Consider the following 56,088-nt stretch of genomic DNA (forward strand, 5'->3'; position numbering starts at 1 on the left):
ATGGAGACCGGCGACCGCGGCCTCTACCCCGACGACGTCGCCGCCCTCCTCGGCCTCTACCGCGTGCCAACCAAACGCCGCGAGGAACTCCTCGACCTCGTCCGCAATGGCGCCGAACCCAATTGGTGGCAACTCAAGCCCGCCGACCTTCCCACCGAATGGCGGGATCTCATGGCCTTGGAGGCCGACGCCACCGCCATCGTCAACTTCGAGCCGCAGTTGGTGCCCGGCCTCCTACAGACCGCCGAATATGCCACGGCAGCGATGCGCGGCATAGATCCCGCACTGCCGGAATCCGCGGTCAACGCGCTGGTGGCTGCACGCATGGCCCGGCAGGCCCTCCTGACCAGACGTGGCGCACCAAAACTGCACGCCATTCTCGACGAGATGGTGTTGCGCCGTTCCGTCGGCGAACCCGGCGTGATGCAGCGTCAGCTGCAACACCTGGTGGCCTGCTCCCAGCGGCCCAACATCACCGTCCAGGTACTCCCGTTCAGCGCAGGCGCCACTCCCGGCCTGCACGGCCCCCTCATCGTCCTGGACCTCAGCGACGGACGGAGCGTGGTTCATCTGGAATCACGGGAGGTCGCCGCTTTCCTCAGCGAGGAGCCCCATGTCCGGTCCACTAAACTTGCCGTGCGCCAACTGGTTGCCGTGGCCCTGGCACCGGACGAGTCCCGTCGGCTCATTGCCAGCGTGGAGAGCGAATCGAGGAGCACCGAATGAACACCCCACCCATCTGGCGCAAGAGCAGTCGCAGCGGCACCACGAGCAACTGCGTCGAGGTCGCTGTCACCGCCCCGACGGTGGCGGTGCGCGATTCCAAGAACGCCCCGGGCTCGACCCTTACCTTCCCGCCCACCTCCTGGACCGCATTCCTCACCGTGCTTCACTAACCCGGTGCACGAGGCCCTGCGCCGCATCGAACAACTCGGCGACAGCACTTCCCTGGACCTCAGGGACCTCTGCCTCACCGCGCTGCCGCCCGAACTCGCCGATCTGACCCACCTCACCGAACTCAACCTGGCCGGCAACTACCTTGTCGAATTACCAGATTGGCTGTGCAACCTCACCGAACTCGAGAAGCTCTCCTTGTTCAGCAACGAGCTGACCCGGTTGCCGCCACAGATGGGCGATCTGACCCAGCTGGTGAAGCTCGGTATCGATGACAACAAGCTCAGCCGGCTCCCGGACAGTCTGGCCAGGCTCACCAACCTCACCGGTCTTTGGATCGGCAACAACCGATTGACGTCGGTGCCAGACTGGGTCGGCAATCTGACCGAACTCACCAGTCTCAATCTCAATGAATGCGGAGTCACCGAACTGCCGGACTGGCTGGCGCGCCTGACCCGTCTCCGGACTCTCCGGCTCGAAACCAACCAACTCACCGAGCTGCCTGACTGGCTGCCTGACCTGGTGAACCTCGACACGCTGTGGCTCTCCGCAAACCAGTTCACGGAGGTATCCGGCGCGATCCGCCAAATGACCGGGTTGGTCGACCTGCACCTCGGCGATAACCAACTTGATGGTCTCCCCGGCTGGCTCGCCGAACTGCGTGGCCTGAGGTCGTTGGACATCAACGCCTGCCAACTTGACGCGCTGCCCGACTGGATCGGCGACCTGACCGATCTGACCAGGCTGTACGCCAGCAGTAACAATCTCACCGAACTGCCGGAATGGCTCGGCAGGCTCACCCACCTCGACATCCTATTTCTGTCCAACAACCAGCTCACCGGGTTGCCGGACTGGCTCGGCAACCTCACCAAGATCACCGCTCTCGGCCTCGTCGACTGCGGACTGGCCGAGCTTCCGGACTGGTTACGCAACCTGACCCGGCTGGCATCGCTGCGCCTGGACGACAATGCCCTGACCGAACTACCAACCTGGCTTGGCGACCTCACCGACCTCATCGTGCTTTCGTTGCACGACAATCCGCTCCGAGCCCTCGACGACCAACTCGCGAAACTCACCAGGCTCGCGTTCCTCAACCTCTCCGACTGCCAGCTTGGAAGCCTGCCGGACTGGATCGGCCAACTCACCGGCCTCCAGACACTCTTCCTGAGTGGCAACGAGCTGACCGAGCTTCCGGGCTGGATCGGCAACCTCACCAGACTCCGCTGGCTCGACCTGGGCGAGAACCGGCTGACCAGCCTTCCGAACGAGATCGGCCGGTTGACCGGTCTGAATCGACTGTTCTTGCACCACAACCAGCTGACCGAACTTCCGGCCAGCATCGGCGCACTGACCAACCTCAGGGCGTTGCATGTCTTCGGCAATCGGCTGCGGGCGCTCCCGGACGAGATCATCGGGATGACCCAACTGGCCAGCCTGCGCGCCGGCCAGAACCAGCTGACGAAATTCCCGAACGGGTTCGGCCAGCTCAGCGGCCTTGTCGAGTTGAGTCTCGACAACAACCAACTGCGCGCGCTGCCCGACAGCCTCGCCCAACTCACCAATCTCACCACGTTGCTGCTGGCCAGCAACAACCTCGTCGAACTGCCGAACTGGCTGGTCGAGATGCCCGGGCTGACCGATCTGTCCGTGGCCGGAAACCCGTTCGTCTCCCCGCCGCCGGAGATCACCGCCGCGGGAACCGAAGCCGTGCTGGCATTCCTGCGGGCCAGGAAGGCGGGCAGCATCAGGCTGTGGGTGTCGAAGCTGCTGGTCGTTGGCGAGGGCGGGGTAGGAAAGACCTCGCTGGTGAAGGCGCTGGCTCGCCGCCGGCACAATCCGCACGAGCCGTCCACGCACGGCCTGATGATCAGCGATTTGGTTCTCGATCATCCCTATGAACGCCACGTAGGGATGTCGTTGCACGCCTGGGACTTCGGCGGGCAGCAGATCTACCACGCCACCCACCAGTTCTTCCTCACCGACCGGTCGCTGTTCGTGCTGCTGTGGAACTCCCGCCTTGGCTGGGAGCAGGGCAAACTCCACTACTGGCTGGACATCATCAAGGCCCGGGCGCCCGATTCGCCGGTCGTCCTGGTGGCCACCCACATCCACGGCCGACCGGTGGATCTTCCGATCGCCGACCTGCGCCAGCAGTACCCGATGATCGTCGCCAGCGTCGAGGTGGACAGCGCGACCGGGGACGGCATTGACGGGCTGCGCACCTTGCTGACCGACCACGCGGCGCGGCTGCCGCTGATGGGCTCCGAATGGCCGCGAAGCTGGCAACGAGCCGCGATCGCGCTGCGACTTACCAAGGCAGACCACATCAGCCCGGACCGAATGTGGCAGGTCATGTCCCGGAACCGGGTGCCGGATTCCCGGCAGCAGCGCTACATCGCGAAAGCGATGCACGAGTTGGGCGACCTCCTCTACTACCCCGACGATCCCGAGTTGGATCACATCGTGGTGCTTCGGCCGGCCTGGGTGAACGACTACATCAGCAAGGTGTTGGACAGCCCCGAGGTGGCGGAGCGGCATGGGGTGCTGACCCGGGACCACCTGAACGAACTGTGGGCGGACCTCGACCACGGGGTCCGGCAGCACTTCCTCGGGATGATGGAGAAGTACGACCTGTCCTACCGGGTGGAAGGAACACGCTCGGGAGACGTCAGCCTGGTGGTCGAGCGGTTGCAGTGGAACCCGCCGAACTACCAGGCCGAATGGGAAGCGCTGCGGCGGCGGGAGGACACCCGGGAGATCAGGGTCATCTACCGGCTCAACACCATGCCGCCCGGCATCCCGACCTGGTTCATCGCCCGGTCGCACCGGTTCAGCCGCAACGTCCACTGGCGCACCGGGGCGCTGCTCGCCCATCCGGACGGCCGGCACCTGGCGCTGGTGAGCGCCGACCGGCATCGCAACGCGGTCGAGCTGACCGTCCGGGGGCCGACGCCGGCCGGGTTCTTCAGCGTTCTCGACGACGGCCTCAACGTGACCCTGCAACGGTTTCCCGGTCTGGACATCACCCGCCAGGTGCCCTGCCCGTGCGAGGACTCGTGTCCGGAGCTGTACGACTACGAGAACCTGCAGGCACGGTTGGCCCGGGCGGTGCCGCGCTACGACATCGAATGTCACCGTTCCGGGGAGTTGGTCCAGATCCCGCAGTTGCTCCTCGGGCTCGCTCCGTCCGAGCGGAGTACCCAGGCCGCGATCGACCAGCTCACCGACACCGTGAACCGGCTCGGCGAGTCGATGGGCCAGCAGAGCGACTACATACAGCGGATGTTCCTGCGGCTGCAACGGCTGGCGCAGAGCCAGGTCGAGGCGCGGTGTCCCAGCGTGTTCGCCGTGGTTCCGGCGGATCGGCGGCGGATAGCCGGGTCGGCGTACGAGATCCATCTGTACTGCGAGGAGCCGGGAGCGTGGCATCGGCTGCCCGAGCCGGCCGGGGTCTACCCGGTGACGCAGCCGGCGGAGTGGTTTCGCAAGCTCGGCCCGTACCTGCGGAACCTGATCATCGTGCTCAAGCACGCCGCGCCGTTGGCCGGGCCGGTGCTCGGGGTTGCCGTAGGCACGCTCGACCAGCAGCTCAAGGCGGACTGCGACCTGATGAAGGAACTGGCCAGCCAACTGCAGGCCGACCTGCGGTACCAACAGGAGGTGCGCGGCGGCGCCGTCCCGCTGCCGGAGGCGCACGCCGACACCGATGCCGACTTCCGGGCGCTGCGGGCGATGTTGACCAAGCTGGATCCGGAGGAGACGTGGGGCGGGCTGTCCCGGACGCTGACACCGGAGGGGTTGACGTTGTATTTGTGCCGGGACCACCTCGCGCAGTATCGACAGTCGGGGTGACTCACCTGATCAGGTGACGCGCGCTACCCTCGCCGGTGTGAGTGACCTGCCTGCTGTTCCCGAACCGCACGAGATGCGTGCCTCGAACGCGGACCGGGAGCGGATCGCGAAGATCCTGCACGACGCGATGGCCGAGGGGCGGCTGACGGTCGACGAGTTGGAGGAACGGCTCGACAAGGTCTACGCCGCCAAGACCATGGGGGATCTGGTGCCGATCACCCGGGATCTGCCGGTGCCGGCCGCCGCCACCCGAACCGGCTCGCTGCCCATGCACCGCAACCGGGTGGGCGGCCGGGGCACGTCGTCCGCCGCAGTCGCGATCATGTCGGGCTCCATTCGCGGGGGGCCCTGGACCGTGCCGCCGACGTTCACCGCGTTCGCCATGATGGGCGGCGTCCAGATCGACCTCACCGACGCCAAGTTCGAGGACGCCGAGACCACCATCCAGGCCTTCGCGATCATGGGCGGGGTCGAGATCGTCGTTCCGGAGGACATCACGGTCATCGTGACCGGCGTGGGCTTCATGGGCGGGTTCGAGGACCGCGCGCACGTGACCGGCCCGCCCGGGTGCCCGGTCGTGAAGGTCACCGGGTTCGGCTTCTGGGGCGGCGTGGACGTGCACCGGGCCAAGCCGAAGAAGGCCAAGAAGAAGCTCCACCAGCAGGACGACCGCCCCCAACTCGAGTCCTGACGCCCGACCACCACTCGGCGAGTCCCCAGCTCCGGTACCCCGAGTTGCCGACTCGGGCACACAAACCCGCAGGTCAGCGCCTTGGTCGCGATCCGGTCACGGACCGGTCGGCACGGCACACCCCCCGCGGCGGCCTAGACTCTGCGCCATGGCAGTTCCCTCCATCACCCGGTCGGACCAGGGGTTACCAGCCGCCCTGGCCGACGCCACCCGGGACGAGACCGCGCTGCGCCGGTTCCTGCACGGCCTGCCCGGGGTCGACCAGGTCGGCGCCGAGCAGCGCGCGGCCGGCCTGGCCACCCGCAGCATCAAGAAAGCCAGCAAGCTGTGGGCGATCGACACGGCGATCACCATGATCGATCTGACCACGCTGGAGGGCGCGGACACCGTCGGCAAGGTCCGCTCGCTGTGCGCCAAGGCCCGCCGCCCGGACCCGGAGCGGCCCGATGTGCCCCAGGTCGCCGCCATCTGCGTGTACCCCGACCTGGTGCCGACCGCGGTCGACGCGCTGCGGGGCACCCAGATCAACATCGCCAGCGTGGCGACCGCGTTCCCGTCCGGGCGGGCCAGCCTTGCGGTCAAGGTCGCCGACACCGAGTCGGCGGTCGAGGCCGGCGCCACCGAGATCGACATGGTGATCGACCGGGGCGCCTTCCTCTCCGGCCGGTACGGGCAGGTGTTCGACGAGATCAGGGCGATCAAGGCGGCCTGCGGCGAGACCCACCTCAAGGTGATCCTGGAGACCGGCGAACTGGTCACCTACGACAACGTGCGCCGCGCGTCCTGGCTGGCACTGCTGGCCGGCGGCGACTTCATCAAGACCTCGACCGGGAAGGTGTCCCCGGCCGCCACGCTCCCGGTCACCCATGTGATGCTGCAGGCCGTGCGCGACTGGCACACCGCCACCGGCGAGTTGCGCGGGGTCAAGCCGGCCGGCGGGATCCGCAACACCAAGGACGCCATCCGCTACCTGGTCGCCGTGCACGAGGTGGCCGGGCCGCAGTGGCTGTCCCCCAACCTGTTCCGCATCGGGGCGTCCAGCCTGCTCAACGACCTGCTGATGCAGCGGCGCACCCAACTCGAGGGCCACTACAGCGGCCCGGACTATGTGACGGTGGACTGATCATGAGCACCCCAACCTGGGAGTACGCCCCCGCTCCGGAGTCCCGGGACATCGCCAACCTCAAGCCCAACTACCGGATGTTCGTCGACGGCCAGTTCGTCGACGGCGCGGGCGAGCCGCTCAAGACCATCAACCCGGCCACCGAGGAGGTGCTCGCCGAGGTCTCCACCGCCGCACCGTCCGATGTGGACAAGGCGGTCCAGGCGGCTCGCCGGGCCTACGACCGGGTCTGGGGCAAGATGCCCGGCGCCGAGCGGGCTAAGTACATCTACCGGATCGCCCGCATGCTCCAGGAGCGGGGCCGCGAGCTGGCCGTGCTGGAAAGCCTGGACAACGGCAAGCCGATCAGGGAGTCGCGGGACGTGGACGTCCCGCTCGCCGCCGCGCACTTCTTCTACCACGCCGGCTGGGCGGACAAGCTGGAGTACGCCGGCCTTTCGACAAGCACAGACCGGACTCCGAAGCCTCTTGGCGTCGCCGGCCAGGTGATCCCGTGGAACTTCCCGCTGCTGATGGCGGCCTGGAAGATCGCCCCGGCGCTGGCCTGCGGCAACACCGTGGTGCTCAAGCCGGCCGAGACCACCCCCCTGACCGCGCTGGTGCTGGCCGAGATCATCCAGCAGGCCGAGCTGCCGCCGGGAGTGGTCAACATCCTGCCCGGGGCCGGCGACGTGGGCGCCGAGCTGGTCAACCACTCCGGCGTCAACAAGGTCGCGTTCACCGGCTCAACCGAGGTCGGCAAGCTGATCCAGCGATCCCTTGCCGGCAGCGGCAAGAAGCTCACCCTCGAGCTGGGTGGCAAGGCGGCCAACGTGGTGTTCGAGGACGCCCCGCTGGACCAGGCGGTCGAGGGCATCGTGAACGGGATCTTCTTCAACCAGGGGCACGTGTGCTGCGCCGGATCCCGGCTGCTGGTCCAGGAGTCGGTGGCCGACGAGTTGCTGGACAAGCTGCACGCCCGGGTGTCCACGCTGCGGCTCGGCGACCCGCTGGACAAGAACACCGACGTCGGCGCCATCAACTCGAAGGAGCAGCTGGCCAAGATCCGCGAGCTGGTGTCGTCCGGCGAGGAGGAGGGCGCCAGCCGGTGGACCAGCCCGTGTCCGTTGCCGGACAAGGGTTTCTTCTTCGCTCCGACGGTATTCGCCGGGGTCAGCCAGGCCATGCGGATCGCCCGGGAGGAGATCTTCGGCCCGGTCCTGTCGGTGCTCACCTTCCGCACCCCGGACGAGGCGGTGGCCAAGGCGAACAACACCCCCTACGGCCTGTCCGCCGGAATCTGGACCGACAAGGGCTCCCGGATCCTGTGGATGGCCCAGCGGCTGCGCGCCGGCGTGGTCTGGGCCAACACGTTCAACCGCTTCGACCCCACCGCCCCGTTCGGCGGCTATCAGGAATCGGGCTTCGGTCGTGAGGGCGGCCGCACCGGGCTGGAGGCATACCTCGATGTCTGATCGGTTGTCGGTCGCCAAGACCTACAAGCTCTACATCGGCGGCGCGTTCCCCCGCTCCGAGTCCGGCCGGTCCTATCCGGTGCGGGACAACAAGAACGGCTTCCTGGCCAACGCCTCGCTGGCGTCCAGAAAGGACGTTCGGGACGCGGTCGCCGCCGCCCGCAAGGCGTTCCCCGGCTGGTCCGGCGCCACCGCGTACAACCGGGGTCAGGTGCTCTACCGGGTGGCCGAGCTGCTGGAGGGCCGCCGCGAGCAGTTCATCGCCGAGGTGGCGGCCAGCGAGGGCGGCGCCAAGCGCGCTCAGTCCATTGTGGACGCGGCGGTGGACCGCTGGGTCTGGTACGCCGGCTGGGCGGACAAGGTCGCCACCGTGCTCGGCGCGGCGAACCCGGTGGCCGGACCGTACTTCTCCTTCTCCGTCCCGGAGCCCACCGGCGTGGTCGGCGTTCTCGCCCCACAGTCCTCCGCGCTACTCGGGCTGGTCAGCGTGCTGGCTCCGGTGATCGCCACCGGCAACACGGCGGTCGTGGTGACCAGCCAGGACCGCCCGCTGCCGGCGATCACCCTGTCCGAGGTGCTGGCCACCTCGGACGTACCCGGCGGGGTGGTGAACATCCTGACCGGCCGCACCGCGGAACTGGCCCCGTGGCTGGCCTCGCACGCCGACGTCAACGCGCTCGACCTGGCCGGCGCACCGGAGGCGCTGCGCACCGACCTGGAACGCGCCGCCGCCGGCACGGTCAAGCGGGTGCTGCGCGCGCCGAGCGGCGAGCCGGACTGGACCCGGCAGCCCGACGTGTCCCGGCTGCGGGCATTCCTCGAGAACAAGACCGTTTGGCATCCGATGGGCGTCTGATCGGGGGAACTTCCCCCGCGGCGCGCCCGTCATAGGGCAATCTGACACCAGCGCTGGGCACGGCATGGGGAGAGGGCGATGGCGGGCGAGGGAAATCGCGTCGAAGTCGACGAGCAGGCGCTGCTGGGTTACAGCACCGGGGCCGACCGGCTGGCGGGCGACGTGCGCTCGGTCGGCAGCACGACGCTGAACGGCGTCAACGCGTTGCCCGAGGACGTGTTCGGCAAGCTCGGTGCCGAGGTCGGCCTTTCCGGCGCGTTCCGGACCGCCGCCCAGGCCCAACTCGACGGGGTCACCGCGGTGGCCAACGGCATCGCCGCGCTCTCCCACTCGGTGAGCAAGGGGCTCACCGGGTACCAGCAGGAGGACGTCGAGGCCGCTGCCCAGATCAACCAGGCGGGCCAGTCATGAGCCGCGCCGACGCACTTTCTCCCGCGGAGGCGCCGTGAGTATCGAGACCTTCACTCGCCCGATGCGCGACCACCGGGCCAAGCTGGACGGGGACACCGGCAGCGGCAGCACCGCGGCCGACTCGTTGCGCCGGGCCAGCACCGCGCTCACCGGGTTCGACGGCGACCACGACGCCTTGGTCCGCACCGCGCTCGGCGGCTGGTACGGCCAGCAGGCCGGGCTGTTCCAGGAGCAGGTCGCCAAGGTCAAGAACGCGATGACCGCACTGGCCGGCAACAGCACCGCCGCCGGCACGGTGGCCAGCACCGCCACCGAGGCGGTCACCAGCGGGCGGACCACGATCGACAACCTGATCACCGAGTTCGTCGGCCGGGCCACCCCGGTACTCGAGGCCGCGGCGGCCGCGGCGGCCAACGGCGACAGCGGCCGGGCCATGCAGGCCTACGCCAGCGTGCGCACGATGGCCGACGAGTACAGCACCCGAACCGGCGAGGCGCTACAACGGGTCCGCGACCAGCTCACCCCGCTGGTCGGCCAACTGGCCAACCTGACCACCGTCGACGTCGGCACGCTCGGCGGGCTCGGCGGGCAACTCGGGCCGTCCGTCGACGGCATCACCACCCCTTCGTTCGCCGACCCCTCCGGCAACGGCGGGGTCGCCACCCAGCCGCCCCCGGGGGCCGCGACCGGTGGCGGCGGCTCCGGTGCCGGCGGCGGTGGCGGTTTTGCCGCCGGCGGCGGCGGTGGCGGCTTCGGCGGCGGAGGTGGCGGCGGCACCGCGGTCGGCCCGCGGCTGCCGCAGGCGATCCCGATCCAGCCCGGCACCGGCGTCGGCGTGAACCTGCCGGACGGCAGCTCCGCCGAGGCGCCCAACGAGATCGCGGCGCAGGCGGTGCGCAACGCGATGTCCGCGCTGGGCACCCCGTACGTGTGGGGCGCGTCCAATCCGCCGTCCGGCACCGACTGCAGCGGGCTGACCTCGTGGGCCTACGGCAACGCCGGGCTGGAGATCCCGCGGCACTCCTCGGCTCAGGCCGTGGGCGCCTCGGTGGACCCCGGCCAACTCGCGCCCGGCGACCTGGTGGTCTGGAACGGGCACGTGGCCATGGTGGTCGGCAACGGACAGATGATCGAGGCCGGCGATCCGGTCCAGGTCAACCCGATCCGCACCTCCAACATCGGGATGCCGTTCCTGGGCTTCTACCGGCCGACCGGCTGATTTCCGGGTAACTTCATGAATCGATGAGCGGGTATCAGGACCACCTCGACGCCGAGATCCGGCGCGCCGACCAGAAGATCAGGGAGACCGGCGCGCGGGTGACCGCGCACATCGCCCGGCGTGGCCCGGTCACCGGGCGGGCGTCCTCGCGCAGCGGCGCCGTGACGGCGACCGTGCAGCCCGGTGGGCGGCTGGTGGAGCTGGACATCCAGGGCTCGGCGTTCACCATGAAGCCGGAGGAGCTGGCCGCCGAGATCGTCGCGGTGGCCCGGCAGGCGACCCGCAACGCCAGCGGCCGGCTGCACCAGGCCCTGAGCACGGTGGTCTCCCCCGAGGTGACGGCGAGCCTGGCCGCGCTGGGCCTGACCCCGGGCACCGCCGCCGACGAGTACGTCGACTGGGCGGACGTGATCCGGAGAACCCGGTGAGCACACCCGAGCCACCGGTCGACGAGCTGCTCGCGCAGGCCGAGCAGCGCCGGGCGGCGGCCGCCCGGCTGCCCCGGATCATCGCCGGCACCACCGGGATCGGCATGGACCAGCGCCGGCTGGTGCAGGCCACCACCAACGCCAGCGGCGAGCTGTACGGGCTGGTGCTGCACCCGGCCGCGATGTCGATGGGCGGGCAGGAACTGGGCCGGATGGTGATCGAGGCGGTGTACCAGGCGACCGAGTTCGCCCGGCAGCGCTGCTTCAACGAGGTGGCCCTGGTGTTGGGCGACAACGCCACGGCCGAGTTGGAGGAGCTGATCGGGTGGTCACCGGCCCGCGCGGCCGGCTGGGACAGCGCGCCGCGAGCGGCAACTCCGGCAACGGATCCGGCGCCGCCGGACCCGTTGCCCGAGGATGACGACCCCGATGACCCGCTGTCATTCGACCCGTCGACCCTTCGCTCCGACCGGTGATCCCATTGCTCATCAGCACCCCGTAGGCTTCCGACGTTTGGTGCGCTCACCAGGAGGACCTCCAATGGCTCAGGACATAGTTCCGATCGAGCTCGGGCTGCCCCAGGGCGATCTCGTCACACTGTGGGCCCCGCGCTGGCGAGAGGACGGCGAGGAGTGGGAGGCGTTCCTCGGTCACGAGGACGATCTCTACGCCTTCCCGGATGCGGCCCACCTGGCCGCCTTCGTGCGCACGGTCGAGGAGCACGACCTGGTCGATCACCCGGCCTGGTCGGTGGTGCCCGGTCTGTCCGTCGCCGAGCTGCTGCCGGACGAGGCGCACCAGTACGACCTGGTCGGCGTGCCCGAGCTGGTCGCCGAGGAGCCGGACACGTGGACCGTCGGCGAACTGGCCGACATCGTGGCCATCGTGCGGTCCCTGGCCGAGGTCTGCGAGCTGGAGGTCGTGCACGAGATCCTGGACTCCTCGGACGGTTTCCAGATGCTCGCCCAGGGCACGTATCCGTTCACCGGCCGGGAGGGCGAGCGGCTCTGGACCGATCTCGCCGAGAAGATCTCCGAGCGCTGGGACGAGGTTCTCGACGCCCTCGACGTGGTCGTCGCCGTCCCCGAGGTGGACGCCGCCACCCTCGACCAGACCACCGATGAGCTGGCCGCGTTCAAGGCCGAGTCCGAGGAGTCGGAAATCGTCCTCGGCGCCGAGGACATCGACGAGTCCGAAGAGGACGCCACCGAGTCCGAAGAGGACGAGGAGGAGGACGAGGACGCCGACGAGGAAGAAGAGGAGGACGAGGAGGAAGACGAAGAGGAGGAGGCGCCGCTCAGCTTCTGGGCCGAGGTCGGCATCGACCCGATCCGCATCGTCACCGAAAGCTCGGACTACTACACCCTTCGGTGCTACCTCGACGACGAGCCGATCTTCCTCGGCTCCGAGGGCCAGATCGACGTGTTCCCATCACCGCGCGCCCTGGCCAAGTACCTGGCCACCCCCACGGAGGACAACGACCTCGCCGAGGTGTCCACATGGGACGAGGTGTCCACCCGCGCAACCGACGGCAGCCTCGACGTCACCGTCGAGCAGGACAACACCTACGTTCTGCAGGGCCTGGCCGACGACCTGGCCGGCGGCCCGGACACGGTCGATCCGGTGCAGCTGGACCTGGCCATCGAACTGCTCACCGACGCCGCCGAGTGGGCCGAGGACGAGTCCGTCGCCGCCGCCCTGTCCCAGTCGGAAACCCTGGGCTGGCTGGTGTCCTTCATCCTCCGCCCCGACCCCACTCGCCTGGCCCCCAGCCCGCCCTTCGATGCCGAGATCAAGGCCTGGCAGTCCCTCCTCCGCGCCTTCGAAGACCGCCTCCGCTCCCACTAGCCACCCGACCTCACGCTGGAAACGGCAACTCGGACACTCACGTGTCTGGAAACGACAACTCGCCGCACCGCAACCGGGAACTCGCCAGACCGGAGCCGGGGACTCACCGCACCGCAGACTCGCCGGGCTGGGGTCGGGGACTCGCGCGTGTTGGGGAGCCGGAGCGGGTGGGTGGGGGTGGGCGGGATCAGGGAATGGGTTCGTTCATCAGGGTTGCGTAGCCGGGCTTGATCACGGTGTTGATGATGTTCAGGCGTTCGTCGAAGCCGATGAAGGCGGACTTCATCGCGTTGATGGTGAACCAGCGGAGGTCGGCCCAGGTGTAGCCGAACGCGTCGACCAGACGGGACATTTCGCTGGACACCGTGCAGCCGCTCATCAGGCGGTTGTCCGTGTTCACGGTGACCCGGAAGCGGAGCTTGGTGAGCAGGCCGATCGGGTGGTTCTCGATCGAGGTCGCGGCGCCGGTCTGCAGGTTGGACGTGGGGCACATCTCCAGCGGAATGCGGCGGTCGCGGACGTAGCTGGCCAGGCGGCCCAACTGGATGCCGCCGTCCTCGTCGGCCTTGATGTCGTCGACGATGCGGACGCCGTGGCCGAGGCGTTCGGCGCCGCAGTGCTGCAGGGCCTCCCAGATGGAGGGAAGACCGAAGGCCTCGCCGGCGTGGATGGTGAAGTGGGCGTTCTGCTGCCGGAGGTACTCGAACGCGTCGAGGTTGCGGGTGGGCGGGAAGCCCGCCTCCGGCCCGGCGATGTCGAAGCCGACGACGCCGGAGTCGCGGTAGCGCACCGCCAGCTCGGCGATCTCCAGCGAGCGGGCGTTCTGCCGCATCGCGCACAGCAGCGTGCCGATCCGGATGATCCGCCCGGTCTCGGCCGCGCGGGCCATGCCGAGCCGGAAGCCCTCCTGCACGGCCTCGACGATCCCGTCCAGCCGCAGGCCCTGCTCGCTGCACAGCTCCGGGGCGTAGCGCACCTCGGCGTAGACCACACCGTCGGCGGCCAGGTCCTCCGCGCACTCGGCCGCGACCCGGACCAGCGCGTCGGTGGTCTGCATGACGCCGACGGTGTGCGCGAACGTCTCGAGGTAGCGGACCAGGGAACCGGAGTCGGCGGACTCGCGGAACCACGCGCCGAGCGCGGAGACGTCGGTGGTGGGAAGGTCGCGATAGCCGCTCGCCTCAGCCAATTCGATCACTGTCTGTGGGCGCAGACCCCCGTCCAAGTGATCGTGCAGTAACACCTTAGGCGCAGATCGGACGGCTTCCGGGGTCACCGGGGCGGGCTTCGTCGGCAGCATGGGCCAACGGTACTCGGCAGCCGGTATGGCCTGATCGGGTAATCAACCGGTCACGTATGGTGGCGCGCGGCCCAGCGGCGAACTAACGGGTGGCGTATGGATGCGTTCTGGCAGTGGCTAGGCTCCCCTGCGTCGATTCTCCTCCTCCCCAGGACGAAGGCCAGCTCCGTGAACGAGAACAACAACAACACGGTGTCGTTCGACCGGATGCGCAACATGCTCGTGCGCGCGGCCGAGATCCGTGAGAGTGAACAACAGCAGATCTTCGACGCCCTCGACGAGATCCACGCCCGGCTCTCGCCGCTCGAGTCCATCGGCTCGGTCCGCAAGCGGCTCTCCGAGATGCCCGATCGCGCCGAGTCCAACGCACTCGGCGAGCGGCTGGACGCCGCGCTCGCCAAGCTCGACGCCCAGGACGGCGCGATCGCCGCGCTCAGCCGCGCGGTCGAGGCCATCGTGGACAAGCTCGCCTCGCCGTTCGCCCAGCTCGACGGCCGGCTGGACGGGGTGGCCGGCCGGTTCGAGGGCGTCGCCGGCCGGATGGACGGCCTCGAGGACAAGCTGTCCAACATCCACCGGCGGCTCGACGAGCTGGACGGTCACCTGGACAAGCAGGACGGCAAGCTGGACCTGCTGCCCAGCTCGGTGCACGGCCCCGTGCGCGAGCGGATCGAGCAAGCCGAGACCGGCCTGCGCACCCGGATCGACGAGGCCGCCAAGACCGTGCAGGCGAAGGTGGACGACACCCGCACGGCGCTGGAGGGCTCGCTGGACGACACCAAGAACACCGTCGACGGGACCGAGCGGCTGGAGGCGCTGGCCAAGCGGCTCGAGCAGGTCACCGGCCGGCTGGACGAGCTGACCACCCGGCTGGACAAGGTCGAGGACGGCTTCACGGCCGCCCTCACCGAGGTGGGCGGCAACATCGACCAGGCGCTGACCAAGGTCGAGGGCACGCTGGCGAACCGCCCGGACCGCGACGCGCTGGCCTCGCTGGTGCAGAAGAGCAACGAGGACTCGGTGCGCCGGATCGGCGGACACCTGGACGAGGCGATGGCGACCTTCGCCGAGCTGATGATGGGTGGCGGCACCCCGCAACTGCGCCCGCCGACCACGCTGCCGAGGCAGAGCCGGCGCCGCAACACCAAGGCCAAGACCAACAACCGGGCGCCGGAGGACGGCGTCGAGGATGTGGACCCGGCGAACGAGGCCTGAGCGGGCAACAGCACCACGCGGGCTACGTGACCAGGCGGAAAGGCTACGTCGTCAGCTGGTGCGGCCGGATCCCGAGCCGCCGGGCGTGACCAGACCGGACTCGTAGGCGAGGACCACGAGTTGGGCCCGGTCGCGGGCGTGCAGCTTGGTCATGGCCCGGTTGATGTGGGTCTTCGCGGTCAGCGGGCTGATCACCATCCGGTCGGCGATCTGGTCGTTGGACAGGCCCTGCGCGACCAGGGCGACGGCCTCGCGCTCGCGGTTGGTCAGCTCCTCGAGACCGGTGCCGGCACCGGTCTCGAGGGGCTGGGTGACGTACCGGTCGATCAGCTTGCGGGTGATCGACGGGGCGAGCAGTGCGTCGCCGCGCGCCGCCACGCGCACGGCGTGCAGGAAGTCCTCCGGCTCGATGTCCTTGACCAGGAACCCGGCCGCCCCGGCGCGCAGCGCGTTGAACACGTACTCGTCAAGGCCGTAGTTGGTCAGGATGACCACGTGCACCCGCGCCAGCGCCGGGTCCGCGACGATCCGCCGGGTCGCCTCGATGCCGTCGACGAACGGCATCTGGATGTCGATCAGCGCGATGTCCGGCACGTACTGCCGGGCCAGCGCCAGGCCCTCGCTGCCGTTGGCGGCCTCGGCCACCACCTCGATGTCGTCCTCGTTGTCCAGCAGCGCACGAAACCCGCTGCGAATCAGCGGCTGGTCGTCGACCAGCAGGACCCGGATCATGACGGTTGGTCCACGGGCAGCTCGGCCTGGACGGAGAACCCGCCCTCGCTGCGCGGCGCCGCCCGCAGCCGACCGCCGAGCGCGGTGACCCGCTCGCGCATCCCGAGCAGCCCGACGCCGGGCACCGGGGCGGCGTCGGTCGTGGCCGTGCCGTCGTCATCGACCCGGATGACCAGGGTGTCGGGCCGGTAGTCGATCCGGACCGACGCGGTGCTGGCCGCGGCGTGCCGGGCGACGTTGGTCAGCGACTCCTGCACGATCCGATACGCGGTCCGGTCCACCTCGGCCGGCAGGTCGTCGCGGTGTCCCTCGATCGTCAGCCGGGCGTCCAGTCCGGCCGTGCGGGCCCGCTGCACCAGGTCCGGAACGTGGTCGAGCCCGTGTGGCGGGTTCCGGTCGTCGTCCCGCAGCGCCTCCAGGGTCGCGCGCAGCTCGCGGGCCGCCTCCCGGCCGGCCTCCCGGATCGCCAGCAGGGCCTCCGGCACCTCCTCGCCCCGCCTGCGGGCCAGGTGGACGGCGACCTCGGCCTGCACCTTGATCACCGAGATCTGGTGGGTGAGCGAATCGTGCAGCTCCCGCGCGATGTGCAGGCGCTCCTCGTCGGCGCGGCGCCGCGCGGTCTCCTCCCGGGTGCGCTCGGCCTCGTCCGCCCGCCGCTCGGCCTGGCGCAGTGCCTCACCGGCCGCACCGGCGGCGATCAGCCAGGCCAGCTCCAGGGCACTGCGGGCGTGCGCGAACGCCTCGCCCACCGGCAGGTCGGCCGGGGCGGCCATGATCGCCAGCGGCAGCGCGACCAGCATGATCACCGAAACCGCCACCGTGACGATGCGGTGCCCGGCCCGGACCGCGGCGTACACCGCGAACAGGTAGGCGACCGCGGGCACGTCGAAGCCGACGGCCTGGTAGCCGAGCGCGCACACCCCGGTCCCGGCCAGGACGGCGACCGGCGCCCGGCGGCGCGCGACCAGCGCCAGACCGCCGATGATCAACAGGGCGTAACCGATCGGGTCGAGACCCGTGCCGGGCGGTTGGCCGGACAGCCCGGCGACCAGCAGGGTCGCCGCCACGCCGACGGCGATCAACCAGTCGATGGCACCGATCCGGCCCCGGCTCATCCCCGCACCCTAACCGGATCCGCGCGCCGGCGACTCCTGCGGCAGGACGATCAGCCGGCTACCGCACCCGCGGTACTCCGGGCCCCGCTACGGCGGCCGCGGCAGTGCGAAGTGCCTGCGTGCGCACAACGACCGGCGGCGGGTCCACCGGACATGCTCACGGGTGTCACGTCACGGGAGACAAGGAGCACCTCATGTTCGTCCTGCACCTGCCGACCGCGGCGGCCAGCTACGCCCCGGCCGTCGCCGATTCCTACGGGTTGACCGCCGGGCGGTTCTGGTCCCTGGTGGCCGCCGTGCTCGGGCTGGCCGGCGTGGTCGCCGGCGGCCTGGCGCTGACCCGGTTCACCGGCCGGACCGGGCGAAGGGCGGCCATGGGGGCCATGGTCGCGGGCCTGGTCGGGACGGTCGTCGGCGGCCTGGTCGTGGCCGCCGCCGACGGCGGTCCGGGCACCGGTTACGGCATCGTCGGCGGCTACATCGCCGTGGTGATCGGGGTGGTCGCCGTCGGGCTCGGCGGGCTGGCCATGGCGCGCGCCCGCCGCACCGCCCGAGTCAGGTGACGGACCGCAGCACCTCGCGAACCAGCGGCACCGGGTCGGGGGCGGCGTCGGCGACGGTGACCGCCCCCGCCAGCGCGGCCAGCGCGGCCGGCACCGCGTCTGGCGTGTCGGTGTGCAGCTCGAGCAGCGGATCGCCGGCTCGCACCCGGTCGCCCGGCTTGGCGTGGCAGATGATGCCGGCGGCCGCCTGCACCGGGTCCTCCTTGCGGGCCCGGCCGGCGCCAAGACGCCAGGCCGCCACCCCGACCGCGTAGGCGTCCAGCGTGGCCAGCACGCCGTCGGCGGGTGCCGGGACCAGGTGCACGTGGGCCGGCGTCGGCAGTGCCGCCTCCGGGTCACCACCCTGCGCGCTGATCATCCGGCACCAGGTCTCGTACGCCTCTCCGGAGGCCAGCACCGGCGCCGGATCGACGGACAGCCCGGCCAGCGACAGCATCTCCCTGGCCAGCTCCAGGGTCAGCTCGACCACGTCGGCCGGGCCGCCGCCGCGCAGCACCTCGACCGATTCGGCCACCTCGACGGCGTTGCCCACCGCGCGGCCGAGCGGCACCGACATCTCGGTGATCAGCGCCGAGACCTTCAGGCCGCGCTGCTGCCCGATCTCGACCAGCGCCGCGGCCAGCGCGCGGGACGCCTCGACGGTGCGCATGAACGCGCCGGTGCCGGTCTTGACGTCCAGCACAAGGGCGTCCGCCCCCTCGGCGATCTTCTTGCTCATGATCGAGCTGGCGATCAGCGGGATCGACTCCACGGTGGCGGTCACGTCGCGCAGCGCGTACAGCTTGCGGTCGGCCGGGGCCAGGCCGTCGGTCGGCGCGCACACCACGGCGCCGACGGTGTCCAACTGCCGGACGATCTCCTCGGTGGACAGCCGGGCCCGCCAGCCCGGAATCGACTCCAGCTTGTCCAGCGTGCCGCCGGTGTGCCCGAGCCCGCGGCCGGACAGCTGCGGCACCGCCGCTCCGCACGCGGCGACCAGCGGCGCGAGCGGCAGCGTGATCTTGTCGCCGACCCCGCCGGTGGAGTGCTTGTCCACGGTCGGCCGGGACGACGTCAGCGCCAGCGTCTCGCCCGAGTCGACCATGGCCGCGGTCCACCGCGCGGTCTCCTCGGCGTCCATCCCGTTCAGGTAGATCGCCATGGCCAGCGCGGACATCTGCTCGTCGGCCACCACGCCACGGGTGTAGGCGTCGACCACCCAGTCGATCTGCTCGTCGGAGAGCCGCCCACCGTCCCGTTTGGACCGGATGACGTCGACGGCGGACATCGGCTCACGGGTCATTGCGGCAAATCCTCCGGTCCGAACGCGTGCGGCAGCACGGCGAGCATCGGCAGCGGCCCCGCCGGGGTGTCCACAAGGCACTCCGGACCGCCCAGTTCGTAGATGACCTGCCGGCAGCGGCCGCACGGCATCAGCAGCTCACCGGTGCCGCTGCGACAGGCGATGGCGACCAGCCGGCCGCCCCCGGTCAGCCGCAGCTGTCCGGCCAGGGTGCACTCCGCGCACAGGCCCAGCCCGTAGGAGGCGTTCTCCACGTTGCAGCCGACCACGATCCGGCCGTCGTCGACCAGCGCGGCGGCACCGACGCTCAGCCCGGAGTACGGGCAGTACGCCAGCCCCGCCGCCTCCTCCGCTCTCGCCCGCAGGTCCGTCCAGTCCACAGTGGACCGCGTCAACCGCCCTCACCCTTGCGGTAGACCTGCCCGTCCGCTTTGGGCATGCGCAGTCGCTGGGAGGCAAGGGCGAGCACCAAAAGGGTGACCACGTAGGGCGCGGCACCGACCAGCTCCGAGGGGAGCGCGTCGGTGGCGAAGAACCACCAGCCGAACAGCACACCCAGCACGGTAGCCACGATCGCCAGAGTCCGCTGCCCGGCCCGCAGCTGGAACACCGCGACCACCAGCAGCGCGATGCACAGCAGCAGGAGCAGCGCGTGCACCGCGTCCGCCCCGCGCAGCTGCATGGCATCGGTGTAGCCGAACAGCCCGGCGCCGGCGGCCAGGCCACCCGGCCGCCAGTTGCCGAAGATCATCGCGGCCAGACCGATGTAGCCGCGGCCGGCGGTCTGCCCGTCCCGGAACTGGCTGGAGAAGATCGCCAGGATGGCCCCGCCGAGCCCGGCGAACGCACCGGAGGCGATCACCGCGGCGTACTTGTACTTGTAGACGTTCACGCCGAGCGACTCGGCCGCGACCGGCGCCTCGCCGCAGGAGCGCAGCCGCAGCCCGAACGGCGTGCGCCACAGCACGAACACGCTGCCGAACAGCAGCAGCACGGCCAGGATCGTCAGCAGCGACACGTTGGTGACCAACCCGCCGAGCAGCCCGGCCACGTCGGAGACCAGCCACCAGTGCTTGTCCTCGATGGTGTTCAGCAGGTCGGACAGGCCGGGAATGGTCACGTGGTAGACGTCCTGCAGCCGCGGCGACTGCTTCTCGCCGCCACCGAGCGCCGGGTCCGAGAAGGCCAGCTTGTTCAGGAACAGCGCGAGGCCCGGGGCCAGCAGGTTGATCGCCACACCGGAGACGATGTGGTCCACGCCGAAGGTCACCGTGGCCACCGCGTGCAGCAGGCCGCCGAGCGCGCCGAGCACCACACCGAAGGCGATGCCGGCCCACGGACCGAGGTGGAAACCGGCGTAGCCGGCGCCCCAGGTGCCGAGCACCATCATGCCCTCGAGGCCGATGTTGACCACGCCGGCCCGTTCCGCCCACAGCCCGCCGAGGCCGGCGAGGGCGATCGGCACCGCGGCGGTGAGCGCGGCCTCCATGGTGCCGCTCGAGGTCAGGTCGGTGGCGCCGGTGAACACCCGCACCAGCGACACGATCGCGAGCGCGCCGAGCGAGGCGAGCAGGTACGCGCTCGGCCGGATCCGGCGCTGCCGGCGCTGCGGCGCCGGCTCGACTCCCACGGTCAGTCCCGTCGTCATGACCCCACCGCCTCGGGAACCTTGGTGCTGCCCAGTGCCCTGCCGACTTCACGCTGTTCGAGCCGGACCCGGTAGCGGCGCACCAGCTCGTAGGCGATCACCACGGAGAGCACGACGACGCCCTGCATGATCGCCAGGATCTCCTTGGGCACGTCGTTGCCCTCCAGCCCGTTGGCGCTCGCGTCCAGCAACCCCCACAGCAGGGCCGCGAACGCCATGCCGATCGGGTGGTTGCGGCCGAGCAGCGCGACCGCGATGCCGATGAACCCGACCCCGGCCGGGAAGTTCAGCGAGTACGAGTGCGCCCCGCCGAGCAGCTCCGGCATGCCGACCAGGCCGGCGACCGCGCCGGAGAGCAGCATCGACAGGAACACCATCCGCTTCACGTCGACGCCGCTGGCCACCGCGGCCGACTCGGAGAGCCCGGTGGCCTTGAGGTCGAAGCCGAACCGGGTGCGGGAAAGCCCGAACCAGTACAGGAACCCGACCAGGATCGCGACCACGATCAGTCCGTGCACGGTGGCCGACGGCGGGGCGTCCGGGAACGGGATGCCGGAGACCTGCCCACCCTCGGTGATCTCCGGAGTATGGATGTCGTTGCCGGTCAACACGGCCATCCGGTCCGGGTTGAGCAGGAACGCGACCAGCGCGGTGGCGATCGCGTTCAGCATGATCGTCGAGATCACCTCGCTGACCCCGCGGGTCACCTTGAGGAACCCGGCGATGCCCGCCCAGGTCGCGCCGACCACCATCGCGGTCAGGATGGTCAGCGTGACCCGCAGGAACGACGGCAGACTCTCCATGAAGGACGCGCCGGCCAGCGCGGCGGCGAGCATCGCGGCCAGCCGGTACTGCCCGTCCACGCCGATGTTGAACAGGTTCATCCGGAACCCGATCGCCACGGCGACCGCGGCCAGGTAGTAGTTCGTCGCGTTGTTAATCGCGATGACCGTGGTGCGCGGCCGCTGCGCCGCCTCCACGATCGCCTCGACCGCGCTGCCCGGTGAGGTGCCGGTGAGCGCCAGGATCAGCGAGCAGATCAGACCGGCGAACACCAGCGCGCTGACCGGTGCCGCGAGTCCAAGCAGGACGGATCGGGCCGATAACCGTCCCATCACGCCACCTCCTCGCAAGCTCGGTGGTGGCAAGGCCCGCCGCCTCGCGGGCTCGGCGGCGGTGCGGTGCTCAACGATTCGCTCGCAAGCTCGCTCATCATCACGCCACCTCCTCCGCGGCTCCGGTCATCGCCGAGCCCAACTCCTCCGGGGTGACCGACTTGGGGTCGTGCGAGGAAACCAGCCGGCCGCGCAGGATCACGGTGAGCCGGTCGGACATGCCGATCAGCTCGTCGAGGTCGGCGGAGATGAGCAGCACGGCCAGGCGCTCGGCGCGGGCCCGGCGGATGTGCTCCCAGATCGCCGCCTGCGCACCGACGTCGACGCCGCGGGTCGGGTGCGAGGCGATCAGCAGCACCGGGTTCCCGCTCATCTCCCGGCCGACGATCAGCTTCTGCTGGTTGCCGCCGGACAGCGCCGCGGCCAGCACGTCGATGCTCGGGGTGCGCACGTCGTACTCCTCGACGATGCGCCGGGTGTCCGCCTTGGCCGCGCGCCGGTCGATCAGCGGGCCGCGGACGTTGGGTTCCTGGTTCTGGTGGCCGAGGATGCGGTTCTCCCAGAGCGTCGCCTCGAGCAGCACACCCTGCCGGTGCCGGTCCTCCGGGATGTAGGCCACCCCGGCCTTGCGGCGCTGGCGGGTGGACAGGTGGTTGATGTCCTTGTCGCCGAGGCGCACGGTGCCCGCGGCCAGCGGCCGGATGCCCATCAGCGCCTCGACCAGCTCGGCCTGCCCGTTGCCCTCGACGCCGGCGATGCCGAGCACCTCGCCCGCGTGGATGGTGAACGACACGTCGTCCAGCACCGCGCGGCCGTCCTCGGAGCGCACGGTCAGCCCGGACACGTCCAGAACCACCTGGTCGGTCACGGTCGACTCGCGCAGCTCGGGCACCGGCAGCGCGTTGCCGACCATCAGCTCGGCGAGTTGGCGGGCGGTCACGTCGCCCGGTTTGACGCTGGCCACCGTGGTGCCGCGCCGGATCACCGTGATGTCGTCGGCGACCGAGAGCACCTCGTCGAGCTTGTGCGAGATGAACAGAATGGTCAGACCTTCGGCCTTGAGCTCGCGCAGGTTGCCGAACAGCTCGTCGACCTCCTGCGGCACCAGCACGGCGGTGGGCTCGTCCAGGATCAGGATGCGGGCGCCGCGGTAGAGCACCTTGAGGATCTCCACCCGCTGGCGCTCACCGACGCCGAGGTCGTCGACCAGCCGGTCCGGATCGATGTCCAGCCCGTAGCTGTCCGAGATCTCGGCGATCTTCGCCCGGGCCGCCTTGAAGTCCAGCCGCCCGCCGGCCTTCGGCTCGTTGCCGAGGACCACGTTCTCCAGCACGGTCAGGTTGTCGGCAAGCATGAAGTGCTGGTGCACCATGCCGATGCCGGCCCGGATCGCGTCCGCCGGGGAGTGGAAGGTCACCGCCGTGTCGTCGACCGTGATCGTGCCCTCGTCCGGGCGCTGCATCCCGTAGAGGATCTTCATCAGGGTGGACTTGCCAGCGCCGTTCTCTCCGACGATGGCGTGCACGGTGCCCGGTCGTACCACGATGTTCACGTCGGAGTTGGCGATCACGCCCGGGAACCGTTTGGTGATCCCGGTCAGCTCGACCGCATTCGGCATCGGCGCATCCTCGTCGAAGTCGCGGTGGTGGGGGGAACCGTAACGGGCTCGGGGCCGCTGCGCGGAAACCCCGAGCCCGTTACTGATGCGTGTCGCCTACTTCTTGTCCGGCACCTTGATCGCGCCGGAAATGATCTTGGCCTTCGCGTCGTCCAGCTGGGTCTTGATGTCGTCGATCTTCCCACCGCTGGTGGAGTAGCCGACACCGCCGGCGGCCAGGTCGTAGATCTTCTGACCGGACGCGAACTTGTTGTCCTTCACCGAGGCGATGAAGCCGAACACGGCCACGTCGACCTGCTTGAGCATGGACGTGATGATCACGTCCTTGACGTCGGCCAGGGCCGGCTGGTTGTACTGGTCGGAGTCGACACCGATGCCCAGCTTGCCGTTGGCCTTGGCGGCCTTGAACACGCCGTTGCCCGAGCCGCCCGCGGCCGCGTAGATCACGTCGGCGCCGGCGTCGAACATGCCCTTGGCCGCGGTCTCACCCTTGGCCGGGTCGTTGAAGCCGGTGAAGTCCGGCGGCTGGGTGAGGTACTTCACCTGCACGGTGGCGTCCGGCTTGGTGGCCTTGACCCCGGCGGTGAAGCCGGCCTCGAACTTCTGGATCAGCGGGACGTTGACGCCGCCGACGAAGCCGACGTTGTTCGTCTTGCTCTTCAGCGCCGCGGCGACGCCGACCAGGTACGAGCCCTCGTGCTCGGCGAAGGTCAGGTTCGCCACGTTCTCGGCGGTGCAGTCCGGCTCGAAGTCGTCGATGATCGCGAACTTGACGTCCGGGGTGTCCTTCGCGACCGCGCCGATCGCCTTGCAGTAGGCGAAGCCGACCGCGATGACCGGGTTGTAGCCGTCCTCGGCCAGCTGACGCAGGCGGTCTTCCTTCTGGGCGTCGGTCTCACCCTGGGCCGCCTCGAGCTCCTTGGCCTCGACGCCGAACTCGGACTTGGCCTTGTCCAGGCCGCGTGCGGCGGAGTCGTTGAAGGACTGGTCGCCTCGTCCGCCGATGTCGTAGGCAAGGCCGACCTTGACCGAGGCTGCCGGGGCACCACTGGTGTCGCCGGTACCGCTCGAGCCCGGGTCGTCGTTGCCGCCGCAGGCCGTCAGGGCCAGGCCGAGCGCAAGCAGCCCGGCGGCGAGATTGATTCCTCGCATTCGGCGCAAGGCGTTCTCCTTCCGCTTTCCAAGCGTCCGATATGCCGGACGCTACGTTCATTCGCGAGACCGTACCCCCCTGGTGGAGGTGCGCTACCCGGGGCTGGGAGGCGTGACCCAATTGTTGGGTGGCGCGGGCCGGGCGCGGTGATCCGACCACGGACCGTAGCCTTGCCGGGTGGCCGCGTGACCTCGGCGCCCTGCCCGAGGCGAACCCGCACCTGCACCTGACCGGGTCGATGCGGCCGGCGACCCTGGTGGAACTGGCCGACCGGTACGGCCTACCGGTGCCGTCACCGTTCGTAATGGACGGTGCGCATGACTGGCGGTTTTTCAACATTGTTATGACGCGGCGCGGGCGGGCGGCCGGTCCACGGACGACATTCACCGAATCGTGGGGGGAAGCGGTGGAGGACAACCTGGCGGACGGCCGCGGCTGGGTGGAACTGTTCGGCGCGCACCCGACCGAGCAGGACCGGCTGACCCGATCCGCACTCGGCTCTCGGACGCCGAGTTGGCCACGATCGCCCGGCACTCGGTCGTCGGGTCCTTCGCGCCGCACTCGCTGCGCGACCGCCTGCTGCGCGGCATCGCCGCCTGGCTCGGCTGAGTTGTCCCGAACCCCTCCAGTTGTCCACAGAACGCGTTCCAGTCCGCGTACGCCCGTCGCCGCCTCAGGCACGCTCGGCGCATGACAGCAACAACCCGCGAAATGAGTAGCGCTACTTCAGCGCTACTCGACTACCGTCACACCATGCCCACCATCCAGATACGGAACGTGCCCCCCGAGGCGTACGACGCCCTGCGGAGACGAGCCAAAGCGGAGGGCAAGTCCCTGCAGTCGTACATGCACGAGCAGGTGACCCGACTCGCCCAGATGATCAGCAAGAAGGAGATGCTCACCGAGTACCGGGCAAAGTTGCTGCAGAACCCCCCGCGCAACGTCACCCTCGAGTCGATCGTGGCCGACATCCATGAAGGTCGCCGTGAACGATTTGGTGACTGACGCGTCGGTGCTGGTCTGCATGCTCACCGGGACCACTCACACCGCGGCCGGCCTCACGGACCGGCTGGGCGAAAGCTGGTGCCACGCGCCGCACGTGGTGGACGCCGAGGTTGGCCATGCGCTGCGGCGCAAGGAGCGCAACGGCGAACTGGACTCGCACCGCGCCTTGACCGCTCTGCGGTGCCTCGACCGCACGATCGACGAGCGCTACCCGCACACCAGCCCCATGATCGAGATGGCCTGGCTGCAACGGGAGCGGCTGACTTTCTACGACGCCCTGTACGTGTCCCTGGCGGCCATGCTGCAGGTTCCCTTGCTGACCCTGGACGCGCGGCTGGCCCGCTGCCACGACCTGCCGTGCGAGGTGGAACTGATCATCGACAACTGACGGCATGGCCGCAAGAAGTCTGCCGGGTTCTTGCAGTCCGTTGCCGTAGTATTTCGGCCGTGGCTGGACGGCTGAGTGAGGTTGCCCGCAAGGCAGGGGTCAGTGAGGCGACGGTGAGCCGGGTGCTCAACGGCAAGGCCGGCGTGTCCGACGCGACCCGGACGGCGGTGCTGACCGCGCTGGACGTGCTCGGCTACGAGCGGCCGACCAAGCTGCGCGGCGACCGGGCCCGGCTGGTCGGGCTGGTGCTGCCGGAGCTGCAGAACCCGATCTTTCCGGCGTTCGCCGAGGTGGCGACCGGCGCGCTGGTGCAGCGCGGGTTCACCCCGGCGCTGTGCGCACGCACCATCGGCGGGGTCTCCGAGGTCGAGTTCGTCGACATGCTGCTGGAGCACCAGGTCTCCGGGGTGATCTTCGGCGGCGGCGACTACTCGATCGCCGGCGCCGGGCACGAGCACTACCTGCGGCTGCGCGATTTGAAGCTGCCGGTGGTCCTGGTCAACGCCGGGGTGGACGACCTGGGGCACCCGCGGGTGTCCGCAGACGACGCGGTCGCGGTCGAGCAGGCCCTCGGCCACCTGGTTTCGCTCGGGCACCGTCGGGTCGGCGCGTTGCTCGGCACCGAGGGCCATGTGCCGTCCCGGCGCAAACTCGCCGCGCTGGAGGCGGCGGCCCGGCGCTACGACGGGGTGGAGCACCTGGTCCAGCGGTCGAGCTTCTCGATGGAGGGGGCCAGGGCCGCGGCCACCTCGCTGGTGCAGGCCGGGGTGACCGCGATCGTGTGCGCCAGCGACGTGCTGGCCCTCGGCGCCATCCGGGCGGTGCGCCGCCTGGACCGACGGGTGCCGCAGGACGTGTCGGTGGTCGGCTTCGACGACTCCGCGTTCATGAACTGCACCGACCCGCCCCTGACCACCGTGCGCCAACCCATCGAGGCGATGGGCCAGGCCGCCGTCGATCTCCTGGTCACCCAGATGAACGGCTCCGCCGCCACCCTCCCCGACGAACTCCTCTTCGAACCCGAACTCGTCGTCCGCGGCTCCACCGCCCCCGCACCCCGCACATAGCCACCCACGCACCGCACCCCCTCGCCGCCACCCTTCTCGCCGGCACTCCGCACGTCACCCCACCCCGCGCTTCGCCGTCCGCACAGCCACACCCCGCGCACCGAATCCCGCGCGCCGCCCCCCGCCCCGCACAGTTGCCGCCCGCTCAGCCGCACCCCCGGCACGCACCCGCGCGCAACTGCCACTCGCCGGCACTCCGCACGTCGCCACCGACCTGCGCATCGCCGCGCGCCCGCGCACTCACGCTCCGCGTATCCCTGCACCCACACAGTCGCCCCGCGCGTCGCCAGCTTGCTCGCCCGCACTCCGCACGTGGCCACCGCGTGCCGACCCCTGCGCAGCCGCAGCCTGTGGTCGCGCTCGTTGGGCCCGCTCTGGGCTGGTGTAGGCGGTTTGATTCAGTTATTTCTCTGCTGAGTTGCGTTCTTGCGTAACTCTGTGCTCGTTTGTATGGTCTGGGTCACAAAGTTGTCGACGCCGCTCCAAGGAAGGTGCTGGCGAATGAAGCGATCCACGTTGGGCCGAGGCGCAGGGCTGTTGGTTGTCGCCGTCCTCGGAGTGTCGGCGGCGGCCGGGTGCTCGGAGGGGTCCGCTCCCGCGGCGGGCGGGCCCGTCACGATCACGGTCAACGGCTTGCCGCCGGCGACCGAGGCCGTCGACCGCAAGAAGTTCCTCGATGACAAGGCCGAGTTCGAGGCCGCCAACCCGGACATCAAGATCGATGCTCGGGAGGGTTACATGGACCCCAAGACGTTTGCCACCAAGTTGGCCGGCGGGCAGCTTGAGGACCTCTTCTATGTGTACTTCACCGACCCGGCCAACCTGATCGCCCGCAACCAGGTCGCCGAGATCACCCCGTACCTGGACCAGGTTCCGGCGGCCAAGCAGATCCGACCGGAGCTGATGAAGGTGTTCTCCGGCCAGGACGGCAAGGTCTACGGCCTGCCATGGCGCAACTACTCGATGGGCCTGCTCTACAGCCGCGGCCTGTTCACCAGGGCCGGGCTCGACCCGGCCAACCCGCCCAAGACCTGGGCCGAGGTGCGCACCGCCGCCCAGAAGATCGCCGCGCTCGGCGACGGCATCGCCGGCTACGGCGACTACAGCAAGAGCAACACCGGCGGCTGGCACTTCACCGCGGAGCTGTTCTCGCTCGGCGGCGAGGTGGCGGTCAAGAACGGCGACACCTGGAAGGCCGCGTTCAACAACGACAAGGGCAAGCAGGTGCTGCGCCAGCTGCACGACATGCGGTGGACCGACAACACCATGGGCGAGCGGCAGCTGCTCGAGTACGCCGACCTGATCCAGATGATGGCCTCCGGCAAGCTCGGCATGTACATCGCCACCGGCGACAACCTGAAGGCGATCGTCAACCAGTACAAGGGCGACTACAAGGACTACGGCCTCGGCCCGATGCCCGGCGGGCAGGGCACCCTGGCCGGCGGCGACGGGTTCATGTTCAACGCCAAGGCGAGCCCGGAGAAGATCCGGGCCGGCCTGCGCTGGCTGGCGTTCAAGTTCGACAACCCGGACCGGATCGCGCACGACTACGAATACGACGCGGCCAACAAGAACCCGGTCGGCCTGCCCGAGCCGAACATCTGGACCGGCGAGGCGGCCAAGACCCGCGACGAGGCCGCCACCAAGCTCGCCAACGTGCCGGTGGAGAACTACAAGCCGTTCGCCGACGGCAACACCGGGATCGCGCTGAAGCTGGAACCGCCGAGCGCGCAGCAGATCTATGCCGTGCTGGACACCGCGATGTCGAAGGTGCTGACCGACCGGGACGCGAACATCGATGAGTTGCTCGCCGCCGCGGAGACCCAGGTCAACTCCATCCTCGCCGCGGTCTGACGACGCATGACCGAGCGCCGCGGAGGACCGGGCAACTCCATCCCCGCGGCGAACCGGCGAACGCACGACCGAGAAAGGGGGCGTCCGATGGCGGTCTCCACGGCCCTGCTCCGCCACCGGCGCCCCCGACTCGGCCGGTCGGTGTCCGACAACCTGGTCGCCTACGCCTTCCTGGCCGGCGGCATCGTCTGCTTCGCACTGTTCTCCTGGTACCCGCTGGTGCGCGGCGTGTTGCTGAGCTTCCAACAGGTCAACTTCGTCACCGATCCGGTCTGGGTCGGGCTGGACAACTTCGAGACCCTGTTCGCCGACCCGCTGTTCTGGATCGCCTGGCGCAACACGCTGTTGTTCACCGGGCTGGCCCTGCTGTTCGGCTACTTCCTGCCGCTGTTGATCGCCGTGCTGCTCAACGAGTTGCGGCACTTCAAGGGCTTCTTCCGGGTGGCGGTGTACCTGCCGGTGATGCTGCCGCCGATCGTGACCGTGCTGCTCTGGCAGTACTTCTACGACCCGGGCAACGGTCTGTTCAACACCGTGCTCCGCGGCCTGCACCTGCCCGAGTCGGCCTGGACACAGGACTCGAGCACGGCGATGCTCTCGCTGGTCCTGGTGTCCACCTGGTCCAACATGGGCGCGGCCACGCTGATCTACCTCGCCGCGCTGCAGAACGTCCCCGGCGAGCTGTACGAGGCGGCCGAGTTGGAGGGCGCCACCATCTGGCAGCGGCTGCGGCACGTGACGATCCCACAGCTGCGGTTCGCGATGATCGTGTTGCTGCTGCTCCAGATCGTGGCCACCATGCAGGTGTTCATCGAGCCGTACCAGCTCACCGGCACCACCAACCCGGACACGATCACGGTGATGGTGCTGATCTACCGGTACGCGTTCACCGTCAACCACGACTTCGGCCTGGCCGCCGCCATGACCGTGCTGCTGTTCGTGGTGCTCGGTCTGTTCTCCGCCGCCTACCTGTGGCTGACCAGGGAGCGCCGATGACCGTCATCGCCGCGCCGGCCACGCTGCCGGCCACCCCGCCGCCCCCGCGAGCGCCCCGGGGCCGGCGCACCGAGATCGGCGGAGCGCGCACCCTCGTCTCCCCGGCCAGCCTGCGCTCCCGGCGCGGCCGCGCCGTCTACTTCACCGTGCTCGGCGGCACCGCCGTGGTGTTCCTGCTGGTGTTCTTCTTCCCGCTTTACTGGATGATCACCGGCGCGGTCAAGCATCCGACCGAGCTGGCCCTGCCGACCCCCACGCTGTACCCGCACAGCTTCCATCCGGAGTCCTACGCCGAGGCGTGGGACGAGCTGCGGATCGCGCACTTCTTCGCGAACACGGTCTTCTACGCCCTCGGCGGCTGGCTGTTCCAGCTCGCCTTCGACGTGGCCGCCGCCTACGCGCTGTCCAAGCTGCGCCCGATCCTGGGCTGGCTGGTGCTCGGCATGATGCTGGCCACGCTGATGCTGCCGGCGTCGGCACTGCTGGTCCCGGCCTACCTGACCGTGGCCGACGTTCCGCTGGTGCACGTGAACCTGCTGAACACGCCATGGGCGCTGTGGCTGCCCGGGGTGGCCAACGCGTTCAACATCTATCTGCTCAAACGGTTCTTCGACCAGATCCCGCAGGACCTGGTCGACGCGGCGAGCATCGACGGGGCCGGCCGGATGCGGATCCTGTGGAGCATCGTGCTGCCGCTGTCCCGGCCGGTGCTCGGCGTGGTCTCGATCTTCACGATCATCGCGATCTGGAAAGACTTCCTCTGGCCGCTGCTGGTGCTGCAGGACCCGGAGGTGCAGACGTTGAGCGTGGCGCTGTCCCGATTGTCGATCACCAGTCAGGTCGCGCTGAACGAGCTGCTGGCCGGACTGGTCATCGCGAGTCTTCCGATGGTGGTGGTGTTCCTGATATTCCAGCGAAGCATCCTCAGTGGACTTTCGGCCGGCGGCCTGAAGGGCTGACGACTACCAGAAATGAGTGTGAGCGTGTCCAAAGCAGACAACCAGCCCTGGTGGCGCGACGCCGTGATCTACCAGGTGTACCCGCGCAGCTTCGCCGACGCCAACGGGGACGGTGTCGGCGACCTGGCCGGCATCACCGAGCGCCTGCCATACCTGCGCGGGCTCGGCGTGGACGCGCTCTGGTTCAGCCCGTGGTACCCGTCGCCGATGGCCGACGCCGGCTACGACGTGGCCGACTACCGGGACATCGACCCGATGTTCGGCACCATCGCCGAGGCCGAGGCGCTGATCGGCCAGGCGCACGCCACCGGGATGCGGGTGGTGATCGACATCGTGCCGAACCACTGCTCGGACGCGCACCCGTGGTTCCAGGATGCGCTCGCCGCCGGGCCGGGTTCCGCGCAGCGGCAGCGGTTCTGGTTCCGGCCGGGGCGCGGCCGCGACGGTGAGCTGCCGCCGACCGAGCTGCGATCGATCTTCGGCGGGCCGGCCTGGACCCGGGTGACCGAGCCGGACGGCACGCCGGGCGAGTGGTATCTGCACCTGTTCGCCGCCCAGCAGCCCGACTTCAACTGGGCCAATGCCGAGGTGCGGACCGAGTTCCTGGATGTGTTGCGGTTCTGGCTGGACCGCGGGGTGGACGGGATCCGCATCGACTCGGCCGCCGTCCTCATGAAGGAACTCGATCTAGCCGGCGAGACGGCGTACACGGATGTGGACGGCGTCCACGAAATCTATCGGGAGTGGCGTTCCCTGACCGACGTCTACATGGGTGAACGCGTCCTCATCGGTGAACTGTGGCTGCCGGACCACCAGCGGTTCGCCGACTACCTGCGGCCCGACGAGCTGCACGGTGCGTTCAACTTCGAGTTCCTGTGCTGCCCGTGGGACGCCACCCGGCTGCGCGCCGCGATCGACGAGTCGATGGCCGCGCACGCCCCGGTCAGCGCCCCCGCGACCTGGGTGCTGTCCAACCACGACGTGACCAGGCCGGTCACCCGGTTCGGCCGGACGGACAGCGGGTTCAGCTTCCCGGACCGGCTGCGCCGCCGGGGCCTGCCGCTCGACCTGGAGCTGGGCGCCCGCCGGGCCAGGGCCGGGGCGCTGCTCTGCCTGGCCCTGCCCGGCGCCGCCTACCTGTACCAGGGCGAGGAGCTGGGCCTGTGGGAGGTCGAGGACATTCCCACCGAGCTGCTCCAGGACCCGATGTTCCACCGGTCGGCCGGCGCCGACCCCGGCCGGGACGGCTGCCGGGTGCCGATGCCGTGGTCAGACGTGGAGCCGCCGTTCGGGTTCAGCCCGCGCACCGCGACCAGCCCGCCGTGGCTGCCGCAGCCGCTGGCCTGGAAGGACCTCACCGTCGAGGCGCAGACCGGCGACCCGCACTCGATGCTGGAGCTGTACCGGGCGGCGCTGCGGATCCGGGCGGCCGAGCCGGCCCTCGGCGACGGCGAGCTGCGCTGGCTCTCCGCGCCGGAGGGGGTACTGGCCTTCGCCCGGGACCCCGGGTTCGCCTGCGTGGTCAACCTCTCGCCGGCCGCCGTCCCGCTGCCGCCGCACGAGTCGGTGCTGCTGACCAGCAAGCCGCTCGACGGCGCGGCACTGCCACCGGACACCGCGGCCTGGCTGCGCCGGTAGGAAGGCCGGTACGGGTCAGTTCCAGAACACGGCCAGGCCGACGTTGAGCACGACCAACCCGAACAGTGTGAACGGCACCCAGCGCGGCGGCGGCACCTTGCGGACCACGTACACGGTCGCGATCACCCCGATGGCGATCAGGACGAGCAGCTTGATGCCCAGCTTCACGTGGTTGTAGTCGGCATCGGTGAGCGGGGCGAGCAGTTGCAGGGCCAGGCCGGTGACCAACTGCAGCCCGGCGCCGTGCAGCCAGCCGACGGACAGGTTTGCCCCGGCGCCGGCCCGCAACTGCAGGAAGAACATCGCCACCAGCATCGCCATGCCGAGCAGGTGCAAGAAGACCAGCAGGTCCTGGACGAATCCCACGGATTGTCTCCTCTGCCTCGAATCCCGCCGCCGACAACGTACCGGGCAGGATGATCGCATGCGTACTTCCGCGGCCGCGCTCGGCAGCGCGCTGTTCTTTCTGGCTGCCCCGGTCGTGGTCGCCGGTGTACTGCCGTGGTGGCTTGCCGGCTGGTCGCCCGGCCGCACCGCGCCGCCGCTCGCCGTCCTCGGCGGCGTCCTGGTGGCCGGCGGGGCGGCCGTGGTGGGGGACGCCTTCGTCCGGTTCGTCCGGGACGGCCGGGGCACCCCGGCACCCGTCGCCCCGACCGAGCGGCTGGTGGTCGGCGGGCTGTACCGGTTCGTGCGCAACCCGATGTACGTCGGCGTGGTGACCGCGATCGTCGGGCAGGCGCTGCTCCTCGGCCGGCTGTCGGTGTGGCTCTACGCCGGGCTCGCCTGGCTGGTGATGGCCGCGTTCGTGCGGTGGCACGAGGAGCCGAACCTGCGCGCCCGGTTTGGGATTGATTACGAAGCGTATAAGCACGCCGTACCTGCATGGGTGCCGAGAACACGTCCGTGGGAACCGTAAGGAGGGAGGGTCGGCGCAGCAGGAGTTACCGGCGCGTCCTACTCTGCTCTCGTGCGTAGCACCGCGAGTCGATCAGTACAGACCCTTGTGGTCTCGCTGTTCGTCCTGATCATCGCCGCCCTGATCACCACGCCGGGCGTATCAGCGACGGCCAGGAGCCCGCGCAAGGCGCAGCCGGGGGACAACCCGGCGGAGTCCGGCTGTCCGAATCGGGCGGTGCCGCCCGCCCCGGTGGACACGTCCGAGGAGCCCCCACCGGGTGAGGAGCGGCCCTCGCCGCTGCCGGTGCCGGCCAGCCCGGTCGGCGGGCCCCGGATGGGCGAGTGCGGGCCGGTCTTCCCGACCGGCGCGGCCGAACCGCCGGCGATCACCGCCGCGTCCTGGATCATCGCCGACCTGGACACCGGCGAGGTGCTGGCGGCCAAGGATCCGCACGCCCGGGAGCGGCCGGCGTCACTGATCAAGGTCCTGCTGGCGATCGTGACGATCAGGGAGCTGCGCCCGGACATGGTGGTGGTCGGCACCCAGGAGGACGCCGACCAGGAGGGCACTCGGGTCGGCATCGGTCCGGGCGGCGAGTACACCGTCCGCCAGCTGCTCTACGCCCTGGTCATGCACTCCGGCAACGACGCGGCGCACGCGCTGGCCCGGGCGCTCGGCGGCGTGCAGGTCGCACTGGACAAGATGAACTCCGTGGCCAGGGAGCTGGGCGCGTTGGACACCCGGGCGGCCACCCCGTCCGGCCTGGACGGGCCCGGGATGACCACCTCGGCCTACGACCAGAGCCTGATCTTCCGGGCCGCCATGAAGCACCGCGAGTTCGCCGAGGCGGCCGCCACCCGCCAGATCGACTTCCCCGGCTACGCCAGCAAGCCCGGCTTCAAGGTCAACAACGACAACCGGCTGCTGCTCAACTACCCCGGCTTCGTCGGCGGCAAGACCGGCTTCACCGACGACGCCCGGCACACCTACCTCGGCGCGGCCAAGCGGGGCGAGCACCGGCTGGCCGTGGTGCTGCTGCGCGGCGAGCGCGCCCCCGGGCCGCTCTCCGACCAGGGCGCCAAGCTGCTCGACTACGGCTTCGCACTGCTGAACGCGGGCAGCCGGCCGGTAGGCGAGCTGGTCGACCGGGCGCCGGAGGTCCAGCCCAAGGGCGAGGTCAGCAGCGACGAGAGCGCCGAGCTGCTGCCCGCATCGGCCGACAGCTCGGAACCCGAGGTCGCCGCCGGCCGCACCGCGTTCGGCAACGTCGGCCTCCCGCTGGTGGCGCTGGCCGGGGTGGCCGCGTTGATCACCTCGGCGATGTGGTGGCGGCGGCGCAGGGCCCGGGCGGCCCGCGCGGCCGCCGACGCCTGACTCAGCGCCGCCGGCGCCGGTCCCACAGCGCGCCGAGCACCATGCCGGTACCCAGCAGCGCCGCACCGTCCCGGAACCGCGGTCGCCGCTGCACCTCGACGACCGGGCGGATCACCACCGGCTCCGGCCCGGGTACCGGCAGCTCCGCGATGCTCTCCTTGGCGGTCGCCGTCCAGGCCGCGACGAACAGCAGCAGCCGGGACACCAGGTTCGCGAACAGCAGCAGGGCGATGATCTGGCCGAAGAACGCCAACGTCGGCGAGTCCTTGACCAGCGTGAAGATCAGCGTGGCGCCCTGCTTGAGGACCTCGAAGCCGACCGCGGCGAAGACGGCGCCGCGCATGGCGGCCCGCGCGCTCACCCGCTGACGCGGGAACCGGGTGAGGATCCACAGGAACAGCAGCCAGTTGGTGATCAGGGACAGCGCGATCGTGGCCAGCAGCAGCAGGAACATCGCCCAGCCGTCGTCGTCGAGGCCCAGCCAGCGCAGCACGACGTCGCCGAGCGCGGTGCCGGCCGTGGTGATCGCCAACGAGATCAGCAGCGCCAGCCCCAGGCTGATCAGTGACAGCAGGTCGGACAGCAGGTTGCGCAGGAACGGCCGGTCCGGGATGGCCTGCTGCCACATGGCGCTCAACGCGTCGCGCAGGCTGGTCATCCAGCCAAGTCCCGAGTACGCCGCGATCAGCAGACCGACCACGCCGACCGAGGTGCGCGCCTCGATCGCCTGCTCGATCAGGTCGTTGACGAAGTCGGCGAACGCGGGTGGCGAGGCCTCGGTGATGCTCTTCTGGATCTCGGCCAGCAGGTCCTGGTTGCCGGCCAGGATGAACCCGGCGCCCGCGAACGCGATCATGACCATCGGCAGCAGCGAGAGCACGCTGAAGTAGGTGATCGCGGCGGCGTAGTGGTCACCGTTGCGCGTGATGTAGCCGTCGCCCGCGCGAATCAGGTGGTCGATGCCCGGCCGGTTGCGCAGCCTGACCCAAATGGACTCTTTCCGTGCTGCCACAACGGCAGACGGTAGCTCAGCGCACCGGCGGAAGCAGCCCCAGCCGGTCGTAGACGGAGCTCAGCGTCGCCGCGGCGACCTCCCTGGCCCGGTCCGCACCCCGGGTGAGGATCTTGTCCAGCTCCGCCGGATCGTCCATATAGGACCGGACCCGTTCGCGGATCGGGGTGACCCACTCGACCAGCGCCTCGGCGAGGTCCTTCTTCAGGTCGCCGTAGCCGCGGCCGGCGTAATCGTTTTCCAGCTCGGGAATGGTGCGGCCGGCCAGCGCCGAGTAGATCACCAGCAGGTTGGACACGCCGGGTTTGCCCGCCGGGTCGTAGACGATCTCCCGGCCGGTGTCGGTCACCGCGGAGCGAATCTTCTTGGCGGACACCTTCGGCTCGTCCAGCAGCTCGACGATCCCGGCCGGGCTGGACGCCGACTTGCTCATCTTGGCGCCCGGCTCCTGCAGGTCGTAGATCTTGGCCGCGTCCTTGAGGATGTACGCCTCTGGCGGGGTGAACACCTTGCCGAACCGGGAGTTGAACCGCTGGGCCAGGTCCCGGGTGAGCTCGAGGTGCTGGCGCTGGTCCTCGCCGACCGGAACGTACTGCGGGCGGTACAGCAGGATGTCCCCGGCCTGCAGGGACGGGTAGGAGAACAGCCCGATGCTGACCCGGTCCGTGCCCTGCTTGGCCGACTTGTCCTTGAACTGCACCATCCGGCTGGCCTCGCCGAACCCGGTCAGGCACTGCATCACCCAGCCGAGCTCGGCGTGCTCGGCGATGTGGCTCTGCACGAACAGGGTTGCCCGCTCCGGATCGAGGCCGATGGCCAGCAGCTGCGCGACCGATGCCCGGGTGCGCGTGCTGAGCTGTTTCGGATCGTGCGGGGCGGTGAGCGCGTGCAGGTCGGCGATGAAGTAGAAGACGTCGTGGGTCTCCTGCAGCGCCACCCACTGACGGATCGCGCCGAGGTAGTTGCCGAGGTGGAAGGACTCACCGGTCGGCTGGATGCCGGACAGCACACGGGGACGTTCGGTCGACACGCCGGAATTCTCCCAGAACCGGCCGGACCGCCGGGCGCCGGATTCCCGCCGTACGGCGGTTGCCCCGGCTTCCCTTTGCGCGGCAAGGTTCACCCGCCCGGCCGCGCTGCCGTCGCAGGCGGCGGCGGTGCGGCCATCGTCCGTTCATGGAGGTACTACTCGTGCAACGAAGACTTCGCATACGCGGCCTGGCCGCTGCGGTAGTCATGGCCTCGGCCGCGGCGCTCACCACAGTGGCCGCCACGCCCGCGGCCGCGCAGGAAGCCCCGGCCGCGCACTTCGCGGTGCTCGGACCGCAGGGGGCGGGCCTGGCTCGGACCGAGGCGTCGATCGTGGCTGCCGGCGGCACCATCCTCAAGAGCTGGCCGCAGATCGGCGTCGTGATCGCCACCTCGCCGAGCATCGTGTTCGCCCAGGCGCTGCGCCGGATGCCCGGCGTGCAGGGCGTGGGGGCGACCCGCGCGCTGGTCGAGTTCGTCCCGCCGGTGCCGGCCGCGAACCGGGCCGCCACCGACCTCGAGGCGATCGAGAGCACCAACCCGACCGCGGGGGTCGGACCGGCGGCGTTCGAGCCGCTCGAGGCCAACCAGTGGGACATGCGACTGATCCGGGCGGACGCCGCCAGCGTGGTCTCCGGGGGTAGCCGCAACGTGCTGGTCGGCGTGCTCGACTCGGGCATCGAGGCCACCCACCCCGATCTCGCGCCGAACCTGGACGCGGCCAACTCGGCCGGCTGCGTCTCCGGCATTCCGGACCCGGCGCCGGCCGCGTGGGCGCCGACGAACAGCACGCACGGCACGCACGTTGCCGGCTCGATCGCGGCCGCCCGCAACGGCGTCGGGATCGCCGGTGTGGCCCCCAACGTGCGGATCGCCTCGGTGAAGGTGGTCAACGACGACGGGTTCATCTACCCCGAGGCCGCGATCTGCGGGTTCATCTGGGCCGCCGAGCACGGCATGGACGTCACCAACAACTCCTACTTCATCGACCCGTGGTTCAAGTGGTGCCGGGACGACCCGGACCAGCGGGCGGCCGCCGAGGCCGTGCGCCGGGCGGTGGACTTCGCGGCCGGCCGGGACGTGGTGAACGTGGTCGCCCTCGGCAACGAGAACTGGGACCTGGCGCACGAGGTGGTCGACCCGGGTAGTCCGAACAACCAGACCCCGATCGAGCGCACCGTTGGCAACGACTGCCCGATGCTGCCGCAGGAGATCAGCGGCGCTGTCGGCGTGTCGGCGGTCGGCGCCGCGGCGCGGAAGTCGTTCTACTCCAACTACGGCCTCGGCGACACCGAGATCGCCGCGCCGGGCGGTGACTCGCTGGTGATCCCGGAGACCCCGGACCGCAACGGCCGGGTGCTCTCCACGATCACCGGTGGGCGCTGGGGCTACGCACAGGGCACCTCGATGGCGTCGCCGCACGCCGCCGGGGTGGTCGCGCTGATCCGCAGCACGCACCAGAACTGGAACGCCAACCGGGTGATCCGGGCGCTCGAGGCGCAGGCCGACCGCCTGGCCTGCCCGCCGAACCCGTACGACCCGACCGGTGACGGCTCGTTCCTGGCCACCTGCCAGGGCGGCGGCAGCGGCCGCGGCTTCTACGGAGCCGGTCTGGTTGACGCGCTGGACGCGGTCACGAAGTAACCGGTGCCAGGGGTTGGGGCGCAAACACGCCATTGCGCTCCAACCCCGGGATCCGGTCGCATGCTCGGGGTCAGGCGACGCTCTCGCCGCGCACCGGCTCCACGATCTTCTCGATCACCGCGGTGGGCGCCTCGGACCGGGACACCACGGTCCGGCGCCGCCGCAGCAGGCCCGTGACCAGGCCACCGATGCCCATCAGCACCGCCGCGACCCCGACCGGGCCGGCGATGTTGAACCCGTCCGCGGCCGCCGGCACCGCGGCCAGCCCGTCCGCGCTCGCCTGACCGGCCGCCGCCAGCAGAATGCCCGGCGGAACGGTCAGTACGGCCGCCACCCGCGCCAGCACCGGTGTCCGACCGTGGATCGGGTGGACCCCATGCGAGGCAACTCGGTTGCGCATTGTTCGCGCCTCCTGGACTGTCACCGGCTTTGGTTCATCCGACTGGGGGAGCGTAGTCCCCGATCGAGCGCCGACTGCTCAACCCCACGTGTTGAGTTCGGTGCTCCCGTTCATCGCGGGGCGAGCGTAGCGCCCACGCCGCGGGGCCACACTCCCGGGTGCCCCGACAGTGGGAATGCCTCCACCCGATCGGATCTACCGACAAACACGTCTCGGTGACAATGTGGCGCCGCGTGGCAACAAAGTGTCACGCACCGTTCCCGATTCACCCTGCAGCGGCTACAGCCGCAGAATCGAGAAGAAGACCGATGAAGAAACTCCGTTTCGCCACGATCATCGCCGGGGCGCTGCTGTCCCTGGTCGGCGTCACCCCGGCCGCCACCGCGGCCCCGCCGCCCGACCCCGAGCCGGGCGTCACCCCGATGATCATCGACGGCACCACCGCCACCAGCGGGCCGTGGGCCGCCCGGCTGTTCCTCAACGGCCGCCAGCAGTGCAGCGCGACGATCATCGCGCCGACCTTCATCCTCACCGCGAAGCACTGCGTCTCCGGCGCCGGCACCTACACGTTCCGGATCGGCAGCCTGGACCAGACCACCGGCGGCACCATGGCCACCGGCACGACGATCACCCGGCACCCCACCGCCGACATCGCGGTCGTCCGGCTGGACCGCAGCGTGTCGGCGACCTACTCGCCGCTGGGCACCACGACCAACGTCGCGGTCAACCGGACCGTGCAGATCTACGGCTGGGGCGCAACCTGCACCGGTCAGCCGGAGATCAACTGCCAGGCCCGGCTGCTCAAGGTGGCCAACGTCGTGGTCACCTCGGTGAGCTGCAGCGACGCGTTCGGCGGCATCGCGGTCTGCGCCCGGCGCGGCAACGGCATCGCGGCCGGCGGCGACTCCGGCGGCCCGATGTTCGGCGGCGGCCGCCAGGTCGGCGTGGCCTCCACCAGTGACCGGGCCACCCGCACCGCCTACACCAACATCACCCGCTACCGCAGCTGGATCCAGTCGGTGGCCGGCGTCTGATCGAATTTCCCGGACGGGAGCGCGACGTGGGCGTTGCGCTCCCGGCCGGTCAGGGGCGGCGGACCGAGAAGCCCTTGCAGTTGGGGTCGTCCACGTCGCCGCTGAGCAGCTTGACGTCCGAGGTGAGCGGGCTGGTGACGACGAGGTCGACCATCACGTAGCCGTTCGGCTGGTCGATCCACTTCTCCTGGCGGAACTTCAGCTTCCCGCCGGTCAGGCCGCCGACCATCTGGTAGCTGCCCTTGGCGGCGTTGGGATTGCTCGGCAACGGATAGAACTCGAACAGGGTGGGCAACGCGGCGCCGTCCGGTTCCTTGATGGTGAGCTTGAGGCCGGTGTTGCCCTGGCCGCAGGTGTACTCGCCCTCCCAGACGCCGACCAGGTCGGCCGGCGCGACCTCGCCGGCCGGCCGGGAGGCCGACGGCGGGGCGACCCGGCTGGGGCGGCTCGGCCGGGTGCTCGGCCGGGCCGCGGCCCTGGACGGAGTGCTCACGGCGTTCTCGGCGGCGACGGCCTCGCCGACCACCGGCGACCCACCGCAGCCTGCGGTGAGCAGCGACGTGACCAGCACGGCAAGCCCCAGTACCGGTAAACGATCTCGACGCACGGGTGCGACGGTACTCAGCCGCAGGGCCGCCCGGGTACGGGTTGGGCGAACTCGGCGGAAACCCAGCGGTTCTCGGCGAGCTTGCGGAAGCCGTTCTGCACGACCTGCTCGGCGTCGGCCTGCTGGCCACGGGTGAGCCGGCCGACGATCTCGGTGTCCGTCCCCGGTCCGGCGCGCACCCGCAGCACGTCGGCGGTCACGGTGATCTGGCACTGGTTCGGGTCATCGGACGGCTGGCTGCCGGTGGCGTTCTGGCCGTCCGAGCCCATCACGTAGAGCGCGACGACGGCGACCAGTCCACCGCCGAGCAGCAGCGGTCGTTTCGGGAACTTGGCCATCGCCACCGCCTTCGTGCACTTTCCGAGACAACTGTTGCACCCAGCGTGAGACCGCGCAATGGACGCGCGCACCGGCGCGCGTCCAGCACGTGTCAGGCCATCCGCGCCTGAAGGTTCGTGTCCAAAGTGGACAGAAACTCCTCGGTCGTCTGCCACTGCTGGTCGGGGCCGACCAGCAACGCCAGGTCCTTGGTCATCTTGCCGCTCTCCACCGTCTCGATGATCACCCGCTCCAGCGTCTCGGCGAACTGCACCACCTCCGGAGTGCCGTCCAGTTTGCCGCGCGCCTCCAACCCCCGGGTCCAGGCGAAGATCGACGCGATCGGGTTGGTCGAGGTCGGCTTTCCGGCCTGGTGCTGGCGGAAGTGCCTGGTCACCGTGCCGTGTGCGGCCTCGGCCTCGACCTTGCCGTCCGGGGTCATCAGCACCGAAGTCATCAGGCCGAGCGAGCCGAAGCCCTGCGCGACCGTGTCGGACTGGACGTCGCCGTCATAGTTCTTGCAGGCCCAGACGTAGCCGCCCTCCCACTTCAGCGCGGCGGCCACCATGTCGTCGATCAGCCGGTGCTCGTAGGTCAGCCCGGCGGCGTCGAAGTCGGCCTTGAACTCGGTGTCGAAGATCTCCTGGAACACGTCCTTGAACATGCCGTCGTAGGCCTTGAGGATCGTGTTCTTGGTGGACATGTAGACCGGGTACTTGCGCTCAAGGCCGTAGCGGAACGACGAGCGGGCGAAGTCCTCGATCGAGCGGCGGTAGTTGTACATGCCGACCGCGACCCCGCCGCCTTCGGGGAACCGGGCGACCTCGAACTCCATCGGCTCGCCACCGCCGTCCGGCGTGTAGGTGATGGTCAGCGTGCCGGGACCGGGCACCTTGAAGTCGGTCGCCTTGTACTGGTCGCCGTGCGCGTGCCGGCCGATGATGATCGGCTTGGTCCAGCTGGGCACCAGCCGCGGGATGTTGCCGATCACGATCGGCTCGCGGAAGATCACGCCGCCGAGGATGTTGCGGATCGTTCCGTTGGGGCTGCGCCACATCTTCTTCAGACCGAACTCGGCCACCCGGGCCTCGTCCGGGGTGATCGTGGCGCACTTGACGCCGACGCCGTGCTTGGCGATCGCGTTCGCGGCGTCGATGGTGACCTGGTCGTCGGTTGCATCCCGGTGCTCGATGCCCAGGTCGTAATAGTCGAGGTTGATGTCCAGGTACGGGTGGATCAACTCGTCCTTGATGAACTTCCAGATGATCCGGGTCATCTCGTCACCGTCGAGCTCGACGACCGTGCCCTGGACCTTGATTTTGGCCATCTCCCGGGAGGCTCCTCTCGCGCTTGTATAACGGTACAAGCGTACTGGTAATGAGTGCGGTCAGCGATCCGCCCACTCCCTGGCGAGCATGGCGTACACGACCTCATCGGTCCATTCGCCCTTGACCACCTCGTTCTGCACGAAATGGGCCTCGCGGCGCATCCCGAGCTTCTCCATCAACCGGGCGGAGGCGGTGTTGCGGCCGTCCGCGCGCCCGATGATGCGGTGCAGGCCGAGCTGCTCGAAACCGAGCCGGAGCATCTCGACGGCGGCCTCGCCGGCATAGCCGTGGCCGTGGTGGTCGGGGTGGAAGACGAAGCCGAACTCGCCCTGGCGGTGCTCCACGCTGCGCCAAGCCAGGTTCACGTCGCCGAGCACGGTGCCCGCCCCGGCCAGTTCCACCGCGAGCACCAGGATGTCGCCCTCCCGCTCCAGCGCGGTCATGCCCAGCCGGGACCGGAGCACGTCGGCGACCTCGGTCCGGGTGCGCGGGCTCCAGTACAGGTAGCGGGTGACGTCGTCCCGGGACTGGACGGCGTGCAGGGCGTCGAGGTCGTCCGGGCGGAACGGACGGAGCAGCAGACGAGCGGTGCGAATCGGGTAGGTGGGCCGGAGCATGCCCCGATCGTATGGCGCTGTTATCCCTTGGCGCGTGCTTCTTTTCTGCTTACTCTCTCAGCCCCCGAAAGACTCGCCGTGGCGGCCACGATCACCGGTACCGTCGCGCGGGGTGCCATGATGGCCCCATGGCGCTGTGGTTGACCAAGGACCCCGAAGCGAATGCCCTCCTGGAGCGGGAACCGCTCGCGCTGCTGATCGGCATGCTGCTGGATCAGCAGATCCCGATGGAGGTCGCGTTCGCCGGCCCGAAGAAGATCGCCGACCGGATCGGCTCGGTCGACGCCCGGGTGATCGCCGAGTACGACCCGGAGAAGTTCACCGAACTCTGCGTCACCCCACCCGCGATCCACCGCTTCGGCGGCTCCATGTCCAAGCGCGTCCAGGCCCTGGCGATCCACATCGTCGAGCACTACGAGGGCCGCGCCGAGGCGATCTGGACTTCCGGCAACCCGACCGGCGCCGAGATCCTTCGCCGTCTCAAGGAACTTCCCGGCTACGGCGAGCAGAAGGCCAAGATCTTCCTTGCCCTCCTTGGTAAGCAGTTCGGCCTCACCGCCAAGGGCTGGCGCGAGGCCGCCGGTGACTACGGCGCCAAGGGCTCCCACCGCTCCATCGCCGACGTCACCAACGAGGACGCCCTCGCCGCCGTCCGCGCCTTCAAGAAGGCCTCCAAGGCCGCGGCCAAGAACACCTGACCAGGGGCCGGCCCCGGGCCGCCGAGTCCCCAATCCACGACCCGAATTGCCGGCTCCAGCACCCGAATCCCCAGTTCCAGCACCCGAGTCGCCGGCACGGGTGGCGGGAACCCCTGGTTCGGAACAACGAGCGGTGGGTGGCCGCGCTGCGCGCGCCCACCCACCGCTGTTGGACCCGAATCGGCGACTCGCCGAACCGGAACCGGGAGACGATGTGGTCCGAACCGGGAGCTCGGCTGCTGGAGCCGAGAACTCAGGGCTGCTACGGCGACCACTCGCGGGGACGGAAGGCTTCGTCGAGGGGTGGATCAGCGAGGTTGGCGACCCAGTTCGCCATGCTGGTGTAGGCCGTCTGGGCGATCACCTCGAGCATCTGCTCGGTGTCGAAGCTGGCCGCGCGTAGGGCATCGGTCTGCTCTGCGGACACGTGGCCGCGGGTGCGGAGCAGGGTGGCGGTGAACTCGTGCAGGGTGTGCAGGCGTGGGTCGGGCAATGGCTTTCCGGCACGCAGGGCCTCGACGACATCGCCCGGAACCCCATTGCCGTCAGCGAAAACCGAGTGCGCGGCCATCGACCACCGGCAGGCGTTCTCGTCTCTGACGGTCAGGCCGATCACCTCGCGCTCCGCCCCGGTGAGCGTCGAGTCGCGCAGAACCTGTTGCAGGGCAACGAAGCCGGAGATCAACGTGGGCGAGCCGGCCATGCTCGCGGCCAGGTTGGGACCAACGCCGATCCGCTGCCGCAGCGCGGTCAGCGCGGCTGCGGACCCGGCCGGAGCCGAGTCCGCGGTGTGCACGGTGAACATCAGTTGCTCCTTGGAAGGGGATGGGACGGCACCCACCCTGCGGGCGGCCGATGCCGGCGCTCAATTCCCTCCCAGGGAAGTGCGGCGCGGCGCGACCGGTGGCAATCGTCGGCGTCCGTGACCGACCGGCGCCCGGTGATCGGGCAGCTTCTCCAGCACTGGCGCCAGGTGCGCTGGATGAGCCAGCTCACCCTGGCCACCGAGGCGCGGGTCACGCCGGGGCACGTGAGCTTCGTGGAGAGCGGCCGGGCAAACCCCAGCCGGGACATGGGGCTGACCCTGGCCAGCACGCTGGACCTCCCGCTGCGCGATCGCAACCAACTGCTGCTGGCCGCCGGATACGCGCCGCAGTACCACGACTCGGGCCTCGCCGACCCGGTCATGGCTCCGGTGCGGGCCGCCGTCGACCGGGTGCTCGCCCAACACGAGCCGTACCCGGCCGTCGTGCTCAGCCGGCACTGGGACGTGACCCGCACCAACACCGCGGCCGCCGCACTGTTCGGTTGGCTGCTCGGCCCGGCCAACGTGATCCGGCTGATGTTCGACCCGGCCGGCCTGCGCCCGCACGTGCTCAACTGGCCGGACGTCGCGCACGCGCTGATCCAGCGAGTGCACCGGGAAGCGGTCGGCGGCGTCCGGGACCGCGCGAGCACCGAACTGCTCGACGAGGCCTGACCCTGCGCTACTTCTCCATGGTCACCACCGTCGGCACCCCCAGGACATCGCCGCCCAGGAGATCCGCCTGGAATCCTTCTTCCCCACCGACGAACCCACCGCCCGACACCGCTGGACCTAACGCCGCGCCAGGAAGATCACGTCGGGGTCGCCGCGGGGGACGGGGATGGGGATGGTGGTGACGTGGGGGAAGTGGGTGCGGAGGAGGGTGGTGAAGGGGGTGCTGTCGGCGGCGCTCCAGATGGCGAGGGTGCCGGTGGGGGTGAGGACGTCGCGGAGGAGGGTGAGGCCGGATTCGGTGTACAGGATTGCGTTTCCGGGGGTGACTGTCCATTCTGGACCGTTGTCGATGTCGAGGCAGATGGCGGCGAACGGGGTGGGGTGGGTGGGGAGCCAGGTGATCAGGTCGGCTTCCACGCAGGTCACGCGGGGGTCGGTGAGGGCGGCGTCATGGACGGCGGCGAGGGGGCCGGTGTTCCAAGCGATGACGGCGGGTTCGCGCTCGACGACGGTGACGGGGCCGACGTTGGGGTGGTCGAGGGCGGCGCGCAGGGAGAAGCCGACGCCGAGGCCGCCGATCAGGAGCGGGGCGCCGGGCGGCATGACATCGGCGGCGGCGCGGACGAGCAGGCGTTCGGACTCGCCGTTGCGGGTGTCCATCAGGAACGTGCCGTTGGCGATGATCTCGAAGTGCTCGCCGGACCGGCGCAGCACGAGTTCGCCGGCCACGCCGGGGCGCCGATCGACCGAGTACGCCACCCGGTCGAGGGTAAAGAACGCCTGTTGCTGATCGGCGGGTCGCCTCTACCCTTAGGTGGCGGAGGTGGTCAACAGATGCACGCAACGGTAGGTGACCGGCTACATGTACACGGCCGGAACGTGGGGAACCCGGATCAGCTGGCCGAGATCATCGATGTGCGCGGCACCGACGGCGCACCCCCGTACGTGGTGCGCTACCCCGACGGCCACGAGGCGCTGATCTTCCCCGGCCCGGACTGCGTCATCGAGCCCGGCGACGGCAACGCTTGATCGCCCGCATCGGCCTCGCCGTGCTGGTCGTCCTCGCGCTCACCGGCTGCGAGACGGTCCAGCAGGCTGGCGAGGTCGCCGACAAGGCCGGCATCTGCGCGGACGCCCTGCGGCTCTCCGGGTTCGTCCCCGACGTCGGCAACCCCGAGAAGGCCGCCGAGGACGCCAAACGCACCGCCGAGGACCTGCGTCAGTTGGCCGAGCAGGCCCCGGACGAGACCCTGCGCAATGCCCTGGAAGACATGTCGAACAAGGTCAGCGAGCTGAATCCGGGAAACATCAACCCGGGCGCAGTGGCCGACTGGGTGTCCGACAAGGTCGGCACCGTCGAGGCACTGGCCCGGGCCTGCGGCTAGACGTTGGTGATCTCGTCGATCAAGCCGTCGATGTCGAAGTGGTTGGACTCCTGGCCGAGCGGCACCATGAGCACGGTCGCCTCGAGGAACAGCTGGACCGACTCGCGCTCCAGCTCGAGCAGCGCATGCCCCTCGGGTGACTCGATCTCCAACTGGAGCATGGTCCGGCCCTCGGTGCGCTTCGGCCGCAGCCGCACGTCGCCGATACCCGCCGAGCCGGTCAGGCCGTTCACCAGCAGGTCACGCGCGAACACCCATTCGACCCAACTGTCATGGTCGGTCTGGAACGCGACTCGGATGGTGAATGGGTCGTCCGCGCGGTAGGTCCACCGGGAACGAACCGGCAGATCGTCGGCAAGCGCCACGATCTCTCTTGTGTAAACGCTGTCGGCGGTCATCTCGCACCTTTCTGGTCCTTGCACGAGTTCTTCGACCACTGACCGGCGGATGTTTCGGGTTTCGAGAGCATTGCCCCCACATCGTGACGGCTTTGCCGCCAAGTTCACGCTATCCGGTGTGACCCGGGTAACTCAGACGAGGCCAAGACTGCGGACAGCCGCGCGCTCCTCCTCCAACTCGCGGACCGAGGCGTCGATCCGCTCCCGGGAGAACCCGTCGATGTCCAGGCCCTGGACGATCTCCCAGCGGCCACCGCGGGATACGGCGGGGAACGAGGAGATCAGCCCGTCGGGCACCCCGTACGAGCCGTCCGAGGGCAGCGCGACCGAGGTCCAGTCGCCCTCCGGCGTTCCGTTCACCCAGTCGTAGACGTGGTCGATCGCCGCGTTGGCCGCCGACGCCGCCGACGACGCGCCGCGGGCCTCGATGATCGCCGCGCCGCGCTTGGCCACGGTCGGGATGAAGTCGTCGCGCACCCACGCCTCGTCGTTCACCGCCTCGTGCGCCGGCCGGCCGCCGACCTCGCAGTGCGCCAGGCTCGGGTACTGGGTGGCCGAGTGGTTGCCCCAGATGGCGAGTTTGCGGATCTCGGTGACCGGGACGCCGAGCTTCTTGGCGAGCTGGGACAGCGCGCGGTTGTGGTCCAGCCGGGTCATCGCGGTGAACCGCTCGGCCGGCACGTCCGGGGCGTGCGCAGCCGCGATCAGCGCGTTGGTGTTGGCCGGGTTGCCGACCACCAGCACCCGGACGTCGTCCGCGGCGCCGACGTTGATCGCCTCGCCCTGCGGTTTGAAGATGCCGCCGTTGGCCTCGAGCAGGTCGCCGCGCTCCATGCCCTTGGTCCGCGGCCGGGCACCGACCAGCAGGGCGACGTTGACGCCGTCGAAGGCGCGCTTGGGGTCGTCGGTGATGTCGATGCCGGACAGCAGCGGGAACGCGCAGTCGTCCAGTTCCATCGCGGTGCCCTCGGCGGCGCGCAGGGCCGGGGCGATCTCGAGCAGGCGGAGGTGCACCGGGATGTCGGGCCCGAGCAGCTGGCCGGAGGCGATCCGGAAGAGCAGTGCGTAGCCGATCTGGCCGGCCGCACCGGTCACGGTGACGTTCATGGGGGACACACCCGGGAGGCTACCAAGTTACCGAATCGGCAACTCATGATGCCTTTGGGTGCACTTGCTCGGTCGGCTGGTTTTTCCTGGTCGGCGCGGCAATCATCGACGCCATGCTGCCCCCTGAACCCACTGTCCGAATTAGACTCGTCGGTGAGGAACTCCGCCGCCACCGGGAGATGTCGAAGCTCACGATCGCCCAGGCCGCCATGCGGATCGGTGTCACCGCCAGCAAGCTGAGCCGGATGGAGACCGGCAAGCATCCCCAGAAGTGTGACGAGGTCGCCGGCCTACTCGGGGTCTACGGCGTGACCGGCGAGGACCGCCGCCACGTTCTCGAACTTACCCAGATCGCCAACCGACCCGGCTTGTGGCGGTCCAACACCTTCTCCTACGCCCAGCGGGTCGCGACCCTCAAGCTCCTTGAGTCGCAGGCCATTCGATTGATCAACTTCGAGAGTGAGCTGATCCCCGGGCTGCTCCAGACGGTGCCCTACATCCAAGCGCTGATGCGGCACGTCGGCCGGCTCGATGACGAGGACGAGATCGGCGAGCGGGTCGCCAGCCGAGTGCATCGCCAGGCCATCCTCCGGAAGCCGGGTGCACCAATAGCCCTGGAGTCGAAGGGCCGTTTCACCGGCTTCGGTTCTCCGACCGACCTGGGGTGATCTTGGTCGGGAGCCACACGAACAATCTCTTTCTCGAGGAGGACGAGGATCTGATGCACTACAACCACGTGCTGGTCGACTTGCTCAGCATGGCACTGGGCCCGGAGGAATCGATAGCATTGGTCGAGACAGTGGCGGCAACTATGGAGTGACGCGTGATCAGCTGGCGCAAGAGCAGCTTCAGCAGTACCGAGAACCCTAACTGCGTTGAGGTGGCACGGTTGCCGGCGGGGATCGCGTTCCGGGACTCCAAGAATCCCGGCGGGCCCGTCCTACTGATTAAGCGGCCCGCCCTGGATGGTCATGGCGATGGCCAGGACCGCGAAACCTAGGCCCCCGTACAGCAACACATCCACGCCCCGGCCGCGGATCGCGACCAGACCGATCCGCTCCTGCGGCAGCAGCGCCCGCAACAGCGCCGCCAGCAACAGCGCGCCGCCAACCAGCACCGCGCCCTCGCGCCAGTAGTACTGCGCGATCCGGACCAGGCCGACCGCCACCACGGCCAGCACCATCATGAACGGGAACTGGGCCTTCACCTCGGCAGGTTCCGTTCCGCCGCCCGCACCGTGTTGGTCAACAGCATCGCCACCGTCATCGGACCCACCCCACCGGGCATCGGCGCCAGGTAGCCCGCCACCTTCCGCACGTCCGGGTGCACGTCACCGACCAGCCCGTGCTCGGTGCGGGTGATCCCCACGTCCAGCACCGCCGCCCCGCGCTTGACCATGTCCGGCGTGATCAGCGCCGCACTGCCGGCCGCCGCCACCACGATGTCCGCCCGGCGCACCTCGGCGGCCAGATCCTTGGTACCCGTGTGGCACAGCGTCACCGTCGCGTTCTCGCTACGCCGGGTCAGCAGCAGGCCGAGCGGCCGGCCCACGGTCACCCCACGGCCGATCACCGTCACGTTCGCGCCCGCGATCGGCACCTCATACCGCCGCAGCAGCGCCACGATCCCCTGCGGCGTGCACGGCAGCGGACCGGTCTCCCCGAGCACCAGCCGGCCCAGGTTGGTCGGGTGCAGGCCGTCGGCGTCCTTGGCCGGATCGACCCGCTCCAGGATCGCGCCCGCGTCCAGGTGACCGGGAACCGGCAGCTGCACCAGGTACCCGGTGCACTCCGGGTCGGCGTTCAGCTCGTCGATGACCGCCGCTAACTCCGCCTGCGTGGTGTGCGCCGGCAGGTCGCGCCGGATCGACCGGATGCCGACCTTGGCGCACGCGTTGTGCTTGCCGCGCACGTAGGCATGCGACCCTGGGTCGTCGCCGACCAGCACCGTGCCCAGGCCCGGCAGCACGCCCCGCTCCTTCAGCGCGGCCACCCGTTCGGTCAGGTCGCGGAAGATCGCCTCACGGGTTGCCTTGCCGTCCAGGATCGTCGCGGTCACGAACCCATCCTTCCAGGCGCAGCGCCGCGATCCCCACGGCCACCATGGTCAGGGCCGCCCCGGCGACCCCCGCCACGGTCAGCCCGCCACCCGCCGTCGGGGCGACGACGTCCAGCACAACGGCGGCGACGAGCTGCCCGGCCACCGAGGCCAACCCCACCAGCAGCACCCCGACCAGCCGCACGGCCACCACCGCGGTGAGCACCGCCACAATGCCAAGCGGTCCGCCGGCATAGAGCCACCACTTGCCGGGCGGCACCCCCGGAACACCGCGCACCAGCACGTCCACGACCAGGGCGATGAGCAGCACGGCGAGACCGGTGGCGAAGTTCACCATGGTCGGCACGATGACGTTGTCGGCCTCCCGGCGCACCAGCCCGTTCAGCGCGACCTGCCAGGCGATGCCGATCCCGGCCAGCGCCGGCAACACCGCCAGCCACAACCCCGACGGGTGGCCGAATCGGGGCGAGACCGCCAGCACCACCGCCGCGACGGCCAGCACCGCGCCGGCCACCCGGGGTGCGGTGACCGGGGTCGGGTCGCCCGGTCCGACGCCGAGCCGGTCCACCATCAGACCGCTCACCACCATGCCGCCGACCAGCGCCACACTGAACACGGCCACCCCCAGCGTGGGCACCACGATGCCCTGCGAGCCGACCACCACCCCGCCGATCGCCCCGCCGAGGCACTGCCACCAGCGCAGCCGGCCGGTGCGCACGGCCCGGACCAGCCGGGCGGCACCACGCCGGGCGGCCGGCAGCACGGCCACCCACGCCACCAGCACCGCGAGGCCGATCCCGGTCGAGATGACCCCGGCGTAGACCCCGTCGCCGAGCAGGTGGCCGAGCTCGCCGTTCACCCGGCCCTGCACCGCGAGGCAGGCCCCGCCCAGCGCGGCGACGGACGCCCCGGCCACCCGGTGGGCGGTCGGGTGCGGTGGGGCGGTCGGCATAGCTGGCCATCCTGACCGCGAAGCTAGAGTGACCCTCGATCGGCCCCCGGAGGGAGCTGGATGGTGCAAACGACGCAACTGGACTCGACCGAACAGGACGCCCTGGTCAAACAGATCGGGCTCGCCGTGCTGCGGTCCGCCCCCGAGGGCTGGGACCAGGTGACCGTCTACTACCGCGCGGTCGGCCGGTACTTCGAGGCCGACGGCGAGGTGGTGTTCGCCGACGACGAGGCGACCGAGTGGCAGGTGCCCGGCGAGATCACCGGCATGTTCGCCCGGCTGCGCGCCGGCATGTACCGCGACGGGCGCGGGACCTGGTACAACGCCAAGTACCGGCTGGACCACCCGTCGAACTACAACCTCGACTACGACCGCAACGAGCCCGAGTGGCGGGTCGCGCCGCCGCCCCCCGCCTACGCCGACGACCTGCGGATGTTCCCGCGCAGCGACGACAACGTCCCGGACTGGCTGCGCTGGCGCGCCGGCGGGGCGGTGACCGGGGGGATGCTGCAGGAGACCCAGCCGCGGTTCCGGATGGCGCGGGTCTTCGACGGCGCCGGCAGCAACGGCCGGCCGATCGTGAACCGGCCCCCGATCGGCGACGACGAGCGGACCCGGCTGCTCAACTACCTCAACAACGCGCCGACCGTGCTGCAGAGCCGGTCGATGGACCTGGACCGGCTGGACCCGGAGGGCCGCCCGCTGGTGCCGGTCGGCTTCCACACCGACGGCACCTGGGTCTGGGCGGAGGCGGTCAACTACTACCTGAACACCTACAAGGTGTCGCCGGAGCCCGACCTGGTCGACCACATCCGCCGGCGAGGGTTCCGCGTGCTGGAGGTGGACGAGCCGACCCGGGCGGCGGCCACGGCGTTCGTGAGCCGTCCGGTGCCGCCGGCAGCGGGACCGGCCCGGCCGGCCGCGCCGCCATCGCCGCCATCGCCACCACCGCCACCACCGCCTCCACCGCCTCCACAACCCCAACCCCAGCCACAGGCCCAGCGCCGGCCCGGCCCGCCGGCTCCGCCGCCGGCCGCGCCGGAGGTGACCATGGCGGTGCCCCGGGTGAGCGAGCCGCCGGCCCGCCCCGCCCCGCCACCGGCCGCGCTGCCCTCGCAGGGCCCGCCCGGTGTGACGATCGACGCGCTGCGCGGCCGGTTGGCCGCGCTGGGCGTGCCGGCCTCGGCGTTCCGGATCGGCCCGCCCGGCGAGCGCGCGTGGACCATGGAGCAGACCCCGGAGGGCTGGCGGGTCGGCTGGTACGACCGCGACTTCGTGGCCCCGGCGATGTTCGAGGACGTGGCCGACGCGGCGGCGTTCCTGCTCGGCAAGATCATGCTGGACAACACGGTGCGGCCGGAGCCGATCGCCCCGGTGCCACCGCCCGCGCCGCCAGCCGCGCCGGCTCCGCTCGCGCCGGTGCCGCCGTCCGCCGCGCTACCCGTCCCCCGGCCGGCCACACCCCCACCGCCTCCGGTGCCGGTCGCGCCGCCGCCGCCGGTGGCCGTGCCGCTCCCGGACCCGGCCACCCCGCCGGAGCTGTCCCCGCCCACCACGTTCATGCCCGCGGCCGAGCTCGACCCGGACCCCGAGCCAGACGCCGAGGCCACCATCGAGTCCGCACCGGTGGAGCCGCCGCCGGCCGAGCCGCAGCCCACCCTCGGCGTCCCGATGGAGGCGCTGCTGGACCCGCCGTCGGAGCCGAGCCTGCCCCCGGTGCGGGAACCGGTCGTGGACCGGACCTTCTCGCTGTTCGAGCCGCAGGTGGAGCCCCAGTCCAGTGACCTGGACGACCCCAGGTTCGCCCCGTGGTCCAACCGGCACGTGGCCGCCGAGCCGGCCGTCGACCCGCTCGAGGCATTGGTCGCCGGCGAGCCTCGGCACGCCGAACCCGACTCCCCGCCGCCGGTGCGGCCGGACCCGACCCCGGTGGCCGACCTGTCGGCCGCGCTGAACGTGCCGCCGGTCGAGGCGCCGGCGCTGCCGTCCCGGCTCGCCCCGGCACCCCTGCCCGCCGAGCCCCCGCCACCGCCGGCGCTGCCGCCCGCGCCCAACCTCGGCCCGGTGCCCCCGCCCGCGGCACCGGCGATGGCGGCCGAGCCGGACCGCCGGCCGGGGCCGATCCAGCAGCGCTGGCCGATCCAGCCGCGGCCCGGTGAGCCGCCGCTGACCCTGTTCCGCGGCAAACGCATGATGGAGCTGGCCCCGGGCACCGAGATCGACCGGTTCGGCGATCCCGACGGCAACCTCACCTTCGTCGCCGGAACCCCGTTCGGTGAACGGTCGCTGGTTCCGGACTGGATCGAGCGTCCGTTCCACACCTACCGGGTGGCCCGCCCCATGCGGGTGCTCACCGGGATCTCGATCCCCTGGTTCGACCAGATCGGCGGCGGCACCGCCTACCTGCTCCCGGAAGCGATCAAGGACCTGGTCGCCGACGGCCGGCTGGTCGAGGTGCACCGGCACAAACCGCCCAACTGACCAAGCGAGAATCCTGGTGGGCTCAGCGAAAATCCCGTGATCTGGCGGGGATGGCCAGCCGCAACGGCTCCAGCCGGTCGGCCAGCAGGCTGACCGCGCCCTCCACGTTCTCCACCACCCCGCGCACGAACAGCGCGGCCGAGGTGCGGGCGACCCGGCGGTAGCGCGCCCACAGGCCGACCGTGCAGATCACGTTGACCATGCCGGTCTCGTCCTCGAGGTTGAGGAACGTGACCCCGCCCGCGGTGGCCGGCCGCTGCCGGTGGGTCACCGCACCGCCGACCAGCACCCGGGTTCCACTCTCCACAGTGGACAACTGACCGGCCGGCAGGGCGCCGAGCCGGTTCAGCCGCTCGCGCACGAACTGGGTCGGGAAGCTGTCCGGGGACAGGCCGGTGGCCCACACGTCCGCAACGGCCAACTCCACGTCGTCCATCCCGGGCAGCGGCGGGGCCTGCGTGCCGACCGTGGTGCCGGGCAACCGGTCCGGGCGCTCCCCGGCCACCGCGCCGGCCGCCCACAGCGCCTCCCGGCGGTGCACCCCGAAACAGTCGAACGCCCCGGCCGTGGCCAGCGCCTCGACCTGGGCCCTGGTCGGCCGCACCCGCCTGGCCAGGTCAACCATGTCCCGGAAAGGCCCACCGGCCAAGCGATCCGCGGCGATCCGCTCGGCCAGCGGGTCGCCGATCGTGCGCACCGCGCCGAGCCCGAGCCGCACCGCGCGCTCCGCGTCGTCCTCGGCCACCGGTTCCAGCGTCGCGTACGCCAGGCTGGCGTTGATGTCCGGCCCGCGCACGGTCACGCCGTGCCGGCGGGCGTCGGCCACCAGCGACTGCGGCGAGTAGAAACCCATCGGCTGGGCGCGCAGCAGTGCGGCGCAGAACGCGGCCGGGTAGTACAGCTTGAACCAGGCGCTGGCGAACACCAGCAGCGCGAAGCTCAGCGCGTGACTCTCCGGGAAGCCGAAGTTGGAGAACGCCATCAGCTTCTCGTAGATCCGCCCGGCCAGCTCCGGTCCGATCCCGTTCCCGGCCGCCCCGGCGTAGAACCGCTCGCGCAGCCGCTCCATCCGCCGGGTGGATCGCTTGGCCCCCATCGCCCGGCGCAGCTCGTCCGCATCGGCCGGGCTGAAGTCGGCCACGTCCACGGCGATCTGCATCAGCTGCTCCTGGAACAGCGGCACGCCAAGGGTTTTGCCCAGCGCCTTGGCCAGCAGCGGATGGTCGTAGGTGACCGGCTCCTTCTTGTTGTACCGCCGGATGTAGGGGTGCACCGAGCCGCCCTGGATCGGGCCGGGGCGGATCAGCGCGACCTCGACCACCAGGTCGTAGAACCGCTTCGGCTTCAACCGGGGCAGGGTTGCCATCTGTGCCCGACTCTCCACTTGGAACACTCCGACCGAGTCCGCCTTCGCCAGCATGGCATAGACGTTCTCGTCGAACAGGTCCAACTGCCCCAGGTCCACGGTTCGGCCGTGGTGCTCGGCGACCAGGCCGATGGCGTAGTGCAGCGCGGAGAGCATGCCGAGGCCGAGCAGGTCGAACTTGACCAGCCCGATCGCGGCGCAGTCGTCCTTGTCCCACTGCAGCACGGTCCGGTTCGGCATCCTGGCCGGCTCCACCGGGCAGACCTCGCTCACCGGCCGGTCGCAGATCACCATCCCGCCGGAGTGGATTCCCAGGTGCCGCGGGAAGTCCTCCAGCTGGGCGGCAAGCTCGAGCACCGGTAGCGGCACGTCGTGGTCATTGTCGTCCACAGTGGACTTCAATGGGCCCCAGCGGTCGATCTGCTTGCTCCAGGCGTCCTGCTGGCCGGGCGAGTAACCCAGCGCTTTGGCCATGTCCCGCACCGCGGATCTGGCCCGGTAGGCCACCACGTTGGCCACCTGCGCGGCGTGCCGGCGGCCGTGCTTGGCATAGACGTACTGGATCACCTCTTCCCGCCGGTCGGACTCGATGTCCAGATCGATGTCCGGCGGGCCGTCCCGGGCCGGAGCGAGGAACCGCTCGAACAGCAGCTCGTAGCGCACCGCGTCCACGTTGGTGATGCCCAGCGCGTAGCAGACCGCCGAGTTCGCCGCGGAACCCCTGCCCTGGCAAAGGATTCCGGACTTGCGGCAGAACTCCACGATGTCCCACACCACCAGGAAGTAGCCGGGGAAGCCCAGTTCCTCGATCACCTTGAGCTCGTGCAGGATCTGCTCGATCGCCCGCGGGTTCTCGTTGCAGGTGCCGTAGCGCCGGGCCGCGCCGATGAAGGTCAGCTCGCGCAGGTAGGAGACCTCGTCGTGGCCGTCCGGCACGTCGAACGGCGGCAGCTTGGGCGCGATCAGTTCGAGGGGGAAGGCCAGCCCGACGCCGAGCACCGCGGCCCGCTGCACCGCACCCGGGTAGCGGGCGAACCGGCGGTGCATCTCCGCGCCGGAGCGCAGGTGCGCGGTGGGCGCGGGCGGCAGCCAGCCGTCCATCTCGTCCAGCCCACGCCGGGCCCGGACCGCGGCCATCGCGGCGGCCAGCCGGCCGGCCTCGGGCTGGGCGTAGTGCACCGCGTTGCTGGCCACGCAGGCCAGGCCGAGCTCGGTGGCCATGCCGTAGAGCAGATCGTTGTGGTAGGAGTCCTCCGGCCGGCCGTGATCGGTCAGCTCGACGAACACCCGGTCCCGGCCGTAGGCCGCGGCCAGCCGGCCGAGCTGCACGTACGCCGCGTCGGGGCCGTCGCGCAGCAGCGCGGCGCGCACCGCGCCCTTGCGGCAGCCGGTGAGGACGACGCAGTGGTCCCTGGTCTGGGCCACCACATCGTCGAAGTCGTAGACCGGGCGGCCCTTCTCCGCGCCGCCGGCCAGGT

Annotated in this window: 56 protein-coding genes and 2 pseudogenes (1 of these 58 only partly in view); 33 read left to right on the forward strand and 25 right to left on the reverse strand. The window is 70.3% G+C overall.

The window, feature by feature from the left end; all coding sequences use genetic code 11:
- The 12 genes from VFV67_RS24800 to VFV67_RS24855 all read left to right on the forward strand — a co-directional run.
- Positions 1-726 (forward strand): DUF5753 domain-containing protein (locus VFV67_RS24800; protein WP_326473036.1); only part of this gene is annotated, 726 nt, incomplete at its 5' end.
- Positions 723-896 carry a DUF397 domain-containing protein gene (locus VFV67_RS24805; protein ID WP_326473037.1) on the forward strand — a complete coding sequence of 58 codons (174 nt, stop codon included), beginning with the start codon at positions 723-725 and terminating at the stop codon, positions 894-896. The genes VFV67_RS24800 and VFV67_RS24805, both read left to right, overlap by 4 nt.
- Positions 897-900: 4 nt before the next feature.
- The gene (locus VFV67_RS24810; protein ID WP_326473038.1) at positions 901-4,746 is read left to right on the forward strand and encodes a leucine-rich repeat domain-containing protein; all 3,846 of its coding nucleotides are present in this window, start codon (positions 901-903) and stop codon (positions 4,744-4,746) included.
- Positions 4,747-4,783: 37 nt separating this feature from the next.
- Positions 4,784-5,437 (forward strand): DUF1707 domain-containing protein, encoded by a 654-nt coding sequence (locus VFV67_RS24815; RefSeq protein ID WP_326473039.1) that lies wholly within the window; start codon positions 4,784-4,786, stop codon positions 5,435-5,437.
- A gap of 148 nt (positions 5,438-5,585) precedes the next feature.
- The gene (deoC, locus tag VFV67_RS24820; RefSeq protein WP_326473040.1) at positions 5,586-6,560 is read left to right on the forward strand and encodes a deoxyribose-phosphate aldolase; all 975 of its coding nucleotides are present in this window, start codon (positions 5,586-5,588) and stop codon (positions 6,558-6,560) included.
- Positions 6,561-6,562: 2 nt separating this feature from the next.
- Positions 6,563-8,014 (forward strand): aldehyde dehydrogenase family protein, encoded by a 1,452-nt coding sequence (locus VFV67_RS24825; protein WP_326473041.1) that lies wholly within the window; start codon positions 6,563-6,565, stop codon positions 8,012-8,014.
- The gene (locus VFV67_RS24830) at positions 8,007-8,870 is read left to right on the forward strand and encodes an aldehyde dehydrogenase family protein (RefSeq protein ID WP_326473042.1); all 864 of its coding nucleotides are present in this window, start codon (positions 8,007-8,009) and stop codon (positions 8,868-8,870) included. Before VFV67_RS24825 ends, VFV67_RS24830 begins: the two co-directional genes overlap by 8 nt.
- A gap of 78 nt (positions 8,871-8,948) precedes the next feature.
- Entirely contained in the window at positions 8,949-9,281 is a 333-nt protein-coding gene (locus tag VFV67_RS24835; protein WP_326473043.1) for a hypothetical protein, read from the forward strand.
- Positions 9,282-9,315: 34 nt separating this feature from the next.
- Complete coding sequence (locus tag VFV67_RS24840) at positions 9,316-10,500, forward strand: C40 family peptidase (protein ID WP_326473044.1); 1,185 nt, start codon at positions 9,316-9,318, stop codon at positions 10,498-10,500.
- 23 nt (positions 10,501-10,523) lie between these two features.
- Positions 10,524-10,928: a YbaB/EbfC family nucleoid-associated protein gene (locus VFV67_RS24845; protein WP_326473045.1), complete on the forward strand. Its 405-nt coding sequence runs from the start codon at positions 10,524-10,526 to the stop codon at positions 10,926-10,928.
- Positions 10,925-11,404, forward strand: a complete 480-nt coding sequence (locus VFV67_RS24850) for a hypothetical protein (RefSeq protein ID WP_326473046.1) — start codon at positions 10,925-10,927, stop codon at positions 11,402-11,404. The genes VFV67_RS24845 and VFV67_RS24850 overlap by 4 nt, the downstream gene beginning before the upstream one ends.
- A 64-nt stretch (positions 11,405-11,468) precedes the next feature.
- Positions 11,469-12,776, forward strand: coding sequence for a primosomal protein (locus VFV67_RS24855; protein ID WP_326473047.1), 1,308 nt, complete (start codon positions 11,469-11,471; stop codon positions 12,774-12,776).
- Between the two features lie 187 nt (positions 12,777-12,963).
- On the opposite strand, the gene VFV67_RS24860 is transcribed toward VFV67_RS24855, so the two are convergent.
- Positions 12,964-14,076 (reverse strand): adenosine deaminase, encoded by a 1,113-nt coding sequence (locus VFV67_RS24860; protein ID WP_414636343.1) that lies wholly within the window; start codon positions 14,074-14,076, stop codon positions 12,964-12,966.
- 207 nt (positions 14,077-14,283) lie between these two features.
- On the opposite strand from VFV67_RS24860, the gene VFV67_RS24865 reads away from it, so the two are divergent.
- Positions 14,284-15,291, forward strand: a complete 1,008-nt coding sequence (locus tag VFV67_RS24865; protein WP_326473099.1) for a PA containing protein — start codon at positions 14,284-14,286, stop codon at positions 15,289-15,291.
- A 51-nt stretch (positions 15,292-15,342) separates the two neighbouring features.
- Here the strand turns inward: VFV67_RS24865 and VFV67_RS24870 are convergent, their stop codons facing one another.
- Together VFV67_RS24870 and VFV67_RS24875 are read right to left on the reverse strand one after the other, a co-directional pair.
- Positions 15,343-16,023, reverse strand: a complete 681-nt coding sequence (locus VFV67_RS24870; RefSeq protein WP_326473048.1) for a response regulator transcription factor — start codon at positions 16,021-16,023, stop codon at positions 15,343-15,345.
- Positions 16,020-17,138, reverse strand: a complete 1,119-nt coding sequence (locus tag VFV67_RS24875; protein ID WP_326473049.1) for a sensor histidine kinase — start codon at positions 17,136-17,138, stop codon at positions 16,020-16,022. Before VFV67_RS24875 ends, VFV67_RS24870 begins: the two co-directional genes overlap by 4 nt.
- A 194-nt stretch (positions 17,139-17,332) precedes the next feature.
- Here VFV67_RS24875 and VFV67_RS24880 point away from each other — a divergent pair, with 194 nt between their 5' ends.
- Positions 17,333-17,701 (forward strand): DUF6223 family protein, encoded by a 369-nt coding sequence (locus tag VFV67_RS24880; RefSeq protein ID WP_326473050.1) that lies wholly within the window; start codon positions 17,333-17,335, stop codon positions 17,699-17,701.
- Here VFV67_RS24880 and VFV67_RS24885 read toward each other — a convergent pair.
- From VFV67_RS24885 to VFV67_RS24910, 6 genes are all read right to left on the reverse strand, one after another.
- Complete coding sequence (locus VFV67_RS24885; protein ID WP_326473051.1) at positions 17,694-18,983, reverse strand: thymidine phosphorylase; 1,290 nt, start codon at positions 18,981-18,983, stop codon at positions 17,694-17,696. The two genes, VFV67_RS24880 and VFV67_RS24885, sit on opposite strands and share 8 nt — an antisense overlap.
- Positions 18,980-19,378, reverse strand: a complete 399-nt coding sequence (locus VFV67_RS24890) for a cytidine deaminase (protein ID WP_326473052.1) — start codon at positions 19,376-19,378, stop codon at positions 18,980-18,982. Before VFV67_RS24890 ends, VFV67_RS24885 begins: the two co-directional genes overlap by 4 nt.
- The gene (locus tag VFV67_RS24895) at positions 19,375-20,631 is read right to left on the reverse strand and encodes an ABC transporter permease (protein ID WP_326473053.1); all 1,257 of its coding nucleotides are present in this window, start codon (positions 20,629-20,631) and stop codon (positions 19,375-19,377) included. Before VFV67_RS24895 ends, VFV67_RS24890 begins: the two co-directional genes overlap by 4 nt.
- The gene (locus tag VFV67_RS24900; protein WP_326473054.1) at positions 20,628-21,746 is read right to left on the reverse strand and encodes an ABC transporter permease; all 1,119 of its coding nucleotides are present in this window, start codon (positions 21,744-21,746) and stop codon (positions 20,628-20,630) included. Before VFV67_RS24900 ends, VFV67_RS24895 begins: the two co-directional genes overlap by 4 nt.
- 100 nt (positions 21,747-21,846) lie before the next feature.
- On the reverse strand, positions 21,847-23,364 hold the full coding sequence (locus VFV67_RS24905; RefSeq protein WP_326473055.1) for an ABC transporter ATP-binding protein: 1,518 nt from the start codon (positions 23,362-23,364) through the stop codon (positions 21,847-21,849).
- A gap of 96 nt (positions 23,365-23,460) precedes the next feature.
- Positions 23,461-24,516, reverse strand: a complete 1,056-nt coding sequence (locus tag VFV67_RS24910) for a BMP family ABC transporter substrate-binding protein (RefSeq protein WP_326473100.1) — start codon at positions 24,514-24,516, stop codon at positions 23,461-23,463.
- Between the two features lie 128 nt (positions 24,517-24,644).
- Between VFV67_RS24910 and VFV67_RS36865 the strand changes: the two are divergent.
- From VFV67_RS36865 to VFV67_RS24945, 8 genes and pseudogenes are all read left to right on the forward strand, one after another.
- Positions 24,645-24,809: pseudogene (locus VFV67_RS36865) on the forward strand (hypothetical protein); the annotation flags it as partial.
- A gap of 461 nt (positions 24,810-25,270) precedes the next feature.
- Positions 25,271-25,522: a FitA-like ribbon-helix-helix domain-containing protein gene (locus VFV67_RS24915; RefSeq protein ID WP_326473056.1), complete on the forward strand. Its 252-nt coding sequence runs from the start codon at positions 25,271-25,273 to the stop codon at positions 25,520-25,522.
- Positions 25,503-25,910: a type II toxin-antitoxin system VapC family toxin gene (locus VFV67_RS24920; RefSeq protein WP_326473057.1), complete on the forward strand. Its 408-nt coding sequence runs from the start codon at positions 25,503-25,505 to the stop codon at positions 25,908-25,910. Before VFV67_RS24915 ends, VFV67_RS24920 begins: the two co-directional genes overlap by 20 nt.
- Before the next feature lie 59 nt (positions 25,911-25,969).
- Positions 25,970-26,977 (forward strand): LacI family DNA-binding transcriptional regulator, encoded by a 1,008-nt coding sequence (locus VFV67_RS24925; protein ID WP_326473058.1) that lies wholly within the window; start codon positions 25,970-25,972, stop codon positions 26,975-26,977.
- Positions 26,978-27,478: 501 nt separating this feature from the next.
- Positions 27,479-28,831, forward strand: coding sequence for an ABC transporter substrate-binding protein (locus tag VFV67_RS24930; protein ID WP_326473059.1), 1,353 nt, complete (start codon positions 27,479-27,481; stop codon positions 28,829-28,831).
- An 87-nt stretch (positions 28,832-28,918) separates the two neighbouring features.
- Positions 28,919-29,827 carry a sugar ABC transporter permease gene (locus VFV67_RS24935; protein ID WP_326473060.1) on the forward strand — a complete coding sequence of 303 codons (909 nt, stop codon included), beginning with the start codon at positions 28,919-28,921 and terminating at the stop codon, positions 29,825-29,827.
- Positions 29,824-30,786 (forward strand): carbohydrate ABC transporter permease, encoded by a 963-nt coding sequence (locus tag VFV67_RS24940; protein WP_326473061.1) that lies wholly within the window; start codon positions 29,824-29,826, stop codon positions 30,784-30,786. Before VFV67_RS24935 ends, VFV67_RS24940 begins: the two co-directional genes overlap by 4 nt.
- Before the next feature lie 24 nt (positions 30,787-30,810).
- Positions 30,811-32,424, forward strand: coding sequence for an alpha-amylase family glycosyl hydrolase (locus tag VFV67_RS24945; RefSeq protein ID WP_414636344.1), 1,614 nt, complete (start codon positions 30,811-30,813; stop codon positions 32,422-32,424).
- Between the two features lie 15 nt (positions 32,425-32,439).
- Here VFV67_RS24945 and VFV67_RS24950 read toward each other — a convergent pair whose 3' ends face one another.
- On the reverse strand, positions 32,440-32,790 hold the full coding sequence (locus VFV67_RS24950; RefSeq protein ID WP_326473063.1) for a hypothetical protein: 351 nt from the start codon (positions 32,788-32,790) through the stop codon (positions 32,440-32,442).
- A 58-nt stretch (positions 32,791-32,848) separates the two neighbouring features.
- On the opposite strand from VFV67_RS24950, the gene VFV67_RS24955 reads away from it, so the two are divergent.
- Positions 32,849-33,340 carry an isoprenylcysteine carboxylmethyltransferase family protein gene (locus tag VFV67_RS24955; protein WP_326473064.1) on the forward strand — a complete coding sequence of 164 codons (492 nt, stop codon included), beginning with the start codon at positions 32,849-32,851 and terminating at the stop codon, positions 33,338-33,340.
- Between the two features lie 51 nt (positions 33,341-33,391).
- A complete protein-coding gene (locus VFV67_RS24960; RefSeq protein ID WP_326473065.1) occupies positions 33,392-34,696 on the forward strand; it encodes a D-alanyl-D-alanine carboxypeptidase family protein in 1,305 nt (434 codons plus the stop codon).
- 1 nt (position 34,697) lies between these two features.
- Here VFV67_RS24960 and yhjD read toward each other — a convergent pair whose 3' ends face one another.
- Both yhjD and trpS read right to left on the reverse strand, forming a co-directional pair.
- Positions 34,698-35,708, reverse strand: coding sequence for an inner membrane protein YhjD (yhjD, locus tag VFV67_RS24965; RefSeq protein ID WP_326473066.1), 1,011 nt, complete (start codon positions 35,706-35,708; stop codon positions 34,698-34,700).
- A gap of 16 nt (positions 35,709-35,724) precedes the next feature.
- Positions 35,725-36,738 (reverse strand): tryptophan--tRNA ligase, encoded by a 1,014-nt coding sequence (gene trpS, locus VFV67_RS24970; protein WP_326473067.1) that lies wholly within the window; start codon positions 36,736-36,738, stop codon positions 35,725-35,727.
- Between the two features lie 146 nt (positions 36,739-36,884).
- Between trpS and VFV67_RS24975 the strand changes: the two genes are divergently transcribed.
- Positions 36,885-38,381, forward strand: a complete 1,497-nt coding sequence (locus tag VFV67_RS24975; protein ID WP_326473068.1) for a S8 family peptidase — start codon at positions 36,885-36,887, stop codon at positions 38,379-38,381.
- A gap of 70 nt (positions 38,382-38,451) precedes the next feature.
- Here the strand turns inward: VFV67_RS24975 and VFV67_RS24980 are convergent, their stop codons facing one another.
- Positions 38,452-38,727, reverse strand: coding sequence for a hypothetical protein (locus VFV67_RS24980; RefSeq protein WP_326473069.1), 276 nt, complete (start codon positions 38,725-38,727; stop codon positions 38,452-38,454).
- 362 nt (positions 38,728-39,089) lie between these two features.
- Between VFV67_RS24980 and VFV67_RS24985 the strand changes: the two genes are divergently transcribed.
- On the forward strand, positions 39,090-39,815 hold the full coding sequence (locus VFV67_RS24985) for a S1 family peptidase (protein WP_326473070.1): 726 nt from the start codon (positions 39,090-39,092) through the stop codon (positions 39,813-39,815).
- Positions 39,816-39,864: 49 nt separating this feature from the next.
- Here VFV67_RS24985 and VFV67_RS24990 read toward each other — a convergent pair whose 3' ends face one another.
- From VFV67_RS24990 to VFV67_RS25005, 4 genes are all read right to left on the reverse strand, one after another.
- On the reverse strand, positions 39,865-40,422 hold the full coding sequence (locus VFV67_RS24990; protein WP_326473071.1) for a hypothetical protein: 558 nt from the start codon (positions 40,420-40,422) through the stop codon (positions 39,865-39,867).
- Between the two features lie 14 nt (positions 40,423-40,436).
- Positions 40,437-40,760, reverse strand: a complete 324-nt coding sequence (locus VFV67_RS24995; RefSeq protein ID WP_326473072.1) for an SH3 domain-containing protein — start codon at positions 40,758-40,760, stop codon at positions 40,437-40,439.
- 92 nt (positions 40,761-40,852) lie between these two features.
- A complete protein-coding gene (locus tag VFV67_RS25000; protein ID WP_326473073.1) occupies positions 40,853-42,067 on the reverse strand; it encodes an NADP-dependent isocitrate dehydrogenase in 1,215 nt (404 codons plus the stop codon).
- A gap of 60 nt (positions 42,068-42,127) precedes the next feature.
- On the reverse strand, positions 42,128-42,685 hold the full coding sequence (locus VFV67_RS25005; protein WP_326473074.1) for a GNAT family protein: 558 nt from the start codon (positions 42,683-42,685) through the stop codon (positions 42,128-42,130).
- Positions 42,686-42,813: 128 nt separating this feature from the next.
- On the opposite strand from VFV67_RS25005, the gene VFV67_RS25010 reads away from it, so the two are divergent.
- The gene (locus tag VFV67_RS25010; RefSeq protein WP_326473075.1) at positions 42,814-43,383 is read left to right on the forward strand and encodes an HhH-GPD-type base excision DNA repair protein; all 570 of its coding nucleotides are present in this window, start codon (positions 42,814-42,816) and stop codon (positions 43,381-43,383) included.
- A gap of 262 nt (positions 43,384-43,645) precedes the next feature.
- Here the strand turns inward: VFV67_RS25010 and VFV67_RS25015 are convergent, their stop codons facing one another.
- Positions 43,646-44,188 (reverse strand): hypothetical protein, encoded by a 543-nt coding sequence (locus VFV67_RS25015; protein WP_326473076.1) that lies wholly within the window; start codon positions 44,186-44,188, stop codon positions 43,646-43,648.
- A gap of 117 nt (positions 44,189-44,305) precedes the next feature.
- Between VFV67_RS25015 and VFV67_RS25020 the strand changes: the two genes are divergently transcribed.
- Positions 44,306-44,863 carry a helix-turn-helix transcriptional regulator gene (locus VFV67_RS25020; protein WP_326473077.1) on the forward strand — a complete coding sequence of 186 codons (558 nt, stop codon included), beginning with the start codon at positions 44,306-44,308 and terminating at the stop codon, positions 44,861-44,863.
- 117 nt (positions 44,864-44,980) lie between these two features.
- Here VFV67_RS25020 and VFV67_RS25025 read toward each other — a convergent pair whose 3' ends face one another.
- Positions 44,981-45,622 carry a spermidine synthase gene (locus tag VFV67_RS25025; RefSeq protein WP_326473078.1) on the reverse strand — a complete coding sequence of 214 codons (642 nt, stop codon included), beginning with the start codon at positions 45,620-45,622 and terminating at the stop codon, positions 44,981-44,983.
- Between the two features lie 75 nt (positions 45,623-45,697).
- Here VFV67_RS25025 and VFV67_RS25030 point away from each other — a divergent pair, with 75 nt between their 5' ends.
- Both VFV67_RS25030 and VFV67_RS25035 read left to right on the forward strand, forming a co-directional pair.
- Positions 45,698-45,892, forward strand: coding sequence for a DUF1918 domain-containing protein (locus VFV67_RS25030; RefSeq protein ID WP_326473079.1), 195 nt, complete (start codon positions 45,698-45,700; stop codon positions 45,890-45,892).
- The gene (locus tag VFV67_RS25035; protein ID WP_326473080.1) at positions 45,889-46,248 is read left to right on the forward strand and encodes a bacteriophage spanin2 family protein; all 360 of its coding nucleotides are present in this window, start codon (positions 45,889-45,891) and stop codon (positions 46,246-46,248) included. Before VFV67_RS25030 ends, VFV67_RS25035 begins: the two co-directional genes overlap by 4 nt.
- Here VFV67_RS25035 and VFV67_RS25040 read toward each other — a convergent pair.
- Both VFV67_RS25040 and VFV67_RS25045 read right to left on the reverse strand, forming a co-directional pair.
- Positions 46,245-46,646 carry an SsgA family sporulation/cell division regulator gene (locus VFV67_RS25040; protein WP_326473081.1) on the reverse strand — a complete coding sequence of 134 codons (402 nt, stop codon included), beginning with the start codon at positions 46,644-46,646 and terminating at the stop codon, positions 46,245-46,247. The genes VFV67_RS25035 and VFV67_RS25040 overlap by 4 nt on opposite strands.
- Before the next feature lie 132 nt (positions 46,647-46,778).
- Positions 46,779-47,753 (reverse strand): malate dehydrogenase, encoded by a 975-nt coding sequence (locus VFV67_RS25045; protein ID WP_326473082.1) that lies wholly within the window; start codon positions 47,751-47,753, stop codon positions 46,779-46,781.
- Between the two features lie 113 nt (positions 47,754-47,866).
- On the opposite strand from VFV67_RS25045, the pseudogene VFV67_RS25050 reads away from it, so the two are divergent.
- Both VFV67_RS25050 and VFV67_RS25055 read left to right on the forward strand, forming a co-directional pair.
- Positions 47,867-48,573 (forward strand): annotated as a pseudogene (locus VFV67_RS25050) (Scr1 family TA system antitoxin-like transcriptional regulator).
- 3 nt (positions 48,574-48,576) lie between these two features.
- Positions 48,577-48,753, forward strand: a complete 177-nt coding sequence (locus VFV67_RS25055) for a DUF397 domain-containing protein (protein WP_326473084.1) — start codon at positions 48,577-48,579, stop codon at positions 48,751-48,753.
- Here the strand turns inward: VFV67_RS25055 and VFV67_RS25060 are convergent.
- Genes VFV67_RS25060 through VFV67_RS25070 form a run of 3 tightly spaced genes read right to left on the reverse strand, consistent with a single transcriptional unit; the run spans position 48,694 to position 50,763 of the window.
- Positions 48,694-48,939, reverse strand: a complete 246-nt coding sequence (locus tag VFV67_RS25060) for a DUF3017 domain-containing protein (protein ID WP_326473101.1) — start codon at positions 48,937-48,939, stop codon at positions 48,694-48,696. The genes VFV67_RS25055 and VFV67_RS25060 overlap by 60 nt on opposite strands.
- Before the next feature lie 17 nt (positions 48,940-48,956).
- Positions 48,957-49,811: a bifunctional methylenetetrahydrofolate dehydrogenase/methenyltetrahydrofolate cyclohydrolase gene (locus tag VFV67_RS25065; protein WP_326473085.1), complete on the reverse strand. Its 855-nt coding sequence runs from the start codon at positions 49,809-49,811 to the stop codon at positions 48,957-48,959.
- Positions 49,774-50,763: a DMT family transporter gene (locus VFV67_RS25070; protein ID WP_326473086.1), complete on the reverse strand. Its 990-nt coding sequence runs from the start codon at positions 50,761-50,763 to the stop codon at positions 49,774-49,776. Before VFV67_RS25070 ends, VFV67_RS25065 begins: the two co-directional genes overlap by 38 nt.
- A 60-nt stretch (positions 50,764-50,823) precedes the next feature.
- Between VFV67_RS25070 and VFV67_RS25075 the strand changes: the two genes are divergently transcribed.
- The gene (locus VFV67_RS25075; protein WP_326473087.1) at positions 50,824-53,244 is read left to right on the forward strand and encodes a TNT domain-containing protein; all 2,421 of its coding nucleotides are present in this window, start codon (positions 50,824-50,826) and stop codon (positions 53,242-53,244) included.
- A 22-nt stretch (positions 53,245-53,266) separates the two neighbouring features.
- Here VFV67_RS25075 and VFV67_RS25080 read toward each other — a convergent pair whose 3' ends face one another.
- A protein-coding gene (locus VFV67_RS25080; RefSeq protein ID WP_326473088.1) for an error-prone DNA polymerase crosses the window boundary here: on the reverse strand, positions 53,267-56,088 show its 3' portion. The gene runs 505 nt beyond the window's last position; 2,822 of the gene's 3,327 nt are visible here — the last part of the coding sequence; the start codon falls outside the window, past its right edge — the gene reads right to left on this strand; it ends in the stop codon at positions 53,267-53,269.

Origin of the sequence: Actinophytocola sp., assembly GCF_035762905.1 — a bacterium.
In the GTDB taxonomy this organism is placed as follows: Bacteria; Actinomycetota; Actinomycetes; order Mycobacteriales; family Pseudonocardiaceae; genus DASYTH01.

Excerpts from the sequence above, each read along its gene's own strand:
- VFV67_RS25075 (WP_326473087.1), top strand. The coding sequence starts at position 50,824 with ATGGTGCAAACGACGCAACTGGACTCGACCGAACAGGACGCCCTGGTC.
- VFV67_RS25060 (WP_326473101.1), bottom strand. The coding sequence starts at position 48,939 with ATGATGGTGCTGGCCGTGGTGGCGGTCGGCCTGGTCCGGATCGCGCAG.
- VFV67_RS24880 (WP_326473050.1), top strand. The coding sequence starts at position 17,333 with ATGTTCGTCCTGCACCTGCCGACCGCGGCGGCCAGCTACGCCCCGGCC.
- VFV67_RS24905 (WP_326473055.1), bottom strand. The coding sequence starts at position 23,364 with ATGCCGAATGCGGTCGAGCTGACCGGGATCACCAAACGGTTCCCGGGC.
- VFV67_RS24915 (WP_326473056.1), top strand. The coding sequence starts at position 25,271 with ATGCCCACCATCCAGATACGGAACGTGCCCCCCGAGGCGTACGACGCC.
- VFV67_RS24835 (WP_326473043.1), top strand. The coding sequence starts at position 8,949 with ATGGCGGGCGAGGGAAATCGCGTCGAAGTCGACGAGCAGGCGCTGCTG.
- VFV67_RS25070 (WP_326473086.1), bottom strand. The coding sequence starts at position 50,763 with ATGCCGACCGCCCCACCGCACCCGACCGCCCACCGGGTGGCCGGGGCG.
- VFV67_RS24900 (WP_326473054.1), bottom strand. The coding sequence starts at position 21,746 with ATGGGACGGTTATCGGCCCGATCCGTCCTGCTTGGACTCGCGGCACCG.
- VFV67_RS24995 (WP_326473072.1), bottom strand. The coding sequence starts at position 40,760 with ATGGCCAAGTTCCCGAAACGACCGCTGCTGCTCGGCGGTGGACTGGTC.
- VFV67_RS25015 (WP_326473076.1), bottom strand. The coding sequence starts at position 44,188 with ATGTTCACCGTGCACACCGCGGACTCGGCTCCGGCCGGGTCCGCAGCC.
- VFV67_RS24860 (WP_414636343.1), bottom strand. The coding sequence starts at position 14,076 with ATGCTGCCGACGAAGCCCGCCCCGGTGACCCCGGAAGCCGTCCGATCT.
- VFV67_RS25005 (WP_326473074.1), bottom strand. The coding sequence starts at position 42,685 with ATGCTCCGGCCCACCTACCCGATTCGCACCGCTCGTCTGCTGCTCCGT.
- VFV67_RS24830 (WP_326473042.1), top strand. The coding sequence starts at position 8,007 with ATGTCTGATCGGTTGTCGGTCGCCAAGACCTACAAGCTCTACATCGGC.
- VFV67_RS24985 (WP_326473070.1), top strand. The coding sequence starts at position 39,090 with ATGAAGAAACTCCGTTTCGCCACGATCATCGCCGGGGCGCTGCTGTCC.
- VFV67_RS24855 (WP_326473047.1), top strand. The coding sequence starts at position 11,469 with ATGGCTCAGGACATAGTTCCGATCGAGCTCGGGCTGCCCCAGGGCGAT.
- VFV67_RS25045 (WP_326473082.1), bottom strand. The coding sequence starts at position 47,753 with ATGAACGTCACCGTGACCGGTGCGGCCGGCCAGATCGGCTACGCACTG.
- VFV67_RS24935 (WP_326473060.1), top strand. The coding sequence starts at position 28,919 with ATGGCGGTCTCCACGGCCCTGCTCCGCCACCGGCGCCCCCGACTCGGC.
- VFV67_RS24805 (WP_326473037.1), top strand. The coding sequence starts at position 723 with ATGAACACCCCACCCATCTGGCGCAAGAGCAGTCGCAGCGGCACCACG.
- VFV67_RS24940 (WP_326473061.1), top strand. The coding sequence starts at position 29,824 with ATGACCGTCATCGCCGCGCCGGCCACGCTGCCGGCCACCCCGCCGCCC.
- VFV67_RS24910 (WP_326473100.1), bottom strand. The coding sequence starts at position 24,516 with ATGCGAGGAATCAATCTCGCCGCCGGGCTGCTTGCGCTCGGCCTGGCC.
- VFV67_RS24895 (WP_326473053.1), bottom strand. The coding sequence starts at position 20,631 with ATGACGACGGGACTGACCGTGGGAGTCGAGCCGGCGCCGCAGCGCCGG.
- VFV67_RS24975 (WP_326473068.1), top strand. The coding sequence starts at position 36,885 with ATGGAGGTACTACTCGTGCAACGAAGACTTCGCATACGCGGCCTGGCC.
- VFV67_RS25030 (WP_326473079.1), top strand. The coding sequence starts at position 45,698 with ATGCACGCAACGGTAGGTGACCGGCTACATGTACACGGCCGGAACGTG.
- VFV67_RS24875 (WP_326473049.1), bottom strand. The coding sequence starts at position 17,138 with ATGAGCCGGGGCCGGATCGGTGCCATCGACTGGTTGATCGCCGTCGGC.
- VFV67_RS24885 (WP_326473051.1), bottom strand. The coding sequence starts at position 18,983 with ATGACCCGTGAGCCGATGTCCGCCGTCGACGTCATCCGGTCCAAACGG.
- VFV67_RS24865 (WP_326473099.1), top strand. The coding sequence starts at position 14,284 with ATGCGCAACATGCTCGTGCGCGCGGCCGAGATCCGTGAGAGTGAACAA.
- VFV67_RS24930 (WP_326473059.1), top strand. The coding sequence starts at position 27,479 with ATGAAGCGATCCACGTTGGGCCGAGGCGCAGGGCTGTTGGTTGTCGCC.
- VFV67_RS24825 (WP_326473041.1), top strand. The coding sequence starts at position 6,563 with ATGAGCACCCCAACCTGGGAGTACGCCCCCGCTCCGGAGTCCCGGGAC.
- VFV67_RS24870 (WP_326473048.1), bottom strand. The coding sequence starts at position 16,023 with ATGATCCGGGTCCTGCTGGTCGACGACCAGCCGCTGATTCGCAGCGGG.
- VFV67_RS25010 (WP_326473075.1), top strand. The coding sequence starts at position 42,814 with ATGGCGCTGTGGTTGACCAAGGACCCCGAAGCGAATGCCCTCCTGGAG.
- VFV67_RS25000 (WP_326473073.1), bottom strand. The coding sequence starts at position 42,067 with ATGGCCAAAATCAAGGTCCAGGGCACGGTCGTCGAGCTCGACGGTGAC.
- deoC (WP_326473040.1), top strand. The coding sequence starts at position 5,586 with ATGGCAGTTCCCTCCATCACCCGGTCGGACCAGGGGTTACCAGCCGCC.
- VFV67_RS24955 (WP_326473064.1), top strand. The coding sequence starts at position 32,849 with ATGCGTACTTCCGCGGCCGCGCTCGGCAGCGCGCTGTTCTTTCTGGCT.
- VFV67_RS25040 (WP_326473081.1), bottom strand. The coding sequence starts at position 46,646 with ATGACCGCCGACAGCGTTTACACAAGAGAGATCGTGGCGCTTGCCGAC.
- VFV67_RS24845 (WP_326473045.1), top strand. The coding sequence starts at position 10,524 with ATGAGCGGGTATCAGGACCACCTCGACGCCGAGATCCGGCGCGCCGAC.